Raw genomic sequence first — 57,671 nt, 5'->3', positions numbered from 1 at the left:
CTTGCCCGCCAATCTCTCAGGCAAAAGGACAGAGCGTATTGCGTGATGTCTTTTTCTCTTCAAGGTCGGGTCCGGGTAACGGAGCCGGCTTTTTTATTTAAAAAAGAGGGGAAGAAAGAAATGTTTGCACAAATCAACAGTGTACTCAATTGGATCGACGGCGCCTTGTGGGGCGCGCCGCTCATCATCCTGATCCTATGCGGCGGTATCCTGCTGACAGTCCGGTTGCGCGGCCTTCAGCTCCGCCACCTCGGCAAGGCGCTGAAGTACATGGTCAAAAACGAGGAGGGCGGCCATGGCGAAGTAACCAGCTTTGGTGCGCTCTGTACCGCCCTATCCGCTACGATAGGCACCGGTAATATCGTCGGCGTCGCCACAGCGGTCTGCGCAGGCGGTCCCGGCGCGCTGTTCTGGATGTGGATCGCCGCCCTGTTCGGCATGGCGACCAAATATTCCGAAGGCGTGCTTGCGGTCAAATACCGCACGATCGACGAAAACGGCCACGCCCTCGGCGGCCCGTTCTATTACATTGAACGCGGCATGGGCAAGGGCTGGAAATGGCTCGCCAAGATGTTTGCCTTTTTCGGCATGTGCGTCGGCCTGTTCGGCATCGGTACCTTTACCCAGGTCAACGGCATTGCTTCCGCCGTACAGAATTTCTTTGACCCGAACCAGCAGTGGACGGTGACCCTGTTCGGCATGACCTACTCCTGGACGGTCGTAATCGCCAGCCTGATCCTGACGGTCTGCGTGGCGCTAGTCGTCATCGGCGGCATTAAGCGCATCGCGAATGTGTCGCAGGTCATCGTACCGTTTATGGCGATCATTTACGTCGTGTTCTGCGTACTGCTGCTGCTGTTTAACGTTACAGAAATCCCGCATGCAATCATGACGATCGTCAAGGGCGCGTTCAACCCCGCCGCCGTTACAGGCGGTATCGTCGGCAGCCTGATGATCGCCATGCAGATGGGTATTGCGCGCGGTATTTTCTCCAACGAGGCCGGCCTCGGCTCCGCCCCGATTGCAGCGGCCGCCGCACAGACCAAGGAACCGGTACGCCAGGGCCTGGTCTCCATGACCGGTACCTTCATCGATACGATTATCATCTGTACCATGACCGGCCTTGCCATCGTCCTTACCGGCGCCTGGCAGGTAGAAGGCCTGGAAGGCGTGCAGGTCACGACCTTCGCGTTCCAGAACGGCCTTCCCTTCGGCGCGACCGTATCCTCCTTTATCCTGATGATCTGCCTGGTGTTCTTCGCATTTACCACGATCCTGGGCTGGGACTATTACGGTGAACGCTGCCTGGAGTACTTCTCCGGCGGCAGCCGCGGCAGCGTGCTTGCCTACCGTTGGCTGTACATCCTGGCGGTCTTTATCGGGCCTTACATGACGGTATCCGCCGTTTGGACCATCGCCGATATCTTCAACGGCCTGATGGCCTTCCCGAATATGATCGCACTGATCGTACTCAGCGGCGTGGTTGTCAAGGAAACCCGCAGCTATTTTGACCGGCACAAGCTTTAAATGAAAAAGGGCGCGCATTCATAATGAATGCGCGCCCTTTTTATTCTTATCTGCTCATATAGTTATAAAGTACGATGATAGCCTGTTCGCGTGTCGCCGCGTCGCCGGGCTGGAAACGCCCCTTTTCGTCGCCGCGTACCAGGCCCATGCCCTGGGCAATTGCCACATAGCCGAGATCCGCCGCCGGGATCGCAGCCTCATCCGTAAATGTCGTGCGGTATATCCCGGGAAGCTCTGCCGCCTTGCCATAGCCTGCGGCAGAAATAAGCATCTTTACCAACCCCGTGCGGGTGACAGCCGCTTCCGGCGCGCGTTCCGTCCGCGTCAGCAGCCCGCGGCTGTACGCGGCCTCATAAAGCTGGTCAAGCCCTTTTTCAGCCTCCGGGTCATAGGAATAACCGTCTGTGCTGAGCAGCAGCGCAAGCAGGTCGGCCTGTGTCAACTGTTTCTGCGGCTGTAGGGCGCCGCCGGTAAAGCCGATGCCGTAGCTTGCAAGCGTCGCCGCTTGCGGATATTTTGCCAGATCGACATCGCCATATTGCAGCCCCTCTGCTTTGGCGGTTTTGATAAACAGCGCTTCGCCCGTCTTGGCGTCTACGCCATAGCAACGCCCGTCCTGCTCCGCCTGATACCCCAGCCGCCACTCATATAGGTAGGTGTACCCGGCTTTTGCATATTGCGGATAGATATTCGGGTCAATTTTGACAGGTACCGCGATATAGCCTAGCGTGACTGTGAACGAGCCAAAGTATGCGTCCATCGCCTGGTCGGCGCCGATCAGGTTTTGCGCATCGTCAAACGTAACCCCCTCCGTCCAGGAGCTAGTAAAGCGATCAACCGTGCCGTTTTCCCGGTTGATCCCAACGGTATACTGGTTTTCCGGGAACGGGTAACCGTTTTCCTGCTGTGCATAGACCAGGCTTACCGCGCGGTTATCCCCTTCGTCGGATTTGTACAGGCCGGTCTTTGCAAAACGCGCGCTTTCGTATTTGGCCAGGAACGCCTCCGCCTGCGTCTGCGCGGCTTCGCCGGTGTATCTCCCGGCAGGCTGCTCCGGCGCCTCCCCATAGGTGTAGAGCGACTGCAGCGCGCCGGTCTTTGCATCAACGGAAGCATACTTATGCGCCTGCGCTTCGCCGCTCCCCTTTGTGTAGCTCAGATAGCAGGATACGTCTTTGCTTTCACGGTTGACCCGGTAGCTGGCGTTCATAATCTGGAAACCGGAAAGCCCCAGCTCGCCCATCGCGCGCAGCTTCTGGTCAAGCGCCTCTTTGCTGAGCACGTCCCGCAGCAGGTCCGCGCCCTGTTGCTCCGCCTCGCTAAGCCCTTGTTCCTTTGCCGCGCCGGACATTGTACCGCCGTCCCCGGCGGATGCATCCGCGGTAGCGCCGTTGCGGGCAAGCTGTTCCATGAGCGCTGTCAAATTAACCAGCTTGCCGCTCTGCGCGTCGACGATAAAGTTGTCCACATCTTCCGGCACATAACGCAGCACCGCCTTGTCCAAAGGCTTACCGTCCCCTGTTTGCGTCGTATAGACAAGCTGGAGCTTACGGGTGCCGCGCAGTAACGCAGCAGCATCCGCCTGCCGGACGGACGGCGTTTTAGATGGGATTGCCCCGACCCGCTTATCCGCGTTGCGGTTATACCGGTAGACCTCCAGGTTAGAGGTGCGCACGCTCATGCTGATGGATACCGGCGTCGGAAGGCCGTTATAATGGAGCGTGCCATATAAATAAAAGCTGTCCGTATTCAGTGGACGGGCGCTATCCGTGTTTTCCTCAAACACCACGGTCTCGCCGGATTTCAGCACCCGCTTTGCAAACGCCTGCGCGGCGGCCTGTGCCTGTTCCCGCGTGATCTTGGGAAGCTGCGGCGGGAAATCATCCCCATACCGCGCAATGCCGTCCGTATTTCGGCTATACCAGCGGATTACGCCGTCCTGCGACGCCTCGACCCCAATCCGTTCGCCGGGCGCTTCCCACTGCAGGTTCCAGTAGGGTTCCAGCCCATCGTCGTCAAGCTGCCCATAAAAATCCGTATACTGGTCTCCAATATCCAGCTGCGCCTTAACCGAACGCGTCACCGCTTCAAGCTGCGCATTTTGCGTCGTGTCCGGTTCCGCCGCGGCTGCCGCCCCCGTTACAAGGCAAGCCGCCAGCATACTTGCGATTAACCGTTTCATAAAGATTCCCTCCATTCCCTATGTGCGCCCTTTGTTTCCACGTATTTACTTTTTTAGACGAAGCCTCCGGCGTTTTGTTCCTTGTTTTTATTTTAACTCAAAAATTTTAACATTTCATTGATAATCTTGCGGATTCCATATGCTATACTAATACTCAAATAATAGTCTAAGTCCGTGGAGGCGGTTGCCATATGAAACAAGTATTTTATATTTTACTGGCTGGGATGCTGGCGTTCCCGCTGTCCGGCTGTAGCTCGTCCGCTGCGGCCAGCGATATGGAGAGCACGACGCCCCCGCAGGCGGTCAACGACGGCGCATCCGCGCCGCAGGAGGATCCCGTGAGCACACGCATCGCGGAAGCTTACCGCGTCTCGATTGAATCCGAGGAACAGCAGCTTTATCAGCTTTCCGAGCGTATCGACACGCTTCCCGTCCAGCCCCGTCCCGCGACCGAGTCGCTAAAAAAGGATTACCGCGCCTATCTTGATTCCCTGCAGGGCATCCACGACCAGCTTTCGGCCTTTGACACGCAGGCGGGGGACGACCTGTCCGCGGGGAACCTCGTACAGGAGGATTATGAGGCAATTGTCTTCCAGCTTGACCAGCTGACCGGCCGCGTGCAGGGGCTGCGGGACACGCTGTGCGTCGTTTATGGATTGTCCGAAGAAAACGTGGAACCCGCCGCTTGATACACATCGCTTTTAAAGCGCTTCTTAAAAAAGAGGCGCTTTTTTCATGTATGTAAACTGTTAATCAATCCCATACTAATTATAAACTAAAAAGGGAGTGAATAAATATGTTTAAGCATGAAAAACCCATGTTGCGCGAAGTAAAGGTCGAAAAGCCCAATCCGCAGTATGCCGTCCTGATGCAGGAGCAGCTTGGCGGTGCGAACGGCGAGTTAAAGTCGGCCATGCAGTACCTTTCCCAGAGCTTCCGCATCAAGGATCCGGTCATTAAAGACTTGTTCCTGGATATCGGTGCGGAGGAACTGAGCCACATGGAAATGGTGGCGCAGACGATCACGCTGCTTAACGGGCACGAAGTGGACAACCAGGCGGTCAGCGCGGGCACCATTGAAACGCATGTCCTGAACGGCCTGTGCGCTGGGCTGTACAATGCTTCCGGCTATTCTTGGACCGCGGATTACGTCACCGTGACCGGCGACCTTGCCGCCGACCTGCTGTCCAATATTGCCTCCGAACAGCGCGCAAAGGTGGTCTATGAATACCTTTACCGCCAGATTGAGGACAAATATGTCAAAGAAACGATTGAGTTCCTTCTGGAGCGTGAGGAGGCGCATAACGCGCTGTTCCGCGAGGCGTTTAACAAAATCCGCGATACCGGCTCCAACCGTGATTTTGGGCTGACCGCGGACTCCAAGCTTTACTTCGACCTGTCCACACCGGACAGCAAACCCAACCCCAAGCAGATCAACCCGACCCCGCCGTCCTTCGCGCCGGCGAACCCCCAGTAAGTCGCAACACAAGGAGAGGGCACAAGATCTTGTGCCCTCTTTTTTGTGCATTCCGCAATAGAAATATTTTTTTATCGAATTATCATTTGACAAATTCTCCGCATTATGCTATCATGTAACCGTAATGTAACTTTTGAATGTAACCGTTTTGTAATCTAAGGAGTTTAAAATATGTCCACTACCGTTAAAAAAGAAGAGTTCCTGCAGTATAAAGGCCGTCCGCTCATGCGCAAAGATAACATCATTTATTACGGCAGCATGAGCGACCGCTACATTATTATGATGCAGGTCCTCGAAACCAAGACCGTGAAGGATCTGGCGGTTGCGACCCGTGTCGCCGTGCAGCTACAGCAGACCTCCCCCAATGTACGTCCGAAGGACCGCATTGTAAAGAAGACTGAAAAAGATGGACTTTGGAACGCAATGGATATTGCATCGATCTGGCTGACCCGCGCATTGTCTGCCAAGTAACCCCGCAAGGAAGCACAAAGACAGAGAAACAAAATGTCAACTGGAGGGATTACCAACATGAACTTTTCCGGGAAACTGATCAAGGTTGCCGCTACGGCAACACTTATGGCGTCTCTTGCATGCACCAATGCTTTTGGCCTATACGCCGCTAACACCACCGCAAGCGTCAATTTCCGCCAGACCGCAGGCGGCTCTATTATTTCCACACTGCCAAAGGGCACCCAAATCGCCGTTATCGACAACAACGGCGACTGGTTCCGCATCGCGGTCAACGGCATGACGGGCTACGTCAGCGGCGAATACATAAAGGGCACGCCGGATTGCGATTTTTCGCTCGGTACCGCTACCGTTACCTGCGAGAGTTCCGTCAATCTCCGCGCGGAGCCCAATACCGACAGCGAGGTTTTAAGCTCGGTTTCCAACGGAAGCACGGTCGCCGTACTCGGTGTAAAGAACGATTGGTATAAGGTACAGGTAGGCGATACCGTCGGCTACATGTTTACCCCTTATGTATATGTCAACGGCCGCATGGCCTCGCAGACGTCGCGCAGCGACTCTTCCGACGCGGAAGCCAAGCGCAACCAGGTCCTTGATTACGCGGCAAGCTTCCTCGGCACCCCGTATGTCTATGGCGGCAGCAGCCCCAGCGGTTTTGACTGCTCCGGTTTCACCTCTTATGTGTATAAGAATACGGTCCGTTCCATCCCGCGCACCGCTACCTCCCAGCGCAACGCGCTGACCAACGTCTCGATGGACGAGCTCAAGCCTGCAGACCTTGTATTCTTTGGTTCCGGCGGCTCGATCAGCCACGTCGGCATTTATGTCGGTAACGGCAAGTTCATCCACTCCCCCCACACCGGTTCGGTTGTCAAATACGACACCCTGTGGAGCGGCAACTACAACCGCCGCTTTGTATCCGGCGCACGTGTTATCTTCGATTAATACATAGTTTTATAAGGCTTCGGACAAGCAGTCCGAAGCCTTTTTTCATGCATGCAGTTCCAGCGCCCCATCCATCAGGCGGACCGAGCGGTATCCCTCGTATTTTTCCTGCAACGCCTGGTTGACTGCTTCGTTCAGCGCCCCGGACAGCGCGGGCGACAACGCGCTTACCGGCAATTCAATCCCGCCGGCTGCGATGCGCTGCGGCGTGAGGGTAAGCTGCCCCTCCGTGCTGCAGGCCGCGGTGAAATCCGCCTGCAATTCAAACTGCGCAGGGAGGAAAATAAGTGCCGAACGCATTGCGCTGCCGCTTTCCAAATAACCGGCCAGCTTATCCTTATATAAAGTGCCCTTGGCGCATACGCTGCCATTATGCGAAATGGCGACGGAAATGCCTTTGGCGGGAAAATCCTCGGGCAGGTATTGCTCAATCATCTGTGCGACCTCGTCTTCACCTAGCCACATATTTTTTGACCCCTCCCCTTCCGTTTGCCCCTGCTGTGCCCCTTCCGCATTCGGTTGGCCGATCGGCGTATGCACCGGTGCGGGACGGTACAGCAGCATCTTCCCGATCAGCATGAGACTGATAATCATACAGACGCCGAGCAGAAGCGTATATCCAAAACTTTTTTCGTTTTCCACCAATCAGCCCTCCTCATGATAGCCTACTGTAAGCTATGCGGACAGGCTGGGGTTTAGAACCCCTTCATTCGCCGATGACTTTTATGAGTACGCGCTTGTCCCGTTTGCCATCAAACTCAAAATAAAAAATTTGTTCCCAGGTGCCGAAATCAAGCCTCCCGGCTGTAATCGCAACCACGGTTTCCCGCCCCATGACGCTCCGTTTCAAATGCGCATCCGCATTGTCCTCAAAGCCGTTGTGACGGTATTGTGCATATGGTTTTTCCGGGGCAAGCTTTTCAAGCCACACCTCGTAGTCACGGTGTAGGCCCGGTTCGTCGTCATTAATAAATACGCTGGCCGTGATATTCATTGCGTTTACCAGTACCAGCCCTTCCATAACGCCGCTTTCCGTAACTGTCTTCTGTACCTCATCGGTGATATTTTGCAGCCCGCGGCGTGATGGCAGGCAAAAGTGTAATTCTTTCCGGTAGGATTTCATAACGCCCACCCTTTCCCTATCCCTGTTGTTTCTCTATCATATCACAACATTTTGGCCGGGTCAAAGCGTTTCGTGTAACTACATTCGCGCTTTTGCGCAATCAAAAAAACAGACGGACAAGCCGTCTGTTTTTTTGATTGACACGAGTCGCGTCTTAGCAGCAGGATTTGCGCTTACAGCCGCCTGCGCTGGAGCCGCCGCATCCACCGGAAGGCCCGCAGCTACCAGAACCGGCGCCGCAGCCGCCCGGGCCGGGTGCAAAGTCATGGCAGGGGTCCGGCTCGCAGCCGCATCCACAACCACAGCCGCAGTCACAGGAAGGCTCCCTGCGCGGCGGGAAGAACTCATCGACCGGGAACTCGAAGCGGTCAAATACGTCGCAGGGATCCTCCGGGTCACCGCCCCCGCCACAGCTGCAATCGCGTTCCGGCATGCAGATGTCGTATGCGGGCATCAGGAGCTGGATGTCGCGCTCGAGGCGGATGATGCAGAACTGCCCCAACGTGACGAACAGGCGGCGGCAGTTATTGTTCAGGACGATATCCTGGCCAAACATCTGGCAGATGGAGTTCGGGACTTCGCTCAGCTCGCAGCCGCAACCGCAGTGATGGTGCGGCTCCACGATCTTTGCATCCAGGATCAGCGGGTCAACGACTTCGGCTGCGGACACATAAATAGGCATACCGCGGGCAGTTTTATCCCCGTCGCTTCCTCCGGTATCGGTTGAGCGCGCCGCTCCGTTCTTCGGCGACCGCGCCCTCAATCCCGTGCAGGAACAGCCGCGCATGCTCCCCCGCAGCAATCTCAATGCGGCCGACGACCTGGCGCAGGCCTGCATTCGTCATAGCTTCCAGCGATAGCACGGACAGTGCGGTTTCCCGTATCCATGCCGACTGCGTTTTGCCGGTATGCCCATCGTCCTCCAACCCTGACAATTCCTTTTCCACCTGTACACGCTGCGCCTCGTTTTGCGCGCTGCGCTGTTTGAGTTCCTCCAGGCTGACCAGCCCGTTTGTATACAGAGTGAGCAGCCGCTCCCTGGCCATCCGCAGCCGTTTGCTTTCTGCGTGAAGCCATTTGTGCCGGCTGTCCGCCTGCCCGCCTGTTTTACGGCGGCTACTATATTCCTGCCCGACACGCTCCAAAAACCGGCCTAAGTCCGGGATTGCCTGTAAGAAGTACGCAGACAGGAATGCGCAGAGCGCCGGTTCGTCGACATGGGAACAATTTGTGCAGCGTTCCCCGCCTGTCACGGCGATCCCCTGATCCCGTTTCCGGCAGACCCAAAATTCCCGCGTCCCGTCCTTCCGGCGGTAACGTTTTCGCGAAAAACCCGCGCCGCACGCATGGCACACCAGCAGGTTGCTGAACAGGTGGGCGCTGGAATGGCGGCGCGGCGGCGGCGCGGCAGTTTCCCGTTCATGCATTGCCTTGCGGCGCGCCAGCTCTTCCTGCACCGCGTCGAACTGTGCGGTGTCTACAATCGCATATTCCGGGCGGATATGGCTGTACCACTCCTCCGGCGGCAGTTCCATGCGCGTCCCTTCCAGCACATCCCGCGTTTCGCTCTTATGGTTTACCACGACGCCTTTGTACAGGGGGTTGTGCAGCAGCCGGAGCAGGTTGCGCTCTTCCCACAAGCAGCCCTTTTTGGTCGGGATGCGCTCGGCATTCAGGGTGGACGCAATCCGACGCATGCTGTACCCATCCAGCACCATTTGGAAGACCCGGCGCACCACTGCGGCCTCCCCTTCATCCACCTGCAGCGTAAATAGGTTTTGCCGCACATACCCATAAACCAGATTCGGCACCCGCCCCTTCTGGGCGTTGATCTTTTTCCCAAAGCGCACGCGCTTGGAGGTGTTGATACTTTCCTCCTGCGCAATCGCGCCGAAGATAGTCAGCGTAAACTCCGAATCCCCATAGGTCGTCATATTATTGGTGACGAACAGCACCACGACGCCATAGCGTTTCAGGGTGCGGGTCGCCGTGAGGAAATCCAGCGTATTGCGCGCAAACCGCGCGATATCCTTGACCGCGACCGCATCAAATTCCCCTTGCTTTGCATCTTCCAGCATTTGCAGGAAACGGTCGCGCTTTTTAAGCTGTTTCCCCGAAATCCCTTCATCCGCGTAGATACGGATCAGTTCATGGTGGTGCAGCCGGGCAAAATCCTGAAAAAAGCACTTTTGATTCTCCAGGCTGTCTAGCTGTTCCCCATGGTCGGTCGATACCCTGCAATATGCCGCCAGCCGCATCTGTATCCCCCCTGTCACGGCCGCAGTTCCAGCAGCCGCTGCACCACAACCGCAAGCAGCTTTTCTTCCACCTCCTTGTTGCGCCCAGGCTGTAAGACCTGTAGTACAATATTAGGCTTTTCCATAGGCTCCCCTCCTCTGTGGTTTATATATGGGGGACCTGCATGGGCCTATGCCTTCACATCGGGGATGAACGGGCTGCCATCCATTTGGCTTGCCGGCTGCATGGCATCCCGTACGAGCTGCAAAAAATACCGCGTATAGGATGGGATATAGCGTCCCTTCTGATAAATGGCAAACAACGTGGTCTCGGTCTTGGGCGCGCCGACGGAAAAACAAACCGGCGGCTCTTCAAAGTGGATCTTTCGGATATAGGATTCGGGTGCAAAGGCCAGGGCGACGCCGTTTGCGGCCAGCCGGATGGCGACGTCCGAATTTCGGGTGCGGAGCAGGAGGTTTGGCGCAATCCCCGCCAAACCCAAGAGCTGCGCGGATAGTTTTCCCGTGGTCTGTTCCAGCGGGTGCATGATAAAGCGCTCCCCCGCAGCCAGCGAGAGATCCATCCACGGGAAGCGGCAGCCGTCGCGCCACACACCGCGCCGCGCCAGCGCATGGTTTTTCGCCATGACGAGCACAATTTCTTCCCGGCCAAGCTCCTCATGTATCAGGTTTTTACTCGGGCTGGTATCATTATAAATGACAAGGTCGATATCACGAGAGGAGAACAGATGCTGTTCGATGGAGTGCGCCTCCTCCAACAACGCGACTTCCACCTGCGGGTATTTTTGATAAAACCGGGGCAGGATATCGGGTATAATGCACGACCCGCGCATCAGCGGGATCGCAACGGAAAGCCGCCCCTTTTCCTCGCCCAGCAGGTCGGCGCACTCCGCACGCCAGTCGCCCTGCATCGCGACCATACGCTCCGCATAATCCAAATAGCGCTTGCCAATATAAGTCGGGACAAGCTGGCTCCCAATCCGGCTGAACAGCGGGGAACCGACCTGCCGCTCCAGGTTTTTTAAGAATTTGCTGAGCGCCGGCTGCGTCAAATAAAGCGCGTTGGCGGCGCGCGTCAGGTTCCCGCAGCGGGCGATATGCAAGATATAGTGCAGCTCCTTGAGATCCATATCCGCCCTCCATAAATAAAAGTTATGGGTCTGATGAAATTAATGAATTTGAATTCTGTTTGCGGATATTATACAATAAATCTATTGATATGACAAGAAAGTTATGTACCGGAGGTGAAACAAATGGAAAGCATTCAAGCGGACTTGCTCGTACGCAATGTGCGGGTATATAACAGCTACTTTAAAACTTTTACCGCTGCTGACGTTTCGGTTGTCGACGGAAAGGTCTTCTATATCGACCCATCGCGCGCCCATCCCTGTGAGGCGGCAACGGTTGTTGACGGTGGCGGGCGGTATATGGTGCCCGGCCTAATCGATATCCACATGCATATCGAAAGTTCCATGATGACGCCCGGTGCCTTTTGCGACCGCCTGCGCTCCTGCGGCGTGACGACGATTGTCTCCGAACCACATGAAATGGCAAATGTTGCGGGCCTGCAGGGTATCCTGGATATGATCCGCGCCGGGGAGGGCTGCCCGGTCGACATCCTTTACGGCATCCCGAGCTGCGTGCCCTCCACCTCCCCCAAGCTTGAGACCACGGGCGGCACGATCGGCTGCGCCGAGATGGAACGGCTCCTCGAAAGCGATGCGATCGCCTGCGTCGGCGAAGTCATGAACTACCGCCAAATCATTCAGGAAAATGACCTAGAAATTTCAAAGTTCCTTAAAAAGCTCCGCAAAACAGACAAGGTTTTCCCCATCGAAGGGCACTGCCCCGCACTGCTGGATCTGGATCTCGCGAAATTCCTGTTCCTCGGCATTAACGGCGACCATACGGAACACAGCCTGGAAGAACTGCGGCAGCGCTTTGCCGGGGGCATGTTTGTCGAAATCCAGGAAAAAATGCTGCACCGCGAAGTTCTGGAGTTCATCAAGGGGCACAACCTATACGAGCATTTCTGCTTTGTGACGGACGATGTAATGGCGGATACCCTATGCGCCGAGGGGCAGCTTGACGCGCTGGTCAGAAAGGCTGTCGCGCTCGGTATGCCGCCGGAACAGGCTATTTACAACGCAACCTTTACCCCGGCGCGGCGCATGAACCTCCTCGACCGCGGCGCGCTCGACCCGGGCAAAAAAGCCGACTTCGTTTTGCTGGACGACCTGGAGTCTTTCGACGTATACGCAACCTATCAGGGTGGCAACTGCATCTACCAAAAGGGCGACGCCCTGCAGGCGCAGCCACCCGGCGTGGGCTTTTCCGGCGCCTATTACCACAGCATCCATTTGGCGCCGCAGGACGAATCGCGCTTTACCGTCAATGCCCCCGTGCAGGACGGGTCCGTCCGGGTGCGCGTGATGGAGCTGCACGACGGCAGCACCAAGACGGATGAAAAAATCATCGAAATGCCTGTGCGGAACGGCGTCCTTTGCTGGGAAGGTTCCGGTTGCCTGCTGGCGGCCGTTTTCGAACGCTATGGCAAAAACGGCGGCGTGGGATTCGGCTTCGTCACCGGGGACTGCCACAAACAGGGCGCGGTAGCGACGAGTTACGCGCACGACTGCCATAATGTGCTGGTGGCCGGCGGCAATGCAAAGGATATGGCGGCCGCCCTCAACCGGGTCATCCAGCTCCAAGGCGGCATGGTGGCCTCTTGTGATGGGAAAATACAGGCCGAACTGCAGCTTAACATCGGCGGAATCCTATCCGGCAGTCCGGCAGCCGAGGTCGGCGCGGCGCTGGGGCGGGTGCGCGCGGCGATGGAAGCGCAGGGTTACCGTCACTACAACCCCATTATGTCGTTCTGCACGTTGACCCTCCCGGTCAGCCCCGTGCTGAAACTGACGGATAAAGGGCTTATCGACGTCAAGGCGGGATGTACTGTTCCGCTTTTTATAGAGGGATAGGCTGAAACGCCTGTCCAGGGGAAAGAAATAGACAAAATAGGGAGGAAAATGAAATGGGTAGCTGGCTCGAAAAGCGTTTTCAGCTAAACGCGTTTAAAACCAATATCCGCACAGAAATTTTAGCAGGTATCACGACCTTTGTGACCATGGCCTACGTCCTGGGCACCATCCCGAATATGATGGGCGACGCAGGGCTTGACCGCGGCGTCATCCTGACCTCGATGATCCTGCTGATCATCGTGACCACCGTCGCAATGGCGTTCGTAACCAACCGTCCGTTCGCCCTGGCCCCCGGCCTCGGCAGCGTCGGCATCGTCGTCGGCATGATGGCGAACGACGGTATTTCCCCGGCAATCACAGCGGGCGTCATTTTTTGGAGCGGCGTTATTTTCGTCATCATCTCCTACGTCGGCCTGCGGGATGCGGTCGTAAAGGCCATCCCAGCCAGCCTAAAGCATGCGGTCAGCGCAGGTATCGGCCTGTTTATCGCGCTTCTCGGCTGTAAAAACGCCAAGCTGATCGTCGCGGTCGAAGGCAAAAACAACCTTGCCTGGGGCGACCTGGCCAGCCCGGTCGTCATGCTGGCGCTGATCGGCTTTGTGCTGATCCTGGTGACCAAAACGATGAAGGTGCCGGGCTACATGATCGTTTCCATTCTGATTACGACGCTCATCGGCATCCCAATGGGTATTACCAAGCTGCCGGAAACGCTGTTTACCGCCCCCGGCAACCCCTTTGGCAATTTCCTGCACATCGACCTGCTCGGCTCCCTCAGTTTTGCGTACATCCCGTTCCTGATCGCGCTGTTCGTGCCCGACTTCTTTTCGACGTTCGGTACGGCGCTCGGCGTCGGCGCAAAAGCCGGTTATCTGGATAAGGATGGTAACTTGCCCGGCATCGACCGCGTGTTTAAGGTCGACGCGATCTCCACGGTCGTCGGCTCGGCGTTCGGCATGCCTTGCATGACTACCTACCTGGAGTCCTCCGCCGGCGTGGAAGCAGGCGGCAAAACCGGCCTGACCGCCGTTTCGACCTCGGTATGTTTTGCGTTTATGCTGCTGCTGACCCCGATCGCGCTGATGATCCCGTCCGCGGCCACCGCCCCGGCGCTCATCATCATCGGCGTCGGCATGATGAGTTCCCTGCGCAACATCCATTTTGATGATTTTACCGAAAGCTTCCCCGCTTTCATCTGTGTTGCGTTCACGATTTTTGCAAACAATATCGCCAACGGCATCTGTGTCGCGCTGCCGGTTTACCTGATCCTGAAGCTGGCTTCCGGCCGCGTCCGCGAAGTGCCGAAGGCCATGTACGCGCTGATCGCCGTCTGCATCCTGTATTTCTGGACCATCGTTTAAGCTTTCCGGCGAATACAAAAGCCTGCTGCCTGTTATACAGGCAGCAGGCTTTTTGCTTCGCTTTATCCTTCGCGCAAGATTGCCATAAACTGCTCGCCGGTGATGGTTTCCTGCTCCAATAAGTGGTGGGACAGCTTGTGCAGCAGATCCAAGTTTTCCTTGAGGATGGAAACCGCCTTGGTATGCGCCTCCTTGACAAGGGAAACGACCTCGCGGTCGATTTGCGCCGCCGTCTCCGCGGAGCACGTGAGCGAGGCGTCCCCGCCGAGGTAGGCGTTTTGCACGGTTTCGAGCGCTACCATGTCAAACTCGCGGCTCATGCCGTAGCGCGTAACCATGGCGCGCGCCAACTTTGTGGCCTGCTCGATATCATTGGCCGCGCCAGTCGTAACCGAGCCGAAGATCAGTTCCTCCGCGGCGCGCCCGCCGGTAAAGGTCGCGATCTTATTGAAGGCCTCGTCCCGGCTCATCAGCATGTGTTCCCCCTCTTCCACCTGCATCGTGTAGCCGAGGGCGCCTGACGTGCGCGGGATGATCGTGATCTTATGCACCGGTGCGGAATCCGACTGTTTGGCCGCCACCAGCGCATGGCCGATCTCGTGGTATGCCACGATTTCTTTTTCCTTCTGCGAAATGACCGCATTCTTGCGCTGCGCGCCTGCAATCACCGTTTCTACGCTTTCCTCCAGGTCGCTTTGGTTCAGCGCGCTGCGGCCGAGCCGCACGGCGCGGAGCGCGGCCTCATTAATGATATTTTCCAGCTCCGCGCCAGAAGCCCCGGCGGTTGCGCAGGCAATTGCGTTAAAGTCGATCGGCTGCTGCATGATTACGGCCTTTGCATGCACCTTCAGGATTGCTTCGCGCCCCTTGAGGTCTGGCAGTTCCACCGGGATGCGGCGATCGAACCGTCCCGGGCGCAGGAGCGCTGGGTCGAGGGATTCCGGACGGTTGGTGGCCGCGAGGATTACGACGCCCTTGCGCCCGTCGAAGCCGTCCATTTCGGCGAGCAGCTGATTGAGCGTCTGCTCACGTTCGTCGTTGCCGCCCATGCCGCCGGTCTCGCGTTTTTTGCCGATCGTGTCGATCTCGTCGATAAACACGATGCAGGGCGCCTTCTCGTTCGCCTGTTTGAAGAGGTCGCGCACTTTAGCCGCGCCCATACCGACGAACATTTCCACAAATTCAGAACCTGAAATCGAGAAAAACGGCACATGCGCCTCACCTGCAACGGCCTTTGCCAGCAGGGTTTTACCGGTACCCGGAGGGCCGACCAAAAGCGCGCCCTTCGGCAGCTTGGCGCCGATGGAAGCATATTTATCCGGGTTGTGCAGGAAGTCGACAATTTCGGTCAGGGCTTCTTTGGCCTCATCCTGTCCCGCCACATCGGCAAACGTCTTGCCCGTCTGTGCCTCGACATATACCTTGGCGTTCGATTTGCCAAAGCTCATGACGTTGCCCGCCATCTTTTTCTGCATGGAGCGCGTCAGCAGCCAGCCGAGCAGGAGCATGGCGGCAATTGGCACAATGGTCGTCCAGAGCAGGGACGGCGGCTCCGGCCAAATTGCGCTGAATTTCACTTTGCTGTCCAGCAGCCGCTGCACCAGGTCGGGGTCGCCTACGCTGCTGGTCACATAGACTTTCTGCGGCTTATCAAACAGCGAAGGCTTTTTCGGCGTTTCCTTCCCGTCTTCCTTGGTTAGGAATACGATCTGGTTTTTCTCATTCTGGATTTCGACCTGTGAAACCTCGCCGTTTGCGATCATATCGACAAACTCGTTATACGGCACCGATTCTGTCTCTGGCGTCGTAAACATCGGCAAAACCAAGAAGTTGAGCGCAAAAATAATCAGCAGCGCAACCCCGTAATAATAAAACAGCGAGCGCTTGGGATTCTTATTGTTTTTCTTTATCATTTTGATCGATCCTTTCCGACATACATGCCACCAGCGTCCCAATCCAGCCGGATAGGATATCTATACTTTCCTGGAGCTTTTGCGCGTCGGCCTCCGTCATGCTGCCCAGGAACGGCGCACACCGTTTCTCAAGGTGCGCTTCCATACGCCGCACCGTTTCCCAGCCCTGCGCCGTCAGATGCAGCACCACACAGCGCTCGTCCGCGCAGCTCCGTTGCCTAGCCAGGTAGCCGCGCTGCTCCATCCGCTTGCACAGCGTGGAGCGGTTGCCGCTGCTTTGGCCGCGCAGGCAGCGGATCCGGCCGACGGTCAGCTCGCCGTCATGGCCGGACAACTCAAACAGGAGCTGCGCCTGCGCCTGGGTTAGCCCCTCCGTTTCGGCGATGGGGGCAAAAATACTGTCAAACGCGTCCTCCATGTCATTCCGGAAATGATACAGCCGGTCTTTTAGCAATACTCCCGTCACAAGGCGGCACCTTCTTTCCTTTATGATAGAGATATTATATGCTAATGCATCTTTTGTCAATCTCCAGGAAGGATTGTTTGCAAACACTTCACAAACCGGCCACATCCGCGACATAAAAAAAACGGGGCGGAACAACGTTCCGCCCCATCCGTATTTACCTCAGGACGACCTTATGGAAGGTCTTTTTGCCCTTCTTAATGATCTTTTCCCCATTAAAGCTGCCCTTTGCAACCGTGGCCTTGGGATCAGCGACCTTTTCGCCGTCGATCGAAACGCCGCCGCCCTGGACGAGCTTGCGCGCTTCACCGTTCGACGCGGCCAGGCCGCACTTGACCAGCAGGCTGAGGATGCCAATCACGCCATCTTCAAAATCGTCGGGCGTAAGCTCGGTCGTCGGCATATTCTCGCTGGATACGCCGCCGCCAAATACCGCCTTTGCCGCCTCCAGCGCCTTGTCGGCCTCTTCCTGGCCGTGCACCATCGCGGTCAGCTCGTGCGCAAGCTTCTCCTTCGCGCTGTTAAGCTGGCTGCCCTCCAGCTTTTCGTAGGCCGCGATTTCCTCAAGCGGCATAAAGGTCAGCAGCTTCATGACCTTGATCACGTCGGCGTCGTCAATATTGCGCCAGTACTGGAAAAACTCATACGGCGTGGTCTTTTCCGGGTCGAGCCAGACCGCGCCCTTCTCGGTCTTGCCCATCTTTTTGCCCTCAGAGGTGGTGAGCAGGGTGAACGTCATGCCGTAAGCGTCGTCCTTGCCGTCCACGCGGCGGATAAGGTCGGCGCCGTTGATGATGTTTGACCATTGGTCGTCGCCGCCTAGCTCAAGCTTACAGCCCATCGTACGGTACAGGTGCAGGAAATCGTAGGACTGCAGCAGCATGTAGTTGAATTCCAGGAAGCTAAGCCCCTTGCCTTCCAGGCGGGACTTGAAGCACTCGGCCGTCAGCATGCGGTTTACCGAGAAATGCACGCCGACCTCGCGCAGGAACTCCATGTAGTTAAACGGCAATATCCAGTCCGCGTTGTTGACCATCACGGCCTTGCCCTCAGAAAAATCAACCAGGCGGCGCATCTGCCTGCGGAAACACTCGGCGTTGTGGTCGATTTCCTCACGCGTCAGCATCTTTCGCATATCGGTCTTGCCCGTCGGGTCGCCGATCATCGTCGTCGCGCCGCCGATCAGGGCGATCGGCTTGTGGCCGGCTTTCTGCATGCGGCTCATGACGACAAGCTGCAGGAAGTGGCCGACATGCAGGCTGTCCGCCGTCGCGTCAAACCCGATATAGAACGGTACGCCCGTGTGGTTATCCAGCAGGTCGCGGACCTTTTCCTCATTCGTGCACTGGGCGATCAGCCCTCTCTGTTTTAGCTCTTCAAAAACCAACATCATTTATTCTCCTCTTTTTGCTTGCGGCAGCCGCGTCCAATAGTTCCTTGGCGCTGCTGCGCGTCGTTTCCGTAATGTTATCCCCTGAAATCATGCGCGCGACCTCATTTACCCGCGCGTCCTGTGCCAGCGGCGTGACATCGGTATAGCTCCGCCCTTCACGCACAGATTTCGCAATCAGCAGGTGGCTGTCCCCCATTGCCGCGATCTGCGGCAGGTGGGTGACGCAAAGCGTCTGCTTTTTCTGCGCGATGGACGCCAGCTTACGCGCGATCTTCTGCGCCGCCCGTCCGCTCACGCCGGTATCGATTTCGTCAAAAATCAATGTGCCGACCGCTTCGCCCGCCGTCAACACATTTTTCATGGCCAGCATAACGCGGGACAATTCGCCGCCTGAGGCCACCTTTGAGAGCGGCTTTACCGGCTCGCCCGGGTTGACCGAAATCAGGAAGGCGACCGTGTCCATTCCGTGCGCCGTCAGCCTGGTACCGGTTTCAATGCGGATCTCAAACCGCGTACGCGCCATATCCAGGTCGGCAAGTTCCGCCACAATGCGCTTCTCCAGCTTGGCGGCCGCCTCCCTGCGCAATGCCGTCAGGCGGGCGGCGACCGCCTTGGCCTGCACCACGCCCGCTTTGTACTCCTCATGCAGGCGTTCGCGCGTTTCATCCGCGCAGGACAGCTTTTCCAGTTCCTGCTGGATTTCCTGATAGTACGCCAGGATTTCCTCCGTCGTCGCGCCGTATTTTTGCTTGAGGCGATAAATCGTATCGAGCCGTTCCTCGGCCGCCGCGCTTTCCTCCGGGGAAAAGTCTATTTTGGACTGCTGCGCGCTTACGCTGTCGCGCAGGTCGAGCGCCAGGTATTTAAGCTCCTCCGCGCGCTCATATAGGCTTTGCAGTTCGCCGGAAACCCCGCTGATTTGCGAGATCTCGTTGGATGCGACCGTCAGCAGCGCGCACGCGCCGGGCGTATCCTCGTCGCCTCCGTCGAGCGCGCGGTACGCGGCGTCCAGCGCGCCCAGCAGCTTGCCCGCGTTATCAAACACGGCCTTTTTTTCTGCCAGCGCCTCGTCTTCGCCCGGCACAAGCGCCGCGGCCTCGATTTCTTCCGCATGGTACCGCAGCATATCGATGCGCTGCAGCCGCTCCTGCTCGCTCTTATCCAGCTCGGTAATTTGCCGCTTAAGGGCAAATAAGCGCTGGTAAAGCGGTGTATATTCTGCGAGCAATGCCGCGGCATTGCCAAAATTGTCTAAAAATTCAATGTGGTATTGTTCATCCATCAGCTTCTGCCCGTCGTGCTGCCCGTGGATGTTGATAAAATACGGGCTGAGACTCTTTAAAACAGAAGCTGAGACCGGGCGCATATTAACCCGGCAGATGCTTTTTCCGTCCGCGGAGATTTGACGCTGGACGTGCACCGTGTCAACCTCATCGCCGTTTAACTCCATTTCCTGCAATTTTTTTATAAGCTCTGTGGGGATGCCCGTAAATACCGCGCTTACAAACCCCTTTTGCGCGCCGCTGCGTATCAGCTCACGGCTTGTCCGCTGCCCAAGGATCGCGCTGATTGCGTCGATGACGATGGACTTGCCCGCGCCGGTCTCGCCGCTCAAAACGGTAAGGCCTTCGCCAAGCTCGATGTCCGCCTGCTCGATGACCGCGATATTTTCAATATGCAAAAGGCTCAGCATTTACGTTTCCCCCTTTCAGACGGGTTTACTGCAACAGTTCCCCAGCGTCCGCGCAGAACTGCGCCGCGCTCTCGCTGTCCCGCATGACGACAAACACCGTATCGTCGCCGCCCAGCGTGCCGACGACGCGCAAATCGCGCATGGCATCGATCGCCATTGCGGCCGCTTGCCCAAGCCCGGGCAACGTCTTGATCACCACCATATTCTGCGCCGCGTCGATCGAAGTGACGCATTCGCGGAAGATGTTCCGCAGGCGCGTGGTAAAGCTGTTTTCCACCTCGGTGGAAGCCGCCGCGTACTTATATTTCCCAGTCTCCGCCGACAGGATCTTAATGAGGCGCAGTTCCTTGATATCCCGCGAAACGGTCGCCTGCGTGGTGTTATAGCCAAGCGCGCGGAGCTGCTCGGATAGCTCCTCCTGCGTTTCAATCTCCTGCTGTTCGATTAAATCCAAAATGCGTGCCTGCCGCTGGAATTTCATAAAACGTTCCCTCCATCGGACAGTTTATGCTTTAAAATATGATAAAAGCTCTTGCCCTTGACGCGGATAAGCTGCGTCGCAAGTTTGGATTTCCGCACGATCACCTGGTCGCCCTGCTTCAGGTCGACGCCCCCGCGGCCGTCCGCAGACACGCACACGCCGGAATGGTCCGGCCCCACGGCTGCAATGCAGATTTCCCGTTCCGGTGCGAATACGAAGGACTTTGCCTGTAAATCGTGCGCGCATACCGGTGTAACCACAATATTTTCCGCCGTAGGTTCGACGATCGGCCCGCCGGCCGAAAGCGAATAGGCGGTCGTGCCCGTCGGCGTTGCGATAATCACACCGTCCCCCAAAAAGGAGGAGACCGGTACGCCGTCCGCGCGGATATCCACCCGGATAACGCGGAACGGGTTGCTTTTCGTCACGGTCACATCGTTGAGGGCGGTCTGCGAGAACAGCACCGCGCCGTCGCGCACCACCCGCAGTTCCAGCATCATACGGCTGTCAATACTGTACTTGCCCGCCAGTATCTTTGCGATTTTGCAGGCTTCCCCGGCTTCCAGTTCCGTCATAAAACCGACATGGCCGAAGTTTACGCCGATCAGGGGCTTACCGTACCGCGCGGCCAAATCCGCAATCCGCAGGATCGTCCCATCGCCGCCCAGCGACACGATAAAATCGCACGCCGCGATCCCCTGCTCCTGCGTCGCGTACTGCGCGGAGGGCGCTTCCAGCCCCAACGCGCGGCACTCCTCGGGAAGGATTACGGCCACGCCCACCCCATGCAGGAGGGTATAGCACTCTGCGATCGCTGCACAGATATTGTCTTTGCCGGTGTTCGGCCAGATAAAAACTGTATCCATAGTGTTTAAAACCCTACCTGTCCAGCGCCTCGTGCGCCTGCCTTACGACTTCGTCGATATCCGGGACGGATTCTTCCGCACCCTTGCCCAGATACCCTAAAAACTCTATGTTGCCCTCCGGCCCTTTGATTGGGGAAAAGGTCAGGTTCATAACCTGGAAACCGGCAGCATGCGCATTCTCTAGAAAGGCATGCAGCACGTCCGCATGGATTTCAGGTTCGCGCACCACGCCTTTTTTCCCGACGCGCCCCTTGCCGGCCTCAAACTGTGGCTTGATCAGGCAGGCGACCCGCCCATCCCCCGACAGCAGGTTTGCGACCACCGGCAGCACAAGTTTGAGTGAAATAAAGGAAACGTCGATCACCGCGAGGGACGGCGTCCCATCCAGCATATCCGGCGTGACGTGGCGGATATTTGTACGCTCCATGCATACGACGCGCGGGTCCGTCCGCAGGCTCCACGCGAGCTGGCCGTACCCAACGTCAATAGAGTAGACCTTGCTTGCGCCGCGCCGCAGCAGGCAGTCCGTAAAGCCGCCGGTCGACGCGCCCACATCCATCACCACGAGGCCTGCAGGGTCTATGGCAAAATAATCGAGGGCTTTTTCAATTTTATGGCCGCCGCGGCTGACAAAGCTTTTCCCGTTGTCCCGCACCTCAACCGACGCGGTCTCTTCCACCTGGTCCCCGGCTTTGCCCGCCTTTTGCCCGTCGATATAGACGATGCCCTCCATAATCGCAATTTTTGCCCGTTCGCGAGAAGGGCACAGCCCTTTTTCAAACAGCAGTACGTCCAATCTCTTTTTGCTCATGTTTCCCCTTCCCGTCAGCCGTCCATATGCTGGCATGCCGCCCATTCCTGTATGCGCAGGGCGACGCTTTCCCCGTCTATCCCGCATTCTTTATAAAGCTGTGCAACACTGCCATGCGGCAGGAAACGGTTGCCCAGGTTGCACAGGCAAACTTCGATACCGGTGCCCTGCAGCGCTTCCTCTATGCTTTTGCCATAGCAGCCATTGTGCACCGCGTCTTCCAGTACCAGCACCCTGCCGCCCAAGGACTGCACCCATCCTTCCGGCAGGCGCCGGGTCTGTTCGCTGATCTCGTTGATTTTCCAGACCTGCACGCGGACGCCCTGGCCTTCGAGCAGGGACGCAGCCTGCAGCGCCTGGTTTACCATGATCCCATAGGTGACAATGGAAACATCCGGGCTATCCGTCCCCGTCAGGCAGGCCGCCCATTCTGACGACGTGTCCGTCGTAAAAGCGCCTTCGCCGCCGCGCGGGTAACGGATCGCGACCGGCCCGCCGCGTTTATAGATGGCCTGCGCCAGCATGCTGCGCAACTCGTCAAAATTGGACGGGCACAGGATCGTGACGCCGGGGATCTGCTGCAGGAATCCGACGTCAAAAACGCCGTTATGCGTCGCGCCGTCCTCGCCGACTACGCCGGCGCGGTCGATGGCAAACACCACGCCGATCCCTTCGATCGCGACGTCGTGGATAATTTGATCATATGCGCGCTGCAAAAAAGTTGAATAGAGCGCGCAGACCGGCTTCAGGCCTTGCTTGGCCATGCCGGCGCACATCGCCACCGCATGTTCCTCCGCGATACCGACGTCAAAAAACCGGGACGGGTATTTTTCGGCAAACCCCGTCAGGCCGGTGCCGGAGGACATCGCGGCCGTGACGGCGCAGATGCGCTCGTCCTGTGAGGCGAGCGCCGATAGCGCCTCCCCGAAGCAAGCGGAAAAATTCATACCGGCTGGTTTCAGCGGCTTGCCTGTCAAAACATCGAAGGGCGAAACGCCGTGGAAACTGCCCGGGTGCTCCTCCGCGAACCGGTAGCCCTTGCCTTTGCGCGTCATGACATGGAGCAGCACCGGCTGCTTCATCGCCTTCGCCCGTGTCAAAATCTCGCACACGGCCTTGAGGTCATGCCCGTCCACCGGGCCGAGATAGGCAAACCCCATCTGTTCAAACAGCGTGGTCGGCAGTACGACGCTTTTAATGCCGCTTTTGACCCGGGAAATCCCGTTTGTCAGCGTGCGCCCCCCCGGTACGTGGGAAAGCGCGCCCTTGACCTTCGCCTTGGCGCGCTGATACCGCGGACTGACGCGCAAATGCGCCAAATGGCGGCTCATCGCGCCGACATTCTGTGTAATCGACATATTATTGTCATTTAAAACGACGATCAGCGGTTCCCCGCTGCCGCCCGCGTTATTGAGCGCTTCATACGCCATGCCACCGGTCAGCGCGCCGTCGCCAATCACGGCAACGACATGATACTTCTGGTTCTTGAGCGTGCGCGCATGCGCCATGCCGAGCGCCACCGATACCGAACTGGAAGCGTGCCCGGTGATGCAGGGGTCTGTCTGGCTCTCCTCCGGCTTGAGGAATCCCGAAAGCCCGCCATACTGCCGCAGCGACGTGAAGGCTTCTTTGCGCCCGGTGAGGATTTTGTGGACGTAACACTGGTGCCCCACATCATAAATAATGCGGTCGCGGTTTGAGTCGAACACACGCTCAAGCGCAACCGCAAGCTCGACGATGCCCAGGTTTGACGAAAGGTGCCCCCCCGTCTGTGAAACATGGTCTATGATAAATTCGCGCAGGCTGCCGCACAGCTCATATAGCACGCTGTACGGCAGCTCGCGCAAATCCGCCGTCTTATTAATCCTGTCAAGTACGCCATAACGTTTCATACTGACTCCCGAAAATAACGCCTACTTCTTTTTATCAAAAGAAAATGGCAAAATAGATAAAAGCCTGCCTACAGCAAACAAAATTGTGCCGTTAAAGCCGATGCCGAGCGCTTTGCCCGCAGCCTTGCCGCCGATTGTCATGGCTGCGATGCACCCGGTCACCGTGAGCGATACGACCACGGCGGGCGCAGGCCCCAGGCCGCCCGTCACGCGCGCGATGATGACCGCGCCCGTCGCACCCGAAATGATGCCCGAGATGTCGCCGACCACGTCGTTGCAGAAGCTGGACACCTTTTCCGCGTTGCGCGTGAGCCAAACGGCCTCTTTCGCGCCCTTGACTTTCTTTGCGGCCATGGAATGGAACTCTTTTTCCGTCGCCGAGGTGGCCGCGACGCCGATGATGTCAAACAAAATACCAAGCGCAATAAAGATAAACAAGATAAGGAACGCGGCAAGGTTCCCTACATTGGCAAGCGCCTCCGTGGAAAGATAGGAAAGCGACATGGAGATCAGCAGGCTGAGCACCGTGATCGTGATGACCCAGCGGAAATTCACCAGCCGCCAAATCCCCTGCCTTGGTTTCCGCTTCCGTTTGTCCGTCCCGTCCAAAAAAGTTCGCCCCTTTAAATATAAAATGCCCGAAATTTGCATTTCAGGCCAATGCATTCGTAAAATGAGTGGCGGCAGGCGAGGTTAATCTTACGGCTTGAGGTTCGGTTGGATTTCCCCGGGGGCTGCCACGCGTCGCCGTCATGGCGGTTTCCCTTTAAAGCCCGAGCCGGGATGTTACCATCACCGGGACCGAATTGCCACTTAGTCCGTACTGCAATCCCAACGCCTGCCCCTCTCGGACAGCCTAGGTGATTTCCACTGCAGCCAACACGATTCTTAGCCTCTTTTGCAGCTATGGTTTCAAGCGTCAATTCCCGCGGCGTTCCTGGCCGGGAAACCACGGGCGGATACGCCATCCACCATAACCACGCAAGGCAGGCTACACTGCACACAGCACTTCGCGCCTCCGGGAGGAAACGCTCCATACCGCAATGCAGGTTCCACCCTGTACCGTAGGACATCCATCAACCGGCGGACCGATGCTATAGGTGTCCCACGAATACAGGTCTCCACGGCAATAGGGTCGGTACTTCATGCCATTGAAGCGCGCCCTAAAGCCTTAACCTCCAGCACTCACCCCAAACTGGGCGTAAGAAGCAAGCACCAGAGACTTCATCGATGTGCCCTTCTACGGATTTTTAGGCCCGTCCTGGGAATCGTATGCACTGACTAGGATACTGCACCACTCGTTAGAAATATTACCATAACACGCGCGATATTTCAAGTGAACCGTCTGTGAATTCTCTCAGCCCGGCAAACCTCAATGGTCGCGCGTGGCCAGGCTTTCCGCCAGCGCGCGCAAAAACGCGGTGTCGCCAAAGGCCGAAAGCGCCTCAACTGCCTCCTGCGTTAGGTTACGTACCAGGGTATGGCACTTTTCCAGCCCAAGCAGGGACGGGTAGGTGCATTTCCGGTTTTCCGCATCGCTGCCGACCGGCTTGCCAAACGTTTCGGTGCTGCCCTCGATATCCAGGATGTCATCCTGGATTTGGAACGCCAGCCCCAGGCGGGACGCATAGACGTCCGCCGCGGCCATCTGCTTTTCGTCTGCGCCGCCGACGATGCAGCCCATCTGTACCGCCGCGCGGATCAGCGCGCCAGTTTTAAGATCCTGCAGGTTTTGCAGTTCCTCAGCGCTCAGCATATGGCCTTCGGCCTCCATGTCGATGACCTGCCCGCCGATCATCCCGTCCATACCGGAGGCGCGCGCCAAAGCGGTGGCCGCGCGCAGCACCGTTTCCGCGGGAAGGGGTACCCCCGGCTGCAGCGCCGTTTCAAACGCGCGGTTCAGCAGCCCATCGCCCGCCAAAACCGCCATGGCCTCGCCATAAACTTTATGGTTCGTCGGCCGCCCGCGGCGCAGGTCGTCGTCGTCCATGCAGGGCAGGTCGTCGTGGATCAGCGAATAGGTGTGCACCATTTCGATTGCCGCGGCAAAGGGCAGTGCGGATTGGATATCCGCCCCACAGGCGCGGCAAAATTCGATGGTCAGCACCGGCCTGAGCCGTTTCCCGCCCGCAAAGGCAGAATACTTTACAGCATCATAAATATTTTCCTGTCCACGCGCTTCTTCGCACGAAAGATGCTTTTTCAGCGTTTCTTCGACAACCTTAATGTCTTCTGACAGTTGTTCATCAAATTTCATTGTCATTCCCCTCCGGCGAGAACGCCTGCCCTACCGGTTCGCCAGCTTCATCCTTAAGCATGAGCGTGACCTTCTGTTCTGCGGTATCCAGCTGCTTGCCCAAGGCGGCCGACAGCTTCATCCCTTCTTCAAACAGCTTCATGCTCTCTTCCAAGGTCGTATCGCCATGCTCCAATTGGCGGACGATTTGCTCCAAACGCTGCATGGCCTCTTCAAAGCCCTGTTTCTTTTTCATCTGTATTCCTCGTTTCCAATACGCTGCATTTTGCCGCGCCGCGCGCAAAACGCATCTCCAATGTGTCCCCGGCCGCCAGGCTCCGGCTGTCCATCACCGGCTTCCCCTGCGGGTTAAAAGCGACCGCATACCCCCTGGCAAGCACCTTCAGGGGGCTAAGCGCGTCGAGCGCAACCGTCGCTTCTGACAAGCCTTTTCGCTTTACATCAATCTTTTCTTTCAAATATATCTGTATTTTATCCGCAATATGCTCTAAAATAAGACGTTTTTCGTCAACTATATTTTTCGGTGTGCGGAGCTGCAAGCGCTCCGTTAATTGTCCCAGCGCCGCCCTCTGGTCTGCAATTTTCCGTGCGGGGGTGCGCAGGGAAAACCGCTCGTCAAGATGCGTAACCCATTGCCTGCTTTGCTTTACCTTCCCCAGCATGGCGCTGCGGAGAGACGTCTCGAGCCGAGCAAGCGCAAGGGCGACTTCTTCCTTGTCGGGCACGGTGAGTTCCGCCGCGCCCGACGGTGTCGGCGCGCGCATATCCCCGACAAAATCCGCGATGGTGACATCCGGCTCGTGGCCGACTGCCGAGACGACCGGGATTTGCGACGCGGCGATTGCCCTAGCGACGCATTCTTCATTGAACGCCCACAGGTCTTCCATCGAGCCGCCGCCCCGGCCTATGATAATCAGGTCGGCCTCCCCCTGCGCATTGACCTCTGAGAGGGCGCGGCACAGGTCTGCCGGCGCGTCCGCCCCTTGGACAAGCGCGGGATATACCCGCACCTCCGCCAGCGGCCACCGCCGTCCCAGGATGCGCACCATGTCGCGCACCGCCGCACCGGTTGGTGAAGTGATCAGCGCCACGGTGCCTGGGAACGCGGGCAGCGCACGTTTGCGTGCTTCCGAAAACATCCCTTCAGCGTAAAGCTTTGTTTTAAGCTGCTCGAACGCCATGTGCAGTGCGCCTGTACCGTCCGGCATCAGGTCGGCGAGATACATCTGCACCTGGCCGGTGCGCGGGAAGGAGCTGATCCGCCCGCGCGCCACCACATGCATGCCGTTCTGCAAACGGAACCGCAGCCGCGCCGCGTCCGAACGGAAAAGCACCGCGCTAATCGCCGCGCCTTCATCCTTTAGCGTCATATAATGGTGGCCGGAGGAGTGCGCCTTGTAGTTGGATATCTCCCCTTGTACAAAAATGTTTCGGAAAGAGGGGTTCCCCTCCAGCATCGACTTGATCTCGTTATTCAGTTGTGTAACGGTATATAGCCCGTCCCTCATAATGGTTCCCCATTTCTAACCGCAGCCAGCACCGCAACGCCTACCGCGTTATCCCCGGATAGCTGCGGCGCGGCAAAGTGCGCATCAAACTGCCTGCTGAGCATTTCCCGCAGGATCGTATTCGCCATCACGCCGCCCGCGCACAGCACGGGCAGGGGGTAACGCGCGAGCGCCTGTGCGGTTGCCGTGCAAACCGCGCGCCCAATGGTCTCCACCGTAAACCGGGCAAGCTCCGGCGCGGGTGTGTGGCGGTCCAATAGCTCCTGTAGCTTATTCTCGACACCGGAAAGGGAAAATATGCCGTCCCGCACCTTGGGCGCAAACGGTTTTACCGGATTTTCCGCCGCCTGCGCCAAATCATCCAGGGCTGCGCCCGCTGGGAAGCCAAGCCCCAGCAAGTTCCCCGCCCGGTCGACCAGTTGCCCGGCCGACAGGTCGCTGGTGCCGCCGATACAGGCCGCATCCGGCATCCCGTCTGCCCCCGGCCGCACAAGCAGCAACTCCGTCGTGCCGCCGGATAGGTGCCATGCCAGGAAAGGCGTATGCAGCAAATGGAGCGCGCCGGCCGACAGGGCTGCCGCCGCCAAATGCCCCTGCTGATGGGAACAAACGACAAGCGGCACATCCAACAGATGCGCCGCGCTGCGTGCTACATTTTCCCCCGCGAGGAAGCAAGGCATATAAGAACCCTCCACGGCGCGCGGCCTGGTGCTCACGCCAACCGCGCGGACGCTCTTACCCGCGCCGGCGGGTAAGCGTGCAACCATTTCATGCAAGCGTACGGTGTGCTGGAACAACGCTTCGGACTGCCGCAGGCCGATCTTGCCCTGCGGCACGTCAAGCAGCCGCCCCTCATTACGCCACTGCCCCGTCCCCGCGTCAAATATAGCGGCGGACGTGCGGTAATTGCTGGTATCAATCCCCAGGTACGTGTTCATTCTACCGCTTCCTGCGCCCGGCTGACTGTGCCGAGGATGCCGTTGACAAACGCGCCCGCCTCTTCCGTTTCATAGGTCTTGGCCAGCTCGACGGCCTCGTTGATCGCCGCGCCTGTCGGCACGTCTTCGACATACCGCATTTCGTAAAGCGCCAGGCGGAGCACCGCCACCGTCATTTTCGACAGGCGCGACATATTCCAGCCATGCGCGTTCTCCTCGATCACGGCGTCCAGTTCCTGCAAGTGGGAGGCGACGCCCTTCACCACCGCTACGATGTACGCCGTCTGCGCTTCGGACAGTTTGCCCGCATACAGCGCAATATCCCCGCTGATGGAGGACATAATACTCTCATCCAAACGGTCGGCCAGAACCTCTTCCGCCTGAAATTCTTTAAAGCCCATCTCAAAAATCAGATGCAGGGCAATTTCTCTCGCTTTTTTTCTGCTCACAGCAATCCTCCGCAAATCTAACTGCATAATCATCCATAATAAAGCTATTTTACCCCAAAGCCCCAGGAAACGCAAGGTTTTAAACACAAAAAAGCGGCCGCTATTAAAGCCGGCCGCTTGGCAGTATGCAGTTATTCCTCCGGTACGGCGGGTGCAGCCCCGGGTTCCTCTTCCGCGGCAGGCGCAAAGGCAATACCGCCGACATAGATGTTGACGCCCGATACGGCCAGGCCGGTCATGGATTCGATGGACGATTTGACCGCTTCCTGCACGTTTTTCGCCACCTCGCGGATGTTGCACCCGAAAGAAGCGAGGAAGCCGATCTCAACCGCAACCGAATCCCCTTCAAAGGACACTTTCACGCCCTTCGACAGGTTCTTTTTCCCGAGGAAGCTCACAATATCCGAGGTAAGGCTGGAATAAAGGGCGCTGACCCCGTCGGTTTCAGCCGCTGCAAGCGCCGCTATGGATGCAACCACGTCTTCCGAGATTTTTATCGTGCCCTGATCTCCCGTTGTGGACCAGTAGTTGTTTTCCGCCATACTGCTCACTCTCCTTTTGCATGTTATGGCGCTGCGCGCCACATGCCACTCCGGCGCCTGCTATGGCCGCCTTCATGGTTTTACTTTTCAGACATTATACCATAGTCTTGACCAAAAGGAAAGCTGCAATCCGCGATCAGGCGGCTTCCACAATTTTAATTTTGTCCGCCGCCGCGCCGGTCTCCGTGACCACAATATCTTTGATTTTCGAAGCGTCCGACGCCTCAAAGCCCGCCTGGGGCGGCTGTACGATGACGTTGACGCTGTCCTCCCCGATAAACACGACCGCTTCCGCGTAGCCCTTGGCCTTGATGAGGCTCTCCACCCGCGCTTCCTGCACGGAGTTTTCCGCAAGGGCGGAGATCTTCTGGCTGGCTTCGTTCTTGGCCTTTTCATCCGCCTTATCGCTCTCCACGGTCTCCTTCAGGATGCTGATCGCCTCGTCGCGCGCCTTTTCCCGCGACAGCCGCGACTGCGCGAAGTAGTCCTCCTTGGAAACGACCGCCGCTTCTTCCGGAGCCGTCCCGGCCGCCGTTTCCGCGTCCGTGCCGTCCGTTGTCAGGCTGTCGACCTGTTCCGCCTCGCCGTAATTCTTCCCGGCCTGCGCCTCCTCGTCGGCCTGCTGAGCGACGACCAGGTCATCCGGCGTTTTGACGTAGCTCCAGTTTAAGTACACCGCTACGCACAGCATCAGCGCAATAACGCCGTATACCGCCCCTCTTTTACGAATGGATACCATATTCCTTCCTCCTGCCTGTCAGTTTTTATTACTCTATGTTCAGCTCTGCATTTTGAGCACTGAAACCTTGTCTGCGCCGATGCCGCACATGGTGCTGACGGCGTCGGTCACCGCGAGGCGCACCGTGTCGTTGTCCGCACCGTCGCACAGGACAAGCGCCCCCCGGAAGGTGGGATACTGCTTTTTGACTAAAATCGGCTGCTGCCCATAGCTGCCGTCCGACACGATGGAAAGCGCGCTTTCGTAGGACGTGGTCTCCGTATTCTGGCTGCTCTGTCGGATATCGGCGGCATATACCGCTTCCTCCGTGGATTTGAGCGACAGGGAAAGGCTGACCCGCCCCACGCCGCTGATCCGGCTGACGTCCTGCTGCAGCTTTTCCTCAAAGGCCGCGAGGTCGAACCCCCCGTCCTGCGCCGTACCATCCGCCGACGCGGCTTCCTGCGTATCCTGCGCGCTTGCAGGCGCAGCTTCCTTCTTCGGCGCGCCGAGCGCCAGGATCAGCAGCCCGGCAAACAGCACGAGGATCGGATACCGGTAGCGTTTCAGGACCGGTTCCGCCTTGCGCATAATGTTTAAAAGCTTTTCCTTTTCCATAACTTTCAGCCCTCTACCAAGTCTTGCCGTGCCGGGGGCACGCCACATTCCTTTTCCACCAGCGCAGCGAGCTGCTGCCGCTGTACGCCCGTCAGCCCTTTTCCCCGGATGCGCACCCGGCCGATCACCCATGTGCCGTCCGTGCCCTGCTCCATTTCGGTACGCACCGTACATTTGATCCCGAGTTCCCCAGCCTGCTTCTCGATATATTGCGACACCGCGCCGCCAATGCTGGAATAGGCGATCTGTTCGTTTTTCTGTTTTGCTTCTTCCGTCTGCCGCTCGGCCTGCGCGCGCTCCGCCGCAAACGCGCGGCTGAAGGAAGGCAGCGTCAGACGCGACAGCGGCAGCAGCAGCGCCAGGATCATAAGCATACCGGTGGCGAGCCGGATCACCTCGTGCAGCGCGCTCTTCTGCACGATCAGCAACATAACGGTCGAAAAAACCGCGGCGGCCGTTACACTGACGATCATCTGCCGTACCATCTCGATCATGCGGGTTTCACCAATGCGACCGAGAACACCAGCTCGAAAAACAGCACTGCGCTGCATGTGCCCAGCATGCCGAGCAGCAGCCCGAAGCTGTCGCTGATACCGCCGATCAGCTTGGACAGGCTTGCGCTACACACCGGGGAAAGCGCCGCCGAACCCGCTTTAAACAGCAGATAGCTGATGCCGACCTTGAAAAACGGTACAATGCAGATCGCCGCGATGCACACCATGCCGAAAATCCCAACCGTGTTTTTCAGCAGCAGCGCGCCGGACAGCATGGTTTCCGCCGCGTCGGAAATGATACCGCCCACCACGGGTACCGAGCCGGATACGGCAAACTTGGCCGCTTTGACCGCAATGCCGTCCACGCTGCCCCCGAGCGAGCCTGAAATCGTGATATACGCGATAAACAGCGTCAGGATAAGCTTGAGGCTGGTTGTAGTCGCCCACTTGACAAAAGCCGCGAGCCGTTCAAGCATATCATTGCCCATTGCGGCGTTCACCGTGATCAGTACGATATATGCGCAGACTGCCGGGACGAGAACCGCCGTGATGAAGCGCACCAGCAAATCGAACGCGAACATTGTCGCAGCCTGCATCACGGTTGCGGTCGTGGGCGCGCCTGTGAGCGAGATGGCGGCCGCCATGACGGGGAGCATGGTTTTGGAAAAGACGCTGACCTGCTCAAGCGTGCCGCTGCACAGCGCCAGAAGCCCCCGCATATCGCCGAGCAGTACCGCCGTCACGCCGAGCGCGCCCGCCATATTGATTGCCGCCGGGGTGGCGCCGCCCGCCGCCGTGTGGAACCCCGCCGCGCACCCGCACAGGACGACCACCATCATGACGCGCGTCAGGCTGCGCAGCGCGGCGTGGAACGCCTTGCCGTTTTCCCCTGCGGTGCGCTCGACCAGCGTTGCGAGCGACGTGCCGATATCCGCATCCGGCGATGGCGAAAGCCCCGATAGGTAAGCGCCACCCTGCCCGCCCGCCGCGCTGCGGAGCGCGTCCCCGCCGATTGCGGAGAGCTGCTGCTGATACAGCCCCTCGTCGTAAGCGCCTGCGGGCAGCAGCAGGGCAAATGCAAGCAAAATGCCCAAAAGCAGTCTCTTTTTCATACATCCTGTCCTTTCAGCGTATCAGCGTGGACACCATTTCAAGCACGCGCTGGAAGAGCGGCAGGCACACCGCCATCGCCGCGACCGCACCGGTCAGTTCGACCTTTGCCGCGAGCGAGGATTGTCCCGCATCCCGGCAGAACGCGGCGGCCACGCGCACTACGGCGGCAATCCCGACCGCCTTGACCACGGGCAGGTACAGCCCGTCCTCAATCCCCGCGGCGGACAGCACGCCGTCCAGCGTCTGCGCGATCTGCCCGACGCCGCGCACCGCAAACCCGAAGATCAGAATCCCCGCCGCAAGCGTCAAGAGGAACGCCGGTCCCGGCGCGTCCTTCTGCAGCACAAGCGCAAAAATTGCCGCAGTCAGCGCGATGCCGACGACCGATAATATCCCGCCCATTTTAGTAAAACCCGAATACCGATTTGATGAGCGAGAACAACTGGCTGATCTCCTGGATGATCATCATCAGCACGACGATCAGGCCGGCCAGCGTCGTCATCATCGCCTGTTCCTCCCGTCCGGAACGGACAAGGAGCTGGTTCAGCACCGCGACGATGATACCGATTGCGGCGATCTTAAAAATCAGGTCTATTTGCATGTTGCCTTCCTCCCGTTTTTCGTACTTCCGTTCACAGCAGGACCAGTACGGTTACAATGCCCATGGCGATGCCGCAGGTGCGGTACAGGTTCCCTTTGCTTCTCAGTTCCTCCACGGCGGCAAGGCGCAGGTCACCCAAGCGCCGCCTGACATACTCCAGGCTCTTTACCTGCTGCGCCGCGTCGTACCGCCCCAGGAACCCCGCAGCGTCGCAGAGCAAGTGCGTTTCCTCCTCCCCCAGCCCGGCCTGCTCGCGGCATTCCTGGAATGCGCGGCACCACTTGTACGGCAGGGACAGCCCGTCGTCCTGCCCCATCTTTTTGCACATGACGCCGAAAATCTTCCGCGTGATACCGTTTTCGGACTGCGCAAGCGCCGCGATCAGCTCGGGCAGGGGCGTCATCCGGCAGGTTAGCTCGGAAGAAATAAACTGTAGCGCGGCAATCATCGCTTCCAGCGCGCGCAGCCGCTGGCGCAGGCGCTGCTTTGCCGAAAGCCCGAGCGCAGAGCAGGCGCCCAAAATCATCACCGTCCCTAAAAGCTTCAGCATCCCTGTTCGCCCCCCAACGCCCGCACCGTGTACCGCCGTACGCCCTCGTGGAGGGAAATCTCGACGGCCTGTTCAAAAATTTGGCTCCGCAATAATTGACGGTACAGCGGCCGCCGTTTAAAATCCGCAAAATCCAGGGCGTGCGCCGTTGCGAGCACGGCTGCGCCGCAATGCGCGGCATAGGACACCGCTTCCACATCGCGCGGCGCCGTGATCTCATCGAGCGCCAGCAGCGCGGGGGACATGGTTTTAATCAGGATCAGCGCCGCGTCCGCCTTCGGCGCGCCGTCCATCACATCGGTCTGCGGCCCCAGATCAAACTGCGGCGCGCCGCCGGAGGAGCCTGCGATTTCGCAGCGCTCGTCCGCTACGGAAACCCGCACGCCGGCTTCGGACAATTGCCGGATGCAGTCGCGCAGCAGCGTGGTCTTGCCCCACGCAGGCGGCGATATGACAAGGGTGCTCACCGGACGGCCATCCCGCAGAAGGGACGGCAGCACCGCATCCGCCGCGCCCGGTACCTGGGACGCGATCCGCAAATTGATCGAGGACAGGGCGCGCACGCCGGATACCGTCCCCTCCCGCAGCACGGCCGTGCCGCACAGGCCGAGCCGGTGCCCGCCCTCCAGGGTTACGAAGCCGTTTTGCAGGCTTTCCCCATAGCTATGTACCGAATACCGTGTGGCGCGTCCCAGGGTCTCCTGTAAGTCGTCCGCGCTGATCGGGTCTTTGCCGAACGCGGTTTCCATGCCTGTACGGCTGTACGCCATAGGCTTGCCCGCACGCAGCCGAAGCTCCTCACAGGCGCACCGTATTTCCGGCGGGAGCGCCAGCGCTTCCCGCTGCAGCCGGATCGGCAGCGCCGTGATTGCCTGCGCAAAGTTGGATAGCCGTTTTTCTTCCATGTTCATCACCTGTCCCATCCTATGAAAAGCGGACGGGCTTTAGACCGTCCGCCGGACAAGTCGGCTCTTTTTCCATGCGCCCCTTTTCCCCCGCATTTGACAGCGGGGCTGGGAACCAGGCCCGCAGGCATGGGAAAGCCCCCGCACGGAATGTTCCGTGCGGGGGCTTTCAAGGGATGGGAGTTTGCGCGGGGCTATTTGCTGACGCGCAACAGGATGGTTGCCAGTTCCGCGCGGGTCAACAGGCCCTGCGGATCCAGTGTGGCGGCGTCCTTGCCGGTGATCAGCTTCTGTCCCACACAGTAGGACATGCCGTCCGCCGCCCAGTCGGACACCCGGTTTGCATCGGTAAACCCGGAGAGCGCCGCCCGGTCTGCCGCGCCCGCCTTGGCATAGCTGGCAAGCATCACGGCAAGCTGTTCGCGGGTGACATCGGCCTCCGGCTCAAACGTTGTGGCGGAGGTACCCTTCACGACGCCCTCTTTGACCGCCCAAGCGATATACCCATTATAGTACGCGTCCTTTGCCACATCGGCAAACGCCGCCGTACCGGACGCATCCGCCCCGGCCATACGGCCGAGCACGGTCACCGCCATGCCGCGGGTCACCGTGCCTTCAGGGCTGAACGTCGTTGCGGACGTCCCGGTGAACAGGCCCGCATCCACCGCCTTCTGGATGGCATCCTTCGCCCAATGGTTTGTGATGTCGGTGAAGCCCTGCTGTACGGCCGCCGTCTTTTCTACCGGCTTGCCCTCATAATAGAGCGCCCCGTCCTCGCCGCGGGAATACTTGGAGAAAAAGTCGTCCCAGATCATGTCCGCTTCATACGGGATGTACGCATGCGGGGAATTCTCCACTACGGTATAACGCACCAGCGGCGCATCGCCCGCCGTGTTCGTATAAGTCGTGGTGGTATAGCGCCCGCTGCCGTCCTTTTCGGTCTTCGGCGCGGTAGCGTCGGTACCGTTGCGGGTATTCCAGTGCTGCAGCGCCATCTTATTGGTATTCACGCCGCCGAGGTTTGCGTTATCAAAGCCCGCGCCGCCGTCCACATCATGGTCGCCCTTGAACATCCAGGTCGGCAGGAGCAGGTCAGATTCTTTTTCCGGCGTGGTATCGCTCAGGACATCGGTCGGCTCCATATTATTGTTTGCCGGCGCGCCGCGGTATGCGCCCGAATTGTGCCCGACCGGGGCGATGGCCGCAAACAGCCCCGCCGCGTCGATGCCGAGCGCCCAGGTCATGGTCGCGCCGTTGGAGTGTCCGGTCGCGTAGACACGGCTGCTATCAATACTGTAATCCTTTTCGGTCTTTTCCACCAGCTGCTGCAGGAAGGAAACGTCGTCCGTCGCTGTTTCCGTCAGCGGGTAGGAATAGGTATGCCAAACCGGTGCGAGCACCTCGCCCCTCGTGGGGAAATCGTTGACATATGCCTGTGGGAACACCACGATAAAACCGTTTTTCTCTGCAACGTCCTGCCAGCGGGAGTCGCCCGTAAACGCATGGATCGCGCTGGAATAACCGTGGATCGCCATGACCAGCGGCACATCCTTGCCCTTTTCATAGGAAGATGGGACATAGGTATACCAGCGGCGCAGTTTGCCGTCCACCTTTTCCTCGGAATAGAAAAAGCCTGTCTTCCCATTATTCGTATGCTGGATGCGCCATTCCAGGCGGCCGCCCGGGTCGCCCACAAAGCGCTGCACACCGGACAGGAACTCCGTATACAACACTTCCGGCGTTACCTTGGACGCCGAACCGCTGTCCGTCACCCAAACGCGCTGCTGACCCTTATCCCGGTTGGCATATGTGCGCGCCGCCCAATCGTTGGCCGCGCCCGCAGACGCCCCGTTGGCCGCCGCCCAGTACTTCTCCATGGTATCGTTGCCGTCTGCTTGATTGACCAGCCACACCGGTACCGGGATGTCCTTGTTGGCGAGCTTGTTGTCTTCCACGCCCTCAAGGTTGCCGGCCTGCACGAACGGATAGCCATATGCATCCCCAATTTTACCGATCAGCGCATCTGGGACGGCATCGCTGCCGACCGCCGCCGCGCCGCAAATCAGCGCCGGCCACGTCATCACGAATTCCTGCGCAGCCACGCCGCCCGCCTCATAGCCGACAACGTAAAATGCCCGCTCGTTTAAGTTGAATGCCGCGTCCCGCTCCTTGCTCTTGCTGTGGAAATTATCCGACACCTTTTTCAGGAAAGCCGCCTCGTCGCGTCCATCCGCCGCGCCGCTGACGTTCCAGGCTTTGCCGCCTTCGGCCTCTACGAAAACCGCGGCCACGCCGTTCTGGTCGCATACCTTGCGCCATGCGCTACCGGTACTGCCTTCCATAAAAACCTTTGCCGTCGTATTGTCCGGCACCACGACCATAACGCCGGTCGCGCACTGCTCCAGCGTCTCCGGAAGGTAAACGCTGTATTGCCCGCGGAACGCTTCTTCTTCCACCTTTTGTTCATGGAATGTACCCATCACCGCGGATAGGTACGGCTTGTCCGGATTTACCGGATTTTGTTTGGCTGCGGCAAACGCGCTGCCGGACGCCAGGCACGCGGCGGCTAGGCCGAACGCCAACGCCTGTTTTAACAGTTTTTTCATGCCAAATCCTCCTTCGTCATTCCTGTCCCGGCAAACCCTGTCTTGCCGGCTCCCATTGCCTATGGGTTAATCCTACCATAAAACCCGTTTCGCCAACATGGACACAGCCACAATCTTTTGTACAATCCCACAACAAAAAAGCCCTGCGAGGAGGCAGGGCTTTTAAGGGCTGTGCAGGATACGCGCGCGTTCGCGCGACATGGCGTCTATGCTTTCCCCGATCCCGTCCAGGCCGAGCAGCGCGCGGCCATAACCGGTGCAAAGCGCATCGAGGATCTGCCGCCCCTGCGCGTCGGGCGGGGCTTGCGGCGGCGCGAATCCCTCCAGGCAAACCGCCGGGTCAATCCCGTTTTGCCGCGCGGTACGGGCGAGCGCCGCATCCGTCCCCGCACTGTGATAGGCCGGAATCACCAGCTCCTCCGCGAGGATCCGCGCCCCTTCCGGCCCGGAAACAAACTTGATAAACCGCCAAGCCGCCTCCTGCTCCCCCGAATTCCGGTTGATGCAGACGGGCGTGACCCACGCGTCGTTGACAGGTGTTGCGCCGTCCGCCCAACGCGGCTTGGATACGACGCCCCATCGGAAATCAAACCTGCCCGCTTTGCGGTCAGCCATCAGAAAATTCATATACCAGCTGCCATGGACAAACATGCCAAACGCGCCGGTCTCAAACATCCGCTGTGAAAACTGCTGCGTATCGCTGTCCGTAAGGCGCGGGATGGAGCCGTCCTGTTCCAGCGCCCTCCACAGTTCCAGCCCCGGGCGCAGCTTACTAAAATCATCCTTTGACCAGTCGGGTGGCGCATCCAGCATATACCGGCACATATGCTCCTCTTTTTTGAGCAGGCTGACGCCGAAACGTCCCTTCCCCAGCCGATCCGTCAGCTGCTTGCCAGCCTCCCGGAAGGCATCCCAGGTCATCCCCTCCTCCGGATATGGGATGCCCGCCTCGTCAAACAGGTCGATGTTATAGTACAGCACAAATTTATCCTGCCGGTACGGCAGCGCCATTAGCCGCCCGTCCTGCCGCAGGACGCCGGTATCCGGGTAGGCCGAAAGGTCTATCCCATCCCGCTTCACCAATTCGTCGAGCGGCAACGGGATATCGCGCGCATACAGCCCCACGAGTTCCGGAAGCTGGTTCACATAGATGACATCGACACGCTCGCCGCTATCCAGCAGCGCTTCCAGGCTGGAATTGTAATAGGTCGGCGGATAACTGATCACTTCGACCCGGACATCCGGGTTTTCCTGCTCAAATGCCTCAACCATGCGTTTATCATACGTGACCGTGCCGTAATCCCACAGCACGACCCGTATGACATGCTGGGGCGCCGACGGCGCGTCCGTTTGGCGGGAATGCCATGCATAGCCGGCTGTGCCCAGACACAGCATTACGCCGCACAGCAGCAGCGCCTTCCACCGTTTCAACGAACATCCCCCCGTTTCCTAAACTCCCCCGGCGTCAGGCCAACCACCCGCTTGAACACGCGGCTGAAATAAAACTGGTCGGCATATCCGACTTGAGACGCGACCGCATACACCTTGTCCGTAGTCCCCAGCAGCAGCTTTTTGGCATGGCCAATCCGCACATGTACTAAGTATTCAGAAAAATTCATCCCCGCGTATTTCTTCATCAACGCGCTTAGGTAACCGGGGGTGAGCTGCAATTCCTCCGCCAGTTCCTGTAAGGTGAGTTCCCCATCGTACCGTTCTTCAATCAGCCGCTTGGCTTTTTGCACGGCCTTTTGGTACCCCTCGGCGTTTTCAAGGCGGATAAAGGCGCAAAGGTCATCCTCTAGCGCATCCAGCCAATCCTGTACCTCCCCCATGCCGGAAATGGACAATAACTCTGGCAGGCTGCGCCCGCTTGCCCTTAACACCTGCCCGACCGCGCGCCCGCTTTGCTGCAGCCCCTCCCGCACGCCGCTGTACAGGTCGAGCAGGGACGCCAGCAGGGCGTTTCGCGGCAGATGCAGCGTAGCCAAATCGTGTTTCACCTGCCCGAGCGCCATGCGCACGGCGTCCTCCTGGATGGCAACAATCCCAGCCGTCAGGCGCGCCCGCTGGGGCGCTATGGAATAGCTGCTGCCGCCCCCGTCAGGCATCCTATCGCCATCCCATTCGATCACCGCCTGGTTTACGGCATAGAACCGCGCACGGACAGCGCCTGCGGCTTGTCGGCAGGCGGCAGTCAGCCCCGCAGGCGACGCATCGCCTTGCCCGATCCCGATGACGCAGAAAAGATCCAGATACCGCAACAGCATTTCGTGCATGCGTTCCGCGGTTTGGTGCACCAGCCCGGTTTGCCCCTGCAGCGCTGGCTTGAGCGCCGCGAATAGATAAAACTCGCCGGTTTTGCCCTCGACGGCATACGCATGCAGGCAATCCCCGGCAATTTCTTCCACTATACTGAAAATGGAAAATTGCAAGGTCTGGTATTCCTCTTCGGTCGTTTCCTCAAACCGGTACATCTCCCCCGCTTTGATAAGCAGGCACCAGACCGGCTCGGTCGGGAAGGCAACCCCCACCGCTTGCAGCTGTGTTTTCATTTCCTGCTCATCTAGATAAAACCGGCTTACGAGGCCGCGCAGCACGCGGGTGCGTTCCTCCTTGCCTGGCAGGTTTTGCGCTGCGCCCCCATGGCCGCGCGACCGTGCGCCCGCAAGGCTCTGTAATAGCTGTGCAGGCTCAAGCTCAAGCTTCAGCAGGTAGTCCGCCGCCCCAAGCCGCATCGCCTCGCGCACCAGCGCAAAATCGTCGTATCCGCTCAGCGCCACGATATAGGGCGGCTGCGGCATGGCCTGGAGGCGGTGGATCAGGGCGATCCCATCCATCCCCGGCATTTTCATATCCGTAATGACGATATCCGGTTGCAGCGCCTGGCATAACGCAAGCGCCTGCGCACCGTCCTGCGCCTCCCCGACCATCTGGTAACCGTGCTCCTGCCAAGCCACCAGGCTTTTCAGCGCGATGCGGAGCACCGCGTCGTCGTCTACCACCAGCACACGAAGCAAATCCACAATATCCCCCCTTATTGCGCCCGGTACGGCAAGGACAGGCAAACCGCCGTCCCTGCACCGGATTCTGACCAAATCTGCACGCCGTACCCCTGTCCGTAGCGCAGCCGCAACCGCGCCTGCACATTGTATAAGCCGATGCTGTGGCTGCGCTCCAGCGTATCGGCGTCTGCCATGCGGTCCAGCGCGCGGCGCAGCTTGCCCAGCGTGCCCGCCGCCATCCCCACGCCGTCGTCGCGGACAGTGATGCGTAAGGTCCCGCCCTGGCGTTCCGCGATTACGCGCACCGTGCCGCCCTGCGGCAAACCCTCAAGGCCGTGCAAAATCGCGTTTTCGACCACCGGCTGCAAGATAAACTTGGGCGTTTCACAGCAAAGCAGCCCCTCCGGAACCACTGTTTCGTAGCGCAGCTTGCCCTTTAAGCGCGTATTCTGGATGTACAGATAACTATCAAGCAGCTCTAACTCCTCCGCCAGGGTGACAACCTCCCGGCTGCCTGCCAAATTGGCGCGCAGGAGCTTCCCCAGCGCCTCTATCATGCTGCTGATGCCGGTCTTCCCCTGCATTGCCGCCATCAGTTTAATGGAGCTTAAGGTATTATACAGGAAATGCGGGTTCATCTGCGATTGCAGCATGCGCAGTTCCAGCCTCTGCTTTTCCTCCTGCTGGCGCAGCAGCCCTTCGATATCGTCGCCCATCCGCTGGATTTCCCGGCTGAGCCGCCCCAATTCGCCATCCTCCTGCGGCATCGGTTCGTGACGGAAATCCCCTTGTGAAATCCGCTCGACATGCCGTGAAATCCGCTCCACGGGCGCCGCCAGGTTGCGCGATAAGAATGCCGCCAGGGACACCATCATCGCGCATACCACGACTGCAAGCAGCACGGTCGATACGGCGGCGGTACGCCGCTGGGCGTCCAGCATTGCCGCGGACGCTTCCTGTTCCAGCCGCCATCCTGTCGACAAGGAATCCGCCGCAAAACGCAGCGCGTCGTCCTTAGGGGGTTCGCCTATGGACAGCAGCATGCCGCCCGACCGGTTATATAGTACGATTTTGTTCTCCGTCCCGACAAGCAGGTCGGCAAACTCCTCCGAAAAGAGCGTGCCGGAGAATAAGATTACAAGTTCCCCCAGGTGCTCCCCACTCTGGCGGTCATAAATAGGGTGCCTGTAATAAATGACCCGGCTGTCTTCTGTCAGCGAGGTCAGGTTCGGGATTTCCTGCCCCCAGTACTCGTCCGCCCCCTGCGTTTGTACCGTCAGCGCGCGTGCCTGCTGCGGGGATATCAGGGACGCTTCCGTCCCCCCGCGGATATCTGCGCCGTTATCCCCCAATATGAACAGCGATAGGATATACCGGGAAATCGGGCGATAGTAGAACTGCGACCGTATGGACTGCATCAGGCGGTAATCGTCCTCCCCATACTGCGCCTGGCCGCTGCGCGAAAGGATGGCGTTCACGTCGTCGTTTTGCAGGATCCAGCTGACCAGTTCGTTGGCCTGGCCGGCCTTGTTTTCAATCTTGTCCATCGCATGCGTCAGCAGGCTGCGGCTGTCGTTTTCCATCTGCCTGCGCGTCTCATGCTGGGTAAACCCGAAATAAAGCAGCATGATCAGCAACGCCGGCAGCAGCGCAACCAAAACGAAATACCGCAGCAGCCGGTGCCGCAGCGTGCGCGTTTTCCCCTTATTTTGCATTGCGCTTTCCCCTCTTGTCCCCAATTTTCTTTTACCTTAGCATAAACCGCATACAATTGCAATTGTGCCGTTTATGATCCGGCTCAGAACCGGCTGGGCACGATTGAACTGATGTACTGCCGCAGCCATACATTTGGGCGTGCCGCCGGGGATTCTGCGTTTATATCCGTGGCAAAAAGCCCCTTTTCCTGGGGTGCAGCCCGGGTTACAGCGTACGAAGCCCCCAGGCAATTGCCTGGGGGCTTCGTACACACGGTATGTCAATCCAAGCCACCGGCCGCCCCAGGGGAAGGGCGGCCGGGCGAGGCGGATGGTTCCAACATTATGTGGCCTGCACCGGCGCGGGCGGCGCATCCGGACGGGTAACCTTTTTGACCCATTTCCAGCTTCTCAATCGGATAATCACCGGAATTGCCTTGTAAAGCTGATCCCATTTGAGCAGGAAGAAAACTGCAACCGGCGGCCAATGCAGTGCAAACGCCGCGATTGCGGACAGCGGTACGACGATACACCACATGCTGACCGCGTTCAGTTTCATACTGAATTTAGTGTCGCCGCCGCCGCGGATGATGCCGTTATCGCATGCCATCTGATAGGATGTGCCGACCGTGGTAATGGCCAGTATCAGCATAAACTGCATCGCCAGGTTATGGGCTTCTGCGGAGATATTGTACAGCGATAGGATCGGTGTGCGCGCCAGGAAAATCAAAGCGCCCGACGCAACACCAATCGCGAGAAACAGCACCTGGAGGGTATGTACAAGCTCGCGGAGTTTGTGGCTGTTCCCCTCCCCGATCGTGCGGCCGACCGTGATACCCGAGGCGCTGGCCGCGCCATATGCGACAACCGAAAGGATCTGGAATACAATAGTTGCTATGGAGTTTGCGGCAATCGCCGCCGCGCCCATGTGCCCCAGGATACCGGTTTGCACCATCTGCGCCACGCCCCACTGCGCCTGGTTAAACAAAACCGGCAGGGACACTTTTTTATAATCCCGGATGTAGGAGGTATCGATATGCAGCAGCTTTTTAAAGGACAGGTTCAGCAGGTGCTCGCGATATTTGAGGTACCAGACAACAATCCCCAGTTCAACGCAGCGCGAAATCAGCGTCGCAACCGCCGCGCCGCGGATGCCGAGACGCGGGAATCCAAAATGCCCGTAAATCAGGCAATAGTTCAGGCAAATATTGATGCAAAGGGTGGAGAACGAAATCATATAACCGATTTTCACAATGCCGATAGAGCGAAGCGAAGCGGTCAGGATATTCGTTACGGTAAAAATCACATAGGTGAAGCAAATGATTTGCAAATACTTAACGCCCTCAGCGATGACCGCCTGGTCGTTCGTCAGCAGCCCGAGCACCTGCGCCGGGAACAGCAGCACCACGAGGAACATAACCGCCGCCATTGCGCCGCCAAACCGGATCGCCGCGCCGATTATGTGAGGGATCGGCTGCAAGTCCTTTTTGCCCCAATATTGCGAGCCCAGCACCACCGCGCCTTCGCCCGCGCCGACTACCAGCATCTGCAGCAGGAAGTGGATCTGATTGCAAAGGGCGGAGCCAGAAAGCGCAGTTTCACTGTAAGCGCCGAGCATCAGGTTGTCTGCGAGGTTTACACTGTAAGTAAGCAGGTTTTGCAACGCAAGGGATAAGGTCAAAATCATAAATCCTTTGTAAAAAGTCTTTTCCCGTATCATAGCGCTTCCTCTCCTTTTCATGTAATTAATAAATATCACTTTTACCGATGTGTAATATTTCTCCCCATATCCCGCTTTATACTCTGCAATCATCTTGTATTTATATATTATTCTTTTACATTTTGAAACACAATCATAAAACAACGCTTTGAATTTATATTTTACGCTTTTGTGTTGTCTCATCTTCAGCAAGTTCAATGTGAAAGCATAAAATATTAATTAAAGCACGTTTTTAATAGCTTTTTACAATGCGCCCAAAAAGGTATTTCGAGGTTCGACAAAAATATACAAATTTTAGCGCAGTAATTCTGCATTCCTGCTGCTTGCGGTTCACATGAACCTATGATAAGGTTTAGTTACCATCAGATGTAAAATTCAGATTGTGGGAGGCGGTGTTGTGGTTACATACATCCCGGGTACGACCCTGCCCTACCCCCGAGGGGCTGAAAGCGCGTTTTCCGTGATCCTTCCGCTGATTACGGCAGCCGGCGGGCTGAGCTTGTCCCAAGTCAGCGCGATTACCGGCCTGGAAGGCTCGACGGTACAAAACTGGGTAAAACGCCGCTGGGTTCCGAAGCCGGTCGATAAAAAGTACGGCCTTGCACACCTGCCGCGTATCCTGCTCATTGGGGCGCTGCGCGATAACCTGCAGATTGAGCAAATTGTCGCGCTGATCTCCTACGCGACCGCCCCTGTGGGAACCGGTACGGTTGCGATGACCGAGGCCGGCCTGTACGACTGCCTTTGCGCGGCTGTACGCGGCTTGCCCTTATCCGGCGACGGTATCCTGGACGCGCGCGTGCGCGCACTGGCGCAGGCGCGCTGCGGGAACGACGGCATGCTGCAAAAACGTCTGGAGGAGACGTTGTCCGCCATGTCCATGCTCTATATCGCGGGCGTGATCAAACGGCGCGCACTCGATCAGATAAACCAATTTCTATAAAGGAGGCTTTACTATGGAGGCACTCGCGCTTTGGTGGCAAGGGATTTCCGGCATTGAACAGGCGTTCCTGTGCGTTGCAATCCCTGCAACCGTGCTCCTGCTGCTGCAAACCGTATTGCTGCTGTTCGGGCTGGCGGGCGGGGGCGGGGACGCCACAGAATTTGACCAGCCGGACCTGCCCGGCGACAGCCCCGATCTGGATATTTCCCTCCCCTACGACCCGGACGTGCCGGAGGATTTTTCGCTCGATCCTGGTACCGGCCTTGCAAGCGACGCGCCGGACGGTGATATGCCGGCCGAGCATGACGTATCGGGCGTGCGGCTGTTTACCGTACGCGGCTTTGTGGCGTTCTTTGCCGTCGGCGGCTGGTTGGGCGTCGCGGTGCTCGACGCCGGAGCCCCGGCGCCGCTTGCCGTACTGCTTGCGTTTGCGGGCGGCGCCGCTGCGCTCGTCGCCGTCGCCTTCCTGCTGAAATGGTCGCTTAAATTGCAGGAAAACGGCACCCTGCAGCTCCGGGAAGCGATCGCGCATACCGGGACGGTCTATATCCCGATCCCCCCTGCGCGCACGGGCACCGGCAAGGTCACCCTCACGCTGCAAAGCCAGTTCCTTGAACTGGACGCGATGACAGACAATGAAACCGCCCTGCCCACCGGCGCGGCCGTGCAGGTCGTCGGGCTGTTTTCCGGCAACATCCTGCTTGTCCGCCCACTGTCCTTATAAAAACATTAATTTATTAAAGGAGGCTTTCCTATGCAACCTAGCACCATTATCCTGATTGCGGTCGTTGCCGTGCTGCTGTTCTCCATGTTGCTCGTCATCCTGACCCGGTACCACCGCTGCCCTTCCGACAAAGTGATGGTGATCTACGGCAAGGTCGGCACAGACAACGACGGCTCAAACCGTTCTTCGCGCTGTATCCACGGCGGTGCGGCGTTTGTCTGGCCGGTCATCCAGGCATACCAATACCTAGACCTCACGCCCATTTCCATCAATGTAGACCTGACCAACGCGCTGTCCCATCAGAACATCCGCGTGGACGTGCCCTCCCGCTTCACGGTCGGCGTATCGACAGAACCCGGTGTGATGCAAAATGCCGCGGAGCGCCTGCTCGGCCTGAAGCTCAATGAAATCCAGGAGCTTGCAAAGGATATCATCTTCGGCCAGCTCCGTCTGGTCATCGCAACCATGGACATCGAGGAGATCAACACCGACCGTGACAAGCTGCTCGCCGCGGTCTCCCACAACGTGGAAACCGAACTGAAAAAGATCGGCCTGCGCCTGATCAACGTGAACATCACGGATATCACCGATGAATCCGGCTACATCGAGGCGCTTGGCAAGGAAGCCGCCGCAAAGGCCATCAACGACGCAAAGAAATCCGTCGCGGAGAAAAACCGCGACGGCGCGGTCGGTGAAGCGCAGGCCGTGCGCGACCAGCGTATCAGCGTCGCGGAAGCGAACGCCAGCGCGGTCGGCGGCGAGAACGAATCCAAGGCGTCCATCGCCGAGTCCGACGCCACCCTGCGCGAAAAGCAGGCGGAGGCGCTGCGCCGGGCGACGGCGGCTGAAAAAATCGCCGAAGCCAAGGCGCTCGAGGAGGCCTATGCGGCTGAAAAAATCGCCGAGGATGCGCGCGCCGCGCGTGAAATGGCGACCCAGCAGGCAAACATCATCGTAAACGCCGAAATTGAAAAGCAGCGCCTGGAACTCGAGGCCGAAGCGCAGGCCGAACAGGTGCGCCGCAAGGCGCGCGGCGATGCGGACGCAATCTTCGCGACGCAGGAAGCGCAGGCGCGCGGTATCCAGGCCATCCTGGAAAAACAGGCCGAAGGCTTCTCCAAGGTCGTCGAGGCCGCCGGCGGGGACGTCAACGCAGCTATCCAGCTCATGCTGGTGGACAAGATCGAAGACCTTGTCAAAATCCAGGTGGAAGCCATCAAGAACCTGCAGATCGATAAGGTCACGGTCTGGGATTCCATGGGCGGCAAGGACGGTTCCCCAACGACCGCCAACTTCCTTTCCGGTATGCTAAAATCCATCCCACCCCTTCAAGATACGTTCCGGATGGCAGGGGTCAACCTGCCGGACTTCCTTGTCGGCAAGGGCGAACCTGCGCCCCCGACCGTAACCGAGGCCGCGCCGCCTTCGGAAGCGCCGCAGCCATAAACAGGCCAAAAAAGCCCGCGACCCCAGATGGGTTGCGGGCTTTTTTATCACTGTTTTATAGGGAATCAATCATGCGCTGGACGGCGGCCTTGGGCTGTGCGCCAACGGTAGACGCCACCGGCCGGCCGGATTTCATCAGGATCAGCGTCGGGATGCTCATAACCCCGAACTGCGCGGCAAGCTCAGGCTCTTCGTCGATGTTGATTTTACCGACAGCCACCTGGCCTGCGTTTTCCTGCGCGACCTCTTCCACGACCGGCGCAAACATTTTGCACGGCATGCACCACGGCGCCCAGAAATCGATCAGTACAGGCTGTTTCGAGGAAATTACCTCTTGGAAATTGTTTTTCGTAATAGAAATTGCAGACATTTTGCATGCTCCTTTCGGTTCTTTCTTGTTGACTATAGGATACTGCAAATTTAGCCCGCTGACTGTGACGAAATCACAGTGATTTCACCGAAGGCTGTCCCCCGCAATTTGCCCGAGCGCCTCCGCGTCTGTAATGGTGACGCCTCCGCGGGAAACGGCGACCGCCCCCTCGTTCTGCAGGTACTTGAGCATGCGCGTCACGACTTCTCGGGCGCTGCCGAGATGGCGCGCAATGGCCTCGTGCGTGATTTTCAGTTCCGCCGTGCCGGCGAGCGCGCTCTCCTCAAGTAGGAACGCCGCGACCCGTGCATCCATCCTTTTGTATAAAACCTGATCCATCAGCCACATGACGTCGGAAAAGCGCGACGCCATGACCTCGTTGGTATAATTGGCGACCGCGGCGGACTGCTGCATCAGTTCCTGATAAACCGAAGAGGGGATATGCAGGAATACCGTATCGCGTTCCGCCTGGACGGAAACGTCGAACGCGATGCTGTGCAGGACACAGGAGGCGGAAAACAGGCATATATCCCGGTCGAGCAGGCGGTAAAGCGTTATTTCGCGCCCTTCCTCGGACAGCATATAGGCGCGGAGCTGCCCCTCTTTGACCAGCAGCAGGCCGACGCAATCCTCAGAGCCGTTATGCAGCACCTCGCCCTTTTTCGCGTGGCGCTCGGTCACGGCATTGCGCAGCAAGGCCTGCTGCACGGCGGTAAGTTTGTTCCAAAACGGGAAATATTCCTTCATGTACCCTGTCCCCTTCCGGCGAAATACTTCGGTAGACCATGCTATTATAACAGCCCGATACGGAAAACGCAAATCACTGTCCCCATGCTGTATTTTTCGTCACATCGCCACTTTGCAAGCGGGAGGAATCGATTTATAATGGAGATATAAGGGAGGTGACAGCCCATGAAACGGAAACATTGGGGCCTCCGGCTGCTGCGCGCTGTTCCCCTACTCATGATGCTTTCCTGTATCCTGTTTATCGGTGTACGCGCCCGCGGTATGACGGTCGAGGAACTCCAGGCGGTGATCCCCCATAGCTATTTGGCGGCTGCGCTTGTCCTGCTGATGCTTTACGCACTCAAGGCGCTGTCCGTCCTCTTCCCCATCGTGGTACTGCAGGTCTGCGCCGGCCTTGTCTTCCCGCTGCCGCTCGCCCTGGGGGTGAACCTTGCAGGCGCGGCGCTCGAAGCGACCCTGCCCTATTGGATCGGGCGTTTTACCGGCGCGCAGTCCGTGACCGCGCTGCTCCAAAAATACCCCAAGGCGCAGCGCGTTACGCAATTCTATCAGGGGCGGGAACTGTTTTTCTCCTTCTTTATCCGCGCAATTTCCTGCCTTCCGCTGGATGCAGTCAGCCTCCTGCTTGGCGCAATGGGGCTTTCCTATCGGAAATACCTCGCCGGTTCCGTCGCCGGCATGCTCCCGGGGATGGTTGCGGCGACCGTGCTTGGCCGCACGGCCACACGCCCGGGTTCCCCCCTTTTCTGGTGCGCCTTGGCTTTCCTGGCCGGCGTGGCGCTGGCTTCCGCCCTAATTTACCGCCGCGCCTTAAAAAAACAAACATAGCGGCCTTACCCGCGCAGCTTTCGCTGCGCGGGTTTTATTATATGTTTTTCCCGACCCGGTTAACGCTTGACCTTTCTGTGCCTGTACCGTAAAATAAAAAATAGATATAATGCATACAACATTATGAAATGGGGAGAAAACTTGAGCAGACTGATTATCGAAACCCCAAATCGCGCGCAAATGGTCGTAGAAGGCCTATATCGCGATCTGGAACGGCGGATTATCGCAAGCCCGCCCGGCCTATGCCCTGTGGATATGGCAGCCTCCTTTTTAAAGCTGTGCCATGCGCAAACCTGCGGCAAGTGCGTCCCCTGCCGCATCGGCCTTGGCCAGCTTGCGCACATGCTCGAGGAGGTGCTCGACGGCAACGCGACCATGGAGACGATCCAGCGCATCGAGCAGACCGCGCAGGTCATTGCGGATTCCGCGGACTGTGCCATCGGCTTCGAGGCGGCAAACATGGTTTTACGCGGCGTGCGCGGGTTCCGGGACGATTATATCGAGCATGTCACCAATAACCGCTGCAATTCCGGGCTGACGCAGCCCGTACCCTGCGTTTCGATGTGCCCGGCCAATGTCGATATCCCGGGCTATATCGCCCTGATCCATGAAAAGCGCTACGCGGACGCGGTGCGGCTGATCCGCAAGGACAACCCCTTCCCGACGGCCTGCGCCCTCGTGTGTGAACATCCCTGCGAGGCGCGCTGCCGCCGCAATATGGTAGACGACGCAATCAACATCTGCGGCCTGAAGCGCTATGCCGTCGAACAGGCCGGCGAAGTCCCCGTCCCGGCCTGCGCCAAGCCAACCGGCAAACGCGTCGCGGTGATTGGCGGCGGCCCCGGCGGGCTGACCGCCGCGTATTTCCTGTCCCTGATGGGGCACCACGTCGAGGTCTTTGAACAACGCGCCCAGCTTGGCGGCATGCTGCGGTACGGCATCCCAAGCTACCGCCTGCCGCGCGAGATGCTCGACCGTGATATCCGCGCCATCCTTTCCACCGGCGTCACCGTACATACCAATATCTCCATCGGGCGCGACCGCAGCTTCAGCGAAATTGAGGGCGCGTTCGACGCGGTCTTTATTTGCATCGGCGCCCATATCGACAAAAAGATCGGGATTGAGGGCGAAGAGGGCGAGGGTGTCCTGTCGGCCATGGAAATGCTCCGCGAAAACGGCGACGGCCAGACGCGCGACCTCTCCGGCAAGCGCGTCTGCGTCATCGGCGGCGGCAACGTCTCGATGGATGCGGCGCGCTCGGCGATCCGCATGGGCGCGGACTCCGTTTCCTGCGTATACCGCCGCCGCGTGGAGGATATGACCGCGCTCAACGAGGAGATCGAGGAAGCCGCCGCGGAAGGCTGCAACATTATCCCGCTGCAAGCGCCCGTCCGCATTGAACTGGACGGTTCCGGCAAGGTCTGCGCGCTGTGGACACGTCCACAGATGATCGGCCCGGTCGGCGCGGACGGCCGCCCGCGGCCAGTCAACGCGGGCGAAGAGGATCGGCGCATCCCCTGCGACCTCGTTATCGTCGCGATCGGGCAGGGCATCGATTCCTCCGCATTTGCAGAAGCCGGCGTGCCGACGGTGCGCGGCGCAATCAGCGCGCTGCCTGACAGCCTGGTCAAAGGCCATCCGCATGTCTTTGCCGGCGGCGATGCCGTGACAGGCCCCTCGACCGTCATCCGCGCCATTGCGGCCGGCAAAGTGGCCGCCGCCAACATTGATTCCTATTTGGGCTTCCGCCATGTCATTGACACCGGCGTATCCATCCCCCCCGCACGCCTGACCTCCGTCCCGGCCTGCGGCCGCGTCAACCTCGGCAGCCGGGACTTTAACGAGAGCCGCCAGGACTTCGAGCAGGTCGCGATATGCATGACCCACGAAGAGGCGATGCAGGAATCCTCCCGCTGCCTGCGCTGCGACCACTACGGCTACGGGATTTTCAAAGGAGGGAGACAGGCGCAATGGTAAATTTAACGATCAACGGGAAGAACGTCCGCGTGCCGGAAGGCACGACCATTATGGACGCCGCCGCCTCGGTGGGCATTTCCATCCCTTCACTCTGCTATTTAAAAGGTATAAATGAAATTGGGGCGTGCCGCGTCTGCTGTGTCGAGGTCAAGGGGGAGGCGCACATGGTCCCCTCCTGCAACAACCCGGTCAAGGAGGGCATGGAGGTGCTCACCAACTCCCCGCGCGCCCGCGCGACACGGCGGGTCAACGTTGGGCTGATCCTGTCGCAGCATGATTGCCGCTGCGCAACCTGCGTGCGCTCGGGCACCTGCAAGCTGCAGCGTCTGGCAAACGACCTCGGCATCCTCGATACGCCCTATGCGCCCGATCTGCCGCGCACAGACAGGCATCCTTGGCCTGCGATGTTCCCGCTGCAGCGCGATCCGCGTAAATGCATCAAGTGCGTGCGCTGCGTGCAGGTATGCGATAAGATCCAATCGCTGAATATCTGGGAACTGACCGGCTCCGGCGGGCGCACAACCGTGGACGTCTCGCTCAACCGCCGGATTACCGACGCGGACTGTTCGCTGTGCGGCCAGTGCATCACCCATTGCCCCACCGGCGCGCTGCGTGAACGGGATGATACGCAGCATGCCTTTGACGCGCTTGCCAACCCGCATGTGACGACCGTCGTACAGATCGCCCCTGCCGTGCGCACCGCCTGGGGCGAACCGTTCGGGCTTCCGCCGGAACAGGCCGATGTCGGGCGGCTCGTCACGGCGCTTCGCCAAGTGGGCTTTGACTATATTTTTGATACGGTTTTTTCCGCAGACCTCACGATTATGGAAGAAGGCAGCGAGTTTTTACGGCATTTCCGCGAAGGCAAAACGCGCATTATGCCGCTGTTTACCTCCTGCTGCCCGGGCTGGGTGCGGTTCCTGAAGTCCCAGTTCCCGGAGTATACGCCGTGCCTGTCCACCGCGAAATCACCGCAGCAGATGTTCGGCGCAGTCTCCAAAAGCTACTTTGCGCAAAAGGCCGGCGTAGACCCGCGCTCGGTTTATAGTATTTCCATCATGCCCTGCCTTGCGAAAAAGGCGGAATGCTCCCTGCCCACCATGCACGACCCTGCGTACGGCGCGGATGTGGATCTTGTCCTCACCACCCGCGAACTTGACCGGCTGCTCCGTGCAGAGCATTTGCCGATTGACCGTATGCCCCCCACGCCGCCCGACAGCCCGCTGGGGACCGGCACCGGTGCAGGTGCGATCTTCGGCGCGACCGGCGGCGTAATGGAAGCCGCCCTGCGCTCCGCCTACTTCTTGGCGACCGGCAAGAACCCCGCGCCGGACGCGTTCCAGAACGTGCGCGGTATGGACGGCTGGCGCGAAGCGGAGTTTGACCTCGCCGGGGATACCGTCCGCTGTGCGGTTGCGCACGGCCTTGGCAATGCACGCCGCTTGCTGGAGGCGCTCCGGACGGGCGACGTACACTATGACTTCGTGGAAGTCATGGCCTGCCCAGGCGGCTGTGTCGGCGGCGGCGGGCAGCCCATCCTGGGGGACGACCAGGAGCGCGCCGCAGACCGCGCCGCCGTCCTATACGGCATCGACCGCCGGGCGCCCCTTCGCTTCTCCCATGAAAACCCCGAGGTGCTGACGCTTTACCGCGATTATCTCAATGCGCCGCTGTCGGAGATGGCGGAGCACTTCCTCCATACGGATCACGAGGGCTGGGAGATGCCAGCTGCGCCCATACGCCCCGATCTTGACTAATATGGGGACGGCCGGTATCCCGCAGATCATCTTTACACGGCTGAAAAGGGCAGGTACGGAAAAATCCGTACCTGCCCTTTTGTATCCGCTCTTTGCGTAAACTGTTTTAGCCCTTGATGTCGGTATATACCGTGCCAGGCTCCAGGGTAACGCCCTTGATCTGCGCGAGCTCATGCACCGTTACGAATGCGTAGCCCTGCGCCTGCAACTCGTCGATGGCCGCAAGCACGCCGTCCACTGTCGGCTGGTGCAAATCGTGCATCAGGACGATATCGCCGTCCCTTGCTTCATTGACAATCACCTTTTTGATACGTGCAGCGTCCCGGTATTTCCAGTCCAGCGTATCAACACTCCAGTTGATGATCGGGAGGCCGAGCTTCTTCATTTGCTCCTTAACATTATCCGTCACGGCGCCGCCGACCGGGCGTATCGCCGTCGGCCGCTGGCCGGTGTAGGACTCGATCAGCGCGCTGTTGCTGTCTACCTGGTTGTAAATCTCCTCCGGGGCAAGCTTGGAAAACTTCAAAGGATGATCCATCGTATGGTTGCCAAGCTCATGGCCTTCTTCGAGGTAACGTTTCATATGCGTGTGGAAATCCTTGATCCGGTAGCCGCACATAAAGAAAGTGGCATGCGCCCCGCGTTCCTTCAGGCCGTCGAGCAGCTTGGCCGTAAGGCCGGTCGCACCGCCCGTCGGGCCGTCGTCGAATGTAAGCGCGATATAGCCCTTCGCGTCCGGGATATCCGGCCGCTTGTCCGGCAGCTGCGCGCCCAGGGAAGTCATGTAGGTTTCCTGATCCGTGAACCCGTCCAGCTTTGCGGCGGTAAGCACAAACACGCCGCCGGACAGGCTGTCGTACTGCATACCGGTCACGGCAGCCAGCATTTCGCCCGGGAGATATGCCACCCCGTCCTCATCCGTAAACAGCGCCGCGCCGTCTTCGGCAATGGCCTTGCCATCGACCTTATTGCCCTGCAGCGAAACGGGTTTACCGTCAAACGTCACCGTATACCCATTATCTGCCGCCTCCGCCGCGCCGCCGATCGCCGCAAACGTGGCTTCCACAGGCAGGTAATCAACGCCGTCCTGGCTGACAGCACCCAAATAATGGTTTTCATCGGTCTTCAGCTCCACCTCCGTGCCGTTCCACAGGATCGTCCCGGAACCGGAACGCGCAACCAGGCTCTGGCTGCGCAGTTCATCGCGCGATGGACCGAGTTTTTCTTTTGCCGCGGCGATTTGCTGCTCCGTAGGCTCTGCGGGTTTGCTGCCGTTATCGAGGAAAATATAGGAACCTGCCTCCGCAGGGCTTGCAATATTCCATCCAAACGCTTCGCTTACCGCGCGGGCCGGCACATAAGCCACCCCGTCCTTTAGGATCGGCGGCGCATCCAGCGCGACGGTCTCATCCCCAACGCGCATTTCCGTGCTGCCGGCCGTCATCACTACCGAAAGCCCCCCTTCCGGCTGGGCCAGCGTTATGGCTTTGCTTTCCGGTTCCCATGCCACCGACAGCCCAGCTGTTTCCGCAAGCCAGCGCATGGGGAGCATGGCCACCCCGTTGTCCCGGTAAGGGGCGAGCGCAGTCCCGTCGTTTTCCGTAATGCGCGCCAGTTCGCCGTTATGTAAAACCATACTGTTATCAAACTGCAGTACAACTTCCTCCGTCGGCGCATGCGCCGCGACCTTACCCAGCAGCGGCGGTACGATCAGCAACGCCGCAACCACGATGACCGCCAGCGTCCCCAGCTGAACCGCCCTGCGCCGCCTGATTTTTTGTCTCCGTGTCAATTTATCGTCCTTCCTCTCTATCAGCCATACCTATCCTATCCCAATTGGGCAATACTCCCTATTTTATAAACGTATGAGCGCCGTCAAAAGTTCGCCGGCGCAACAGTTTTTTTATTCCTTTTTTATGTCCGCGGCATCAACGACCGCAATAGGCATATTGGTCCTCTGCGTCAACTGGATATCCGGGCTGTTGCCCACATATTTCGACGAGAAAATCCTTGCACCGCCCTCGCTGCCAAACAGGATCACGCGCTTGTCAAAAACGGCAAGGCCGTCGATGATCTGGGGACGGCCGACCGGGCACGACGCCTCGACGACGACGCGATAGAAAAACCGCACGTCAACCGTGTAGAAACCGCGGTTAAACGGAACCTTCTCCACATCGATACACACGCAAAGCAGCTCCGCCTGCCGTGCCTTTGCACTGATCGCACCGTGGTCGATAAACTCCTGGGAATCCGCCGTCAGGTACACGCGCAGGTCGCGGATGCATTCCTTGCTTTTGCAGGAGTCATAGACCTTGTTGGTGTGAATACAAACGGCCTCCCGGATGCAAGCGTTTCCACTTACGGGACCCGGGGTAATTTTTTCAGCCATGTATACTACCTCCACATAGTATTTTGAAGTATCACTTCATTAACAGACTATGCGGGGGGCGCGCGGTGGTGCCTGTCACCTGCCGGTCAAATCACTGTCAGAAATAAAAAAGCAATCTTCCTCCATGGCGGCGCAGCGGCGGTCGAGTTCCGAGGTCGTCCCCAGGATGCGGCGGACCGCCTCGTACTCCTGCTTTGCGCGCCCATTCCCATGCCCGGTACGCACTGCACGGATCAGGAGGTTCTTCGGCGTATCCAGAGGCGAAATATATTCGACGACCGAAACCTTATACCCTTCCGCCTCCAGCTTCAGCGCGCGCATGCTGTCCGTCAGCACATCGTTGAAACGCGCCTTAAACACGCCGTGCTTTGTCAGCGGCTCCAGCCCCGGCAACTGGTATTGCTCCAGCAGCTCCTTATGGCAGCAGGGCACGCAGGCAATATATTTGGCCTGCGCGCGGATCGCGGTCCCGAGCGCGAGGTCTGTTGCGATGTCGCATGCATGCAGCGAAATGACCGCCGTCACATTTTCAGGCGGCACATACTGCCGCAGGTCGGCCTGCTGGAACGTCATATTATGGTAACCGAGCCGCTGCGCCATACGGCGGCTTTCTTCCACAACATGCGCGTTGATATCAATCCCGATAATCCTGCATCGCCGCCCCAGTACCTCGCATAAATAGTAATTCATGACGAAGCTTAAATAGGATTTGCCGCAGGCACAGTCAAGCAGCAATATCTCCTGGCTGTCGTCCTTTTCAAACATCGGCGCAACGAGCTCGACATAATGGTCGATCTGGTTATATTTCCGGATCATATCGTTGCGGATCTTGCCGCTTTCGGTCAGGATACCGATCTCCCGCAGCAGCAGCGCGGCCTTGTCCACCCGGATCAGGTATTGCCGGCCACTGTCCAGCAACGGGTTCGCGGCGGCGGATGATTTTTCCTCCGTCACCGGCTGCTCGGTCTGCTTCATATTGACGCCGCGCGGCGTACAGGTAATCACGGTGGCTTTCCCGCGTTCGGTATAGGTCAGCACGGACTCCCCATATTCGGCCGCATGCGCCGCAAAAAAATCCGCGGCCCCCTGCGCCGATACGTCCTGCTCGGCACCCTGGAAGCGCAGCCGCCAGCCGGGATCACCCTCCGCGCGTTTGACCGACGCCGTAAATTTCTTCCCGCCCGCGCGAAATTCCATGGCGAGCGATACGAAATAATCTTTATTCTGCTCCAGCCGCGCGCTGATCCCCATCAGCAGCAGCCTAAGTTTGTTCTGTTCTCCCTTTTGCATAGCAGGTACTCCTTTTTCAGCTTTCCGTTACCAGTATAGCAATTCCTGCGCAAAAAGGACAGCGTTATTTTATAGAATTTGCGTCTGGAATGGCTCAGGCAAATTGTAACCTTCGTGCGAAACGATCACCATCGCCCTGCCCCGCCGTTCCCGGGTGATAAATCCCAGCATATGTTCGACGTTCAAACGGTCAAGCCCGGCAAAGGGTTCGTCAAGTACCACAAGTGCGCTGTCCGGCAGCAACGCCCGGACAACCGCGACCCGCCGCTGCATGCCGCCCGATAGCGTCCGCACAGGCTGATCCAGGCTGTCCGCAGGCAGCAGCGCGCCGAGTGCCTCCGCAATCTGCCTGTCCCCGATTTTGCGCGTGCACACCATCCGCAGGTTATCGCGCGCGTCCAGCCACGGGCACAACCGGTGTTCCTGGAACGCCGCCGTCATCTGGATGCCCGGGCGGCCTGTAATTTGCCCTGCATCCGGCTGCTCCAGCCCAAGCAGCAGCCGCAGTACTGTCGTCTTCCCGATCCCGGACGCGCCCTCCAGCCGCCAAATTTCACCGTCCCGCACCGCCCAGTTAAAATCCTGCAAGACCGGACGGCCATCATATGATTTACAGACGTTTTCAAACCGGATCTCCATAGCCGCCCTCCATCTTCCGCCTTAAGTAACGCAGCGCCCTTGCGATCAGCTTCTCCAAAACCAGGCTGATCGCGATAATCACGAGCGACCATGCAAACAGCTCGTCCACCGCCATGTAAAACTTGGAAAGGTAGAGCTGTTCGCCGATCGAATGCAGCGGCAGGCCGATGATTTCGCCCGCGATCCCCGCCTTCCAGCACATGCCGACCGACACCCGGCACCCCGACAGCACGCCGGGTAAAACCTGCGGCAAGTATAGGTACCGCAAACGTGCGGCAAACGGCACCCGGAACACCTGCGCCATCTCGTCAAGCTGGCGGTCAAGCCGTGACAACCCATCCTGTAAATTGATATAGGTCACCGGAAATACGACAAACCCAGCCACAAGTACGGAAATCCAGGCGGACGGCATCCATATCAGCGCGACGACCACAAAACAGGCCACCGGCAGGCTTTTCATCAGTTGGACCGCCGGCTCCAGCAGCGTCTTGGCCACCCGGAAACGGTGCGCAACGGCCGCGAGCAGCACCGCCGACACAAACGCGAGCAAAAAGCCCAGCGCGGACTTGCCAAGAGTGTGTGCAACGGACAGCCAGAACCCGCCCTGCCCTGCCAGGCGTGCCAGCGCGGCAACGGTACGGCGCGGGGAAGCAAAAAGGATTTTGGGCGCGCAAAAGCTGACGGCCTGCCAGGCCGCCAGCCAAAATATTGCAGCGAGCGTGCCCCGCGCCGCCTTTGTCCCTAATAAACTACGAAACCGGCTCATTTCTTATTTACGAAGTCCATTGTGTCGACCGCATAAAAGTTGTCGTCCGGCAGCGCGCCGCCCACCGCTTCGGGCGATATTTCATACAACGCCTCCAAATAGCCCTGCAGCGCCTGCTTCATCTCCTCGCCCTTCAGCGATACGATGCCGCAATTGGGGATCGCCTTCTGCGCGACTGGCGCCTTGACGATACCGCTTTCCTCTACGAGCGGCGCGGCTTCGTCGGGATGTTCCTTCACAAACTGCGCG

At 58.7% G+C, this 57,671-nt stretch carries 55 protein-coding genes and 1 riboswitch (2 of these 56 only partly in view); of the genes, 13 read left to right on the top strand and 42 right to left on the bottom strand.

Translation table 11 applies throughout. The annotated features are described in order from the left end of the window. Positions 1-42, top strand: a riboswitch (glycine riboswitch); it begins 54 nt to the left of the window's first position. A gap of 78 nt (positions 43-120) precedes the next feature. Next, entirely contained in the window at positions 121-1,527 is a 1,407-nt protein-coding gene (locus CZ203_RS10480) for an alanine/glycine:cation symporter family protein (RefSeq protein WP_087066046.1), read from the top strand. A gap of 46 nt (positions 1,528-1,573) precedes the next feature. Here the strand turns inward: CZ203_RS10480 and CZ203_RS10475 are convergent, their stop codons facing one another. Continuing rightward, the gene (locus CZ203_RS10475) at positions 1,574-3,709 is read right to left on the bottom strand and encodes an S-layer homology domain-containing protein (RefSeq protein WP_159456471.1); all 2,136 of its coding nucleotides are present in this window, start codon (positions 3,707-3,709) and stop codon (positions 1,574-1,576) included. A 191-nt stretch (positions 3,710-3,900) separates the two neighbouring features. Here CZ203_RS10475 and CZ203_RS10470 point away from each other — a divergent pair, with 191 nt between their 5' ends. The 4 genes from CZ203_RS10470 (at position 3,901) to CZ203_RS10455 (ending at position 6,599) form a co-directional block, all read left to right on the top strand. Beyond that, positions 3,901-4,398, top strand: coding sequence for a hypothetical protein (locus CZ203_RS10470; RefSeq protein WP_087066044.1), 498 nt, complete (start codon positions 3,901-3,903; stop codon positions 4,396-4,398). A 107-nt stretch (positions 4,399-4,505) separates the two neighbouring features. Then, positions 4,506-5,186 (top strand): manganese catalase family protein, encoded by a 681-nt coding sequence (locus CZ203_RS10465; protein WP_087066043.1) that lies wholly within the window; start codon positions 4,506-4,508, stop codon positions 5,184-5,186. A 171-nt stretch (positions 5,187-5,357) separates the two neighbouring features. Beyond that, a complete protein-coding gene (locus CZ203_RS10460) occupies positions 5,358-5,657 on the top strand; it encodes a hypothetical protein (protein ID WP_087066042.1) in 300 nt (99 codons plus the stop codon). Between the two features lie 57 nt (positions 5,658-5,714). Beyond that, positions 5,715-6,599, top strand: coding sequence for a C40 family peptidase (locus tag CZ203_RS10455; protein WP_159456470.1), 885 nt, complete (start codon positions 5,715-5,717; stop codon positions 6,597-6,599). Positions 6,600-6,644: 45 nt separating this feature from the next. Here the strand turns inward: CZ203_RS10455 and CZ203_RS10450 are convergent, their stop codons facing one another. The 5 genes from CZ203_RS10450 to CZ203_RS10430 form a co-directional block, all read right to left on the bottom strand. Continuing rightward, entirely contained in the window at positions 6,645-7,241 is a 597-nt protein-coding gene (locus tag CZ203_RS10450) for a hypothetical protein (RefSeq protein WP_087066040.1), read from the bottom strand. Between the two features lie 64 nt (positions 7,242-7,305). After that, positions 7,306-7,722 carry a secondary thiamine-phosphate synthase enzyme YjbQ gene (locus tag CZ203_RS10445; RefSeq protein ID WP_087066039.1) on the bottom strand — a complete coding sequence of 139 codons (417 nt, stop codon included), beginning with the start codon at positions 7,720-7,722 and terminating at the stop codon, positions 7,306-7,308. Positions 7,723-7,876: 154 nt separating this feature from the next. Continuing rightward, positions 7,877-8,404: a hypothetical protein gene (locus CZ203_RS10440; protein WP_087066038.1), complete on the bottom strand. Its 528-nt coding sequence runs from the start codon at positions 8,402-8,404 to the stop codon at positions 7,877-7,879. A gap of 13 nt (positions 8,405-8,417) precedes the next feature. Continuing rightward, positions 8,418-9,980: a recombinase family protein gene (locus CZ203_RS10435; RefSeq protein ID WP_087066037.1), complete on the bottom strand. Its 1,563-nt coding sequence runs from the start codon at positions 9,978-9,980 to the stop codon at positions 8,418-8,420. Between the two features lie 170 nt (positions 9,981-10,150). After that, the gene (locus tag CZ203_RS10430; RefSeq protein ID WP_087066036.1) at positions 10,151-11,110 is read right to left on the bottom strand and encodes a LysR family transcriptional regulator; all 960 of its coding nucleotides are present in this window, start codon (positions 11,108-11,110) and stop codon (positions 10,151-10,153) included. A gap of 123 nt (positions 11,111-11,233) precedes the next feature. Between CZ203_RS10430 and CZ203_RS10425 the strand changes: the two genes are divergently transcribed. Beyond that, complete coding sequence (locus CZ203_RS10425) at positions 11,234-12,961, top strand: adenine deaminase C-terminal domain-containing protein (protein WP_087066035.1); 1,728 nt, start codon at positions 11,234-11,236, stop codon at positions 12,959-12,961. 53 nt (positions 12,962-13,014) lie between these two features. Continuing rightward, complete coding sequence (locus tag CZ203_RS10420) at positions 13,015-14,319, top strand: NCS2 family permease (protein WP_087066034.1); 1,305 nt, start codon at positions 13,015-13,017, stop codon at positions 14,317-14,319. 62 nt (positions 14,320-14,381) lie between these two features. Here the strand turns inward: CZ203_RS10420 and ftsH are convergent, their stop codons facing one another. The 28 genes from ftsH to CZ203_RS10280 form a co-directional block, all read right to left on the bottom strand. Beyond that, a complete protein-coding gene (ftsH, locus tag CZ203_RS10415) occupies positions 14,382-16,232 on the bottom strand; it encodes an ATP-dependent zinc metalloprotease FtsH (RefSeq protein WP_087066033.1) in 1,851 nt (616 codons plus the stop codon). Continuing rightward, entirely contained in the window at positions 16,213-16,698 is a 486-nt protein-coding gene (locus CZ203_RS10410; protein ID WP_159456468.1) for a MarR family winged helix-turn-helix transcriptional regulator, read from the bottom strand. Before CZ203_RS10410 ends, ftsH begins: the two co-directional genes overlap by 20 nt. A gap of 154 nt (positions 16,699-16,852) precedes the next feature. Then, positions 16,853-18,088: a tyrosine--tRNA ligase gene (gene tyrS, locus CZ203_RS10405; RefSeq protein WP_087066031.1), complete on the bottom strand. Its 1,236-nt coding sequence runs from the start codon at positions 18,086-18,088 to the stop codon at positions 16,853-16,855. Then, on the bottom strand, positions 18,072-19,781 hold the full coding sequence (recN, locus tag CZ203_RS10400) for a DNA repair protein RecN (protein WP_087066030.1): 1,710 nt from the start codon (positions 19,779-19,781) through the stop codon (positions 18,072-18,074). The genes tyrS and recN overlap by 17 nt, the downstream gene beginning before the upstream one ends. A gap of 25 nt (positions 19,782-19,806) precedes the next feature. Next, the gene (gene argR, locus CZ203_RS10395; RefSeq protein WP_087066029.1) at positions 19,807-20,262 is read right to left on the bottom strand and encodes an arginine repressor; all 456 of its coding nucleotides are present in this window, start codon (positions 20,260-20,262) and stop codon (positions 19,807-19,809) included. Continuing rightward, entirely contained in the window at positions 20,259-21,128 is an 870-nt protein-coding gene (locus tag CZ203_RS10390) for an NAD(+)/NADH kinase (protein ID WP_087066028.1), read from the bottom strand. The genes argR and CZ203_RS10390 overlap by 4 nt, the downstream gene beginning before the upstream one ends. A gap of 13 nt (positions 21,129-21,141) precedes the next feature. Beyond that, the gene (locus tag CZ203_RS10385) at positions 21,142-21,939 is read right to left on the bottom strand and encodes a TlyA family RNA methyltransferase (protein WP_087066027.1); all 798 of its coding nucleotides are present in this window, start codon (positions 21,937-21,939) and stop codon (positions 21,142-21,144) included. Positions 21,940-21,953: 14 nt separating this feature from the next. After that, on the bottom strand, positions 21,954-23,831 hold the full coding sequence (dxs, locus tag CZ203_RS10380; RefSeq protein WP_087066026.1) for a 1-deoxy-D-xylulose-5-phosphate synthase: 1,878 nt from the start codon (positions 23,829-23,831) through the stop codon (positions 21,954-21,956). 21 nt (positions 23,832-23,852) lie between these two features. After that, complete coding sequence (locus CZ203_RS10375) at positions 23,853-24,440, bottom strand: hypothetical protein (protein ID WP_087066025.1); 588 nt, start codon at positions 24,438-24,440, stop codon at positions 23,853-23,855. 763 nt (positions 24,441-25,203) lie between these two features. Then, positions 25,204-26,088, bottom strand: coding sequence for a polyprenyl synthetase family protein (locus CZ203_RS10370; RefSeq protein ID WP_200809471.1), 885 nt, complete (start codon positions 26,086-26,088; stop codon positions 25,204-25,206). Further along, entirely contained in the window at positions 26,078-26,323 is a 246-nt protein-coding gene (xseB, locus tag CZ203_RS10365) for an exodeoxyribonuclease VII small subunit (protein ID WP_087066023.1), read from the bottom strand. Before xseB ends, CZ203_RS10370 begins: the two co-directional genes overlap by 11 nt. Further along, positions 26,301-27,596, bottom strand: coding sequence for an exodeoxyribonuclease VII large subunit (xseA, locus tag CZ203_RS10360; protein WP_087066022.1), 1,296 nt, complete (start codon positions 27,594-27,596; stop codon positions 26,301-26,303). Before xseA ends, xseB begins: the two co-directional genes overlap by 23 nt. Beyond that, the gene (locus CZ203_RS10355; RefSeq protein ID WP_087066021.1) at positions 27,593-28,534 is read right to left on the bottom strand and encodes a DNA-binding protein; all 942 of its coding nucleotides are present in this window, start codon (positions 28,532-28,534) and stop codon (positions 27,593-27,595) included. Before CZ203_RS10355 ends, xseA begins: the two co-directional genes overlap by 4 nt. Further along, positions 28,531-28,983, bottom strand: coding sequence for a transcription antitermination factor NusB (nusB, locus tag CZ203_RS10350; protein WP_159456467.1), 453 nt, complete (start codon positions 28,981-28,983; stop codon positions 28,531-28,533). The genes CZ203_RS10355 and nusB overlap by 4 nt, the downstream gene beginning before the upstream one ends. Positions 28,984-29,114: 131 nt before the next feature. After that, positions 29,115-29,525: an Asp23/Gls24 family envelope stress response protein gene (locus CZ203_RS10345; RefSeq protein ID WP_087066019.1), complete on the bottom strand. Its 411-nt coding sequence runs from the start codon at positions 29,523-29,525 to the stop codon at positions 29,115-29,117. Positions 29,526-29,661: 136 nt separating this feature from the next. Next, positions 29,662-30,264, bottom strand: coding sequence for a SpoIIIAH-like family protein (locus tag CZ203_RS10340; RefSeq protein ID WP_087066018.1), 603 nt, complete (start codon positions 30,262-30,264; stop codon positions 29,662-29,664). Between the two features lie 39 nt (positions 30,265-30,303). After that, positions 30,304-30,861, bottom strand: coding sequence for a hypothetical protein (locus tag CZ203_RS10335; RefSeq protein ID WP_087066017.1), 558 nt, complete (start codon positions 30,859-30,861; stop codon positions 30,304-30,306). Positions 30,862-30,866: 5 nt separating this feature from the next. Further along, entirely contained in the window at positions 30,867-31,355 is a 489-nt protein-coding gene (locus CZ203_RS10330) for a stage III sporulation protein AF (RefSeq protein WP_087066016.1), read from the bottom strand. Then, positions 31,352-32,467 (bottom strand): stage III sporulation protein AE, encoded by a 1,116-nt coding sequence (locus tag CZ203_RS10325; protein ID WP_087066015.1) that lies wholly within the window; start codon positions 32,465-32,467, stop codon positions 31,352-31,354. Before CZ203_RS10325 ends, CZ203_RS10330 begins: the two co-directional genes overlap by 4 nt. Positions 32,468-32,480: 13 nt before the next feature. Beyond that, the gene (locus tag CZ203_RS10320; RefSeq protein ID WP_087066014.1) at positions 32,481-32,870 is read right to left on the bottom strand and encodes a SpoIIIAC/SpoIIIAD family protein; all 390 of its coding nucleotides are present in this window, start codon (positions 32,868-32,870) and stop codon (positions 32,481-32,483) included. A 1-nt stretch (position 32,871) separates the two neighbouring features. Beyond that, complete coding sequence (gene spoIIIAC / locus CZ203_RS10315; RefSeq protein WP_087066013.1) at positions 32,872-33,069, bottom strand: stage III sporulation protein AC; 198 nt, start codon at positions 33,067-33,069, stop codon at positions 32,872-32,874. Positions 33,070-33,100: 31 nt separating this feature from the next. Next, a complete protein-coding gene (locus CZ203_RS10310) occupies positions 33,101-33,619 on the bottom strand; it encodes a stage III sporulation protein AB (RefSeq protein ID WP_087066012.1) in 519 nt (172 codons plus the stop codon). Continuing rightward, entirely contained in the window at positions 33,613-34,530 is a 918-nt protein-coding gene (locus CZ203_RS10305) for a hypothetical protein (RefSeq protein WP_087066011.1), read from the bottom strand. Before CZ203_RS10305 ends, CZ203_RS10310 begins: the two co-directional genes overlap by 7 nt. Positions 34,531-34,718: 188 nt before the next feature. Further along, the gene (locus CZ203_RS10300) at positions 34,719-37,130 is read right to left on the bottom strand and encodes an S-layer homology domain-containing protein (protein WP_087066010.1); all 2,412 of its coding nucleotides are present in this window, start codon (positions 37,128-37,130) and stop codon (positions 34,719-34,721) included. 162 nt (positions 37,131-37,292) lie between these two features. Continuing rightward, positions 37,293-38,561, bottom strand: coding sequence for an ABC transporter substrate-binding protein (locus CZ203_RS10295; RefSeq protein WP_087066009.1), 1,269 nt, complete (start codon positions 38,559-38,561; stop codon positions 37,293-37,295). Beyond that, the gene (locus CZ203_RS10290; RefSeq protein ID WP_143436190.1) at positions 38,558-40,153 is read right to left on the bottom strand and encodes a response regulator; all 1,596 of its coding nucleotides are present in this window, start codon (positions 40,151-40,153) and stop codon (positions 38,558-38,560) included. The genes CZ203_RS10295 and CZ203_RS10290 overlap by 4 nt, the downstream gene beginning before the upstream one ends. Positions 40,154-40,164: 11 nt before the next feature. Further along, the gene (locus CZ203_RS10285) at positions 40,165-41,847 is read right to left on the bottom strand and encodes a cache domain-containing sensor histidine kinase (RefSeq protein ID WP_087066007.1); all 1,683 of its coding nucleotides are present in this window, start codon (positions 41,845-41,847) and stop codon (positions 40,165-40,167) included. 322 nt (positions 41,848-42,169) lie between these two features. Next, on the bottom strand, positions 42,170-43,546 hold the full coding sequence (locus tag CZ203_RS10280; protein ID WP_087066006.1) for an MATE family efflux transporter: 1,377 nt from the start codon (positions 43,544-43,546) through the stop codon (positions 42,170-42,172). 397 nt (positions 43,547-43,943) lie between these two features. Here CZ203_RS10280 and CZ203_RS10275 point away from each other — a divergent pair, with 397 nt between their 5' ends. The 3 genes from CZ203_RS10275 to CZ203_RS10265 are packed head-to-tail and all read left to right on the top strand — an operon-like array spanning position 43,944 to position 46,659. Beyond that, positions 43,944-44,489: a DUF1836 domain-containing protein gene (locus CZ203_RS10275; RefSeq protein WP_159456466.1), complete on the top strand. Its 546-nt coding sequence runs from the start codon at positions 43,944-43,946 to the stop codon at positions 44,487-44,489. Positions 44,490-44,502: 13 nt separating this feature from the next. Next, on the top strand, positions 44,503-45,213 hold the full coding sequence (locus CZ203_RS10270; protein ID WP_087066004.1) for a hypothetical protein: 711 nt from the start codon (positions 44,503-44,505) through the stop codon (positions 45,211-45,213). A gap of 30 nt (positions 45,214-45,243) precedes the next feature. After that, a complete protein-coding gene (locus tag CZ203_RS10265) occupies positions 45,244-46,659 on the top strand; it encodes a flotillin family protein (protein WP_087066003.1) in 1,416 nt (471 codons plus the stop codon). Between the two features lie 55 nt (positions 46,660-46,714). On the opposite strand, the gene trxA is transcribed toward CZ203_RS10265, so the two are convergent. Then, positions 46,715-47,029: a thioredoxin gene (gene trxA / locus CZ203_RS10260; protein ID WP_087066002.1), complete on the bottom strand. Its 315-nt coding sequence runs from the start codon at positions 47,027-47,029 to the stop codon at positions 46,715-46,717. 84 nt (positions 47,030-47,113) lie between these two features. Continuing rightward, complete coding sequence (locus tag CZ203_RS10255) at positions 47,114-47,776, bottom strand: Crp/Fnr family transcriptional regulator (protein ID WP_087066001.1); 663 nt, start codon at positions 47,774-47,776, stop codon at positions 47,114-47,116. A gap of 165 nt (positions 47,777-47,941) precedes the next feature. Between CZ203_RS10255 and CZ203_RS10250 the strand changes: the two genes are divergently transcribed. From CZ203_RS10250 to CZ203_RS10240, 3 genes are all read left to right on the top strand, one after another. Further along, complete coding sequence (locus CZ203_RS10250) at positions 47,942-48,604, top strand: TVP38/TMEM64 family protein (protein ID WP_087066000.1); 663 nt, start codon at positions 47,942-47,944, stop codon at positions 48,602-48,604. Between the two features lie 141 nt (positions 48,605-48,745). Further along, positions 48,746-50,581, top strand: coding sequence for an NAD(P)-binding protein (locus tag CZ203_RS10245; RefSeq protein WP_087065999.1), 1,836 nt, complete (start codon positions 48,746-48,748; stop codon positions 50,579-50,581). Next, entirely contained in the window at positions 50,575-52,338 is a 1,764-nt protein-coding gene (locus tag CZ203_RS10240; RefSeq protein ID WP_087065998.1) for a [FeFe] hydrogenase, group A, read from the top strand. Before CZ203_RS10245 ends, CZ203_RS10240 begins: the two co-directional genes overlap by 7 nt. 106 nt (positions 52,339-52,444) lie before the next feature. Here the strand turns inward: CZ203_RS10240 and CZ203_RS10235 are convergent, their stop codons facing one another. The 6 genes from CZ203_RS10235 to CZ203_RS10210 form a co-directional block, all read right to left on the bottom strand. After that, the gene (locus CZ203_RS10235; protein ID WP_087065997.1) at positions 52,445-54,130 is read right to left on the bottom strand and encodes a polysaccharide deacetylase family protein; all 1,686 of its coding nucleotides are present in this window, start codon (positions 54,128-54,130) and stop codon (positions 52,445-52,447) included. Positions 54,131-54,241: 111 nt separating this feature from the next. Further along, complete coding sequence (locus CZ203_RS10230; RefSeq protein ID WP_087065996.1) at positions 54,242-54,727, bottom strand: hypothetical protein; 486 nt, start codon at positions 54,725-54,727, stop codon at positions 54,242-54,244. A 75-nt stretch (positions 54,728-54,802) separates the two neighbouring features. Further along, positions 54,803-56,017 carry a class I SAM-dependent methyltransferase gene (locus CZ203_RS10225; protein WP_087065995.1) on the bottom strand — a complete coding sequence of 405 codons (1,215 nt, stop codon included), beginning with the start codon at positions 56,015-56,017 and terminating at the stop codon, positions 54,803-54,805. Between the two features lie 69 nt (positions 56,018-56,086). After that, positions 56,087-56,656 carry an ABC transporter ATP-binding protein gene (locus tag CZ203_RS10220; protein WP_087065994.1) on the bottom strand — a complete coding sequence of 190 codons (570 nt, stop codon included), beginning with the start codon at positions 56,654-56,656 and terminating at the stop codon, positions 56,087-56,089. Continuing rightward, the gene (locus CZ203_RS10215) at positions 56,640-57,422 is read right to left on the bottom strand and encodes an ABC transporter permease (protein ID WP_087065993.1); all 783 of its coding nucleotides are present in this window, start codon (positions 57,420-57,422) and stop codon (positions 56,640-56,642) included. The genes CZ203_RS10220 and CZ203_RS10215 overlap by 17 nt, the downstream gene beginning before the upstream one ends. Beyond that, on the bottom strand, positions 57,419-57,671 hold the end of the coding sequence (locus CZ203_RS10210) for an ABC transporter substrate-binding protein (protein ID WP_087066239.1). It continues 737 nt past the right edge of the window; 253 of the gene's 990 nt are visible here — the last part of the coding sequence; its start codon lies off the right edge, out of view; the stop codon is at positions 57,419-57,421. The genes CZ203_RS10215 and CZ203_RS10210 overlap by 4 nt, the downstream gene beginning before the upstream one ends.

It is taken from the genome of Intestinibacillus massiliensis (assembly GCF_900155735.1).
Lineage (GTDB): Bacteria > Bacillota > Clostridia > Oscillospirales > Butyricicoccaceae > Intestinibacillus > Intestinibacillus massiliensis.
The sequence above is the reverse complement of the archived record's forward strand: the minus strand, read 5'-3'. Positions and strand labels throughout refer to the sequence as shown.

Excerpts from the sequence above, each read along its gene's own strand:
- CZ203_RS10445 (WP_087066039.1), bottom strand. The coding sequence starts at position 7,722 with ATGAAATCCTACCGGAAAGAATTACACTTTTGCCTGCCATCACGCCGC.
- CZ203_RS10280 (WP_087066006.1), bottom strand. The coding sequence starts at position 43,546 with ATGATACGGGAAAAGACTTTTTACAAAGGATTTATGATTTTGACCTTA.
- spoIIIAC (WP_087066013.1), bottom strand. The coding sequence starts at position 33,069 with ATGCAAATAGACCTGATTTTTAAGATCGCCGCAATCGGTATCATCGTC.
- CZ203_RS10230 (WP_087065996.1), bottom strand. The coding sequence starts at position 54,727 with ATGGCTGAAAAAATTACCCCGGGTCCCGTAAGTGGAAACGCTTGCATC.
- CZ203_RS10475 (WP_159456471.1), bottom strand. The coding sequence starts at position 3,709 with ATGAAACGGTTAATCGCAAGTATGCTGGCGGCTTGCCTTGTAACGGGG.
- CZ203_RS10435 (WP_087066037.1), bottom strand. The coding sequence starts at position 9,980 with ATGCGGCTGGCGGCATATTGCAGGGTATCGACCGACCATGGGGAACAG.
- CZ203_RS10325 (WP_087066015.1), bottom strand. The coding sequence starts at position 32,467 with ATGAAAAAGAGACTGCTTTTGGGCATTTTGCTTGCATTTGCCCTGCTG.
- CZ203_RS10270 (WP_087066004.1), top strand. The coding sequence starts at position 44,503 with ATGGAGGCACTCGCGCTTTGGTGGCAAGGGATTTCCGGCATTGAACAG.
- CZ203_RS10370 (WP_200809471.1), bottom strand. The coding sequence starts at position 26,088 with ATGAAATTTGATGAACAACTGTCAGAAGACATTAAGGTTGTCGAAGAA.
- CZ203_RS10480 (WP_087066046.1), top strand. The coding sequence starts at position 121 with ATGTTTGCACAAATCAACAGTGTACTCAATTGGATCGACGGCGCCTTG.
- CZ203_RS10430 (WP_087066036.1), bottom strand. The coding sequence starts at position 11,110 with ATGGATCTCAAGGAGCTGCACTATATCTTGCATATCGCCCGCTGCGGG.
- tyrS (WP_087066031.1), bottom strand. The coding sequence starts at position 18,088 with ATGATGTTGGTTTTTGAAGAGCTAAAACAGAGAGGGCTGATCGCCCAG.
- ftsH (WP_087066033.1), bottom strand. The coding sequence starts at position 16,232 with ATGATAAAGAAAAACAATAAGAATCCCAAGCGCTCGCTGTTTTATTAT.
- CZ203_RS10345 (WP_087066019.1), bottom strand. The coding sequence starts at position 29,525 with ATGGCGGAAAACAACTACTGGTCCACAACGGGAGATCAGGGCACGATA.
- argR (WP_087066029.1), bottom strand. The coding sequence starts at position 20,262 with ATGAAATTCCAGCGGCAGGCACGCATTTTGGATTTAATCGAACAGCAG.
- xseB (WP_087066023.1), bottom strand. The coding sequence starts at position 26,323 with ATGAAAAAGAAACAGGGCTTTGAAGAGGCCATGCAGCGTTTGGAGCAA.
- CZ203_RS10285 (WP_087066007.1), bottom strand. The coding sequence starts at position 41,847 with ATGCAAAATAAGGGGAAAACGCGCACGCTGCGGCACCGGCTGCTGCGG.
- CZ203_RS10240 (WP_087065998.1), top strand. The coding sequence starts at position 50,575 with ATGGTAAATTTAACGATCAACGGGAAGAACGTCCGCGTGCCGGAAGGC.
- CZ203_RS10465 (WP_087066043.1), top strand. The coding sequence starts at position 4,506 with ATGTTTAAGCATGAAAAACCCATGTTGCGCGAAGTAAAGGTCGAAAAG.
- CZ203_RS10335 (WP_087066017.1), bottom strand. The coding sequence starts at position 30,861 with ATGGAAAAGGAAAAGCTTTTAAACATTATGCGCAAGGCGGAACCGGTC.
- CZ203_RS10455 (WP_159456470.1), top strand. The coding sequence starts at position 5,715 with ATGAACTTTTCCGGGAAACTGATCAAGGTTGCCGCTACGGCAACACTT.
- CZ203_RS10355 (WP_087066021.1), bottom strand. The coding sequence starts at position 28,534 with ATGAACACGTACCTGGGGATTGATACCAGCAATTACCGCACGTCCGCC.
- CZ203_RS10265 (WP_087066003.1), top strand. The coding sequence starts at position 45,244 with ATGCAACCTAGCACCATTATCCTGATTGCGGTCGTTGCCGTGCTGCTG.
- CZ203_RS10390 (WP_087066028.1), bottom strand. The coding sequence starts at position 21,128 with ATGGATACAGTTTTTATCTGGCCGAACACCGGCAAAGACAATATCTGT.
- CZ203_RS10425 (WP_087066035.1), top strand. The coding sequence starts at position 11,234 with ATGGAAAGCATTCAAGCGGACTTGCTCGTACGCAATGTGCGGGTATAT.
- CZ203_RS10440 (WP_087066038.1), bottom strand. The coding sequence starts at position 8,404 with ATGCCTATTTATGTGTCCGCAGCCGAAGTCGTTGACCCGCTGATCCTG.
- CZ203_RS10225 (WP_087065995.1), bottom strand. The coding sequence starts at position 56,017 with ATGCAAAAGGGAGAACAGAACAAACTTAGGCTGCTGCTGATGGGGATC.
- xseA (WP_087066022.1), bottom strand. The coding sequence starts at position 27,596 with ATGAGGGACGGGCTATATACCGTTACACAACTGAATAACGAGATCAAG.
- trxA (WP_087066002.1), bottom strand. The coding sequence starts at position 47,029 with ATGTCTGCAATTTCTATTACGAAAAACAATTTCCAAGAGGTAATTTCC.
- CZ203_RS10220 (WP_087065994.1), bottom strand. The coding sequence starts at position 56,656 with ATGGAGATCCGGTTTGAAAACGTCTGTAAATCATATGATGGCCGTCCG.
- CZ203_RS10340 (WP_087066018.1), bottom strand. The coding sequence starts at position 30,264 with ATGGTATCCATTCGTAAAAGAGGGGCGGTATACGGCGTTATTGCGCTG.
- CZ203_RS10255 (WP_087066001.1), bottom strand. The coding sequence starts at position 47,776 with ATGAAGGAATATTTCCCGTTTTGGAACAAACTTACCGCCGTGCAGCAG.
- CZ203_RS10420 (WP_087066034.1), top strand. The coding sequence starts at position 13,015 with ATGGGTAGCTGGCTCGAAAAGCGTTTTCAGCTAAACGCGTTTAAAACC.
- CZ203_RS10250 (WP_087066000.1), top strand. The coding sequence starts at position 47,942 with ATGAAACGGAAACATTGGGGCCTCCGGCTGCTGCGCGCTGTTCCCCTA.
- CZ203_RS10300 (WP_087066010.1), bottom strand. The coding sequence starts at position 37,130 with ATGAAAAAACTGTTAAAACAGGCGTTGGCGTTCGGCCTAGCCGCCGCG.
- CZ203_RS10470 (WP_087066044.1), top strand. The coding sequence starts at position 3,901 with ATGAAACAAGTATTTTATATTTTACTGGCTGGGATGCTGGCGTTCCCG.
- CZ203_RS10330 (WP_087066016.1), bottom strand. The coding sequence starts at position 31,355 with ATGATCGAGATGGTACGGCAGATGATCGTCAGTGTAACGGCCGCCGCG.
- CZ203_RS10385 (WP_087066027.1), bottom strand. The coding sequence starts at position 21,939 with ATGAGCAAAAAGAGATTGGACGTACTGCTGTTTGAAAAAGGGCTGTGC.
- CZ203_RS10215 (WP_087065993.1), bottom strand. The coding sequence starts at position 57,422 with ATGAGCCGGTTTCGTAGTTTATTAGGGACAAAGGCGGCGCGGGGCACG.
- CZ203_RS10460 (WP_087066042.1), top strand. The coding sequence starts at position 5,358 with ATGTCCACTACCGTTAAAAAAGAAGAGTTCCTGCAGTATAAAGGCCGT.
- dxs (WP_087066026.1), bottom strand. The coding sequence starts at position 23,831 with ATGAAACGTTATGGCGTACTTGACAGGATTAATAAGACGGCGGATTTG.
- CZ203_RS10320 (WP_087066014.1), bottom strand. The coding sequence starts at position 32,870 with ATGGGCGGGATATTATCGGTCGTCGGCATCGCGCTGACTGCGGCAATT.
- CZ203_RS10305 (WP_087066011.1), bottom strand. The coding sequence starts at position 34,530 with ATGAACATGGAAGAAAAACGGCTATCCAACTTTGCGCAGGCAATCACG.
- CZ203_RS10310 (WP_087066012.1), bottom strand. The coding sequence starts at position 33,619 with ATGCTGAAGCTTTTAGGGACGGTGATGATTTTGGGCGCCTGCTCTGCG.
- recN (WP_087066030.1), bottom strand. The coding sequence starts at position 19,781 with ATGCTGAGCCTTTTGCATATTGAAAATATCGCGGTCATCGAGCAGGCG.